50 protein-coding genes and 4 pseudogenes (2 of these 54 only partly in view) are annotated in these 57,671 nt (G+C 57.6%); 15 read left to right on the forward strand and 39 right to left on the reverse strand.

Features of this window, described 5'->3' with window-relative positions; translation table 11 throughout:
* The 4 genes and pseudogenes from ACSOSP_RS31040 to ACSOSP_RS31055 form a co-directional block, all read left to right on the forward strand.
* Positions 1–575: pseudogene (locus ACSOSP_RS31040) on the forward strand (methyl-accepting chemotaxis protein) (its annotated part extends 26 nt beyond the left edge of the window); the annotation flags it as partial.
* Between the two features lie 111 nt (positions 576–686).
* Positions 687–1,559: a hypothetical protein gene (locus ACSOSP_RS31045; protein WP_455312364.1), complete on the forward strand. Its 873-nt coding sequence runs from the start codon at positions 687–689 to the stop codon at positions 1,557–1,559.
* Between the two features lie 12 nt (positions 1,560–1,571).
* Entirely contained in the window at positions 1,572–2,789 is a 1,218-nt protein-coding gene (locus ACSOSP_RS31050; RefSeq protein WP_455312366.1) for a hypothetical protein, read from the forward strand.
* Between the two features lie 139 nt (positions 2,790–2,928).
* Positions 2,929–4,014 (forward strand): helix-turn-helix transcriptional regulator, encoded by a 1,086-nt coding sequence (locus ACSOSP_RS31055; RefSeq protein ID WP_455312368.1) that lies wholly within the window; start codon positions 2,929–2,931, stop codon positions 4,012–4,014.
* Positions 4,015–4,165: 151 nt separating this feature from the next.
* Here the strand turns inward: ACSOSP_RS31055 and ACSOSP_RS31060 are convergent, their stop codons facing one another.
* Positions 4,166–5,128, reverse strand: coding sequence for a LysR family transcriptional regulator (locus tag ACSOSP_RS31060; protein WP_455312370.1), 963 nt, complete (start codon positions 5,126–5,128; stop codon positions 4,166–4,168).
* Between the two features lie 200 nt (positions 5,129–5,328).
* On the opposite strand from ACSOSP_RS31060, the gene ACSOSP_RS31065 reads away from it, so the two are divergent.
* From ACSOSP_RS31065 to ACSOSP_RS31075, 3 genes are all read left to right on the forward strand, one after another.
* The gene (locus tag ACSOSP_RS31065) at positions 5,329–6,648 is read left to right on the forward strand and encodes an MFS transporter (RefSeq protein ID WP_455312371.1); all 1,320 of its coding nucleotides are present in this window, start codon (positions 5,329–5,331) and stop codon (positions 6,646–6,648) included.
* A 34-nt stretch (positions 6,649–6,682) separates the two neighbouring features.
* Positions 6,683–8,008, forward strand: coding sequence for an NAD(P)/FAD-dependent oxidoreductase (locus ACSOSP_RS31070; protein WP_455312373.1), 1,326 nt, complete (start codon positions 6,683–6,685; stop codon positions 8,006–8,008).
* Between the two features lie 171 nt (positions 8,009–8,179).
* Positions 8,180–8,584, forward strand: coding sequence for a RidA family protein (locus tag ACSOSP_RS31075; RefSeq protein WP_455312374.1), 405 nt, complete (start codon positions 8,180–8,182; stop codon positions 8,582–8,584).
* Positions 8,585–8,705: 121 nt separating this feature from the next.
* Here ACSOSP_RS31075 and ACSOSP_RS31080 read toward each other — a convergent pair whose 3' ends face one another.
* The 16 genes and pseudogenes from ACSOSP_RS31080 to ACSOSP_RS31155 form a co-directional block, all read right to left on the reverse strand.
* Entirely contained in the window at positions 8,706–9,365 is a 660-nt protein-coding gene (locus tag ACSOSP_RS31080) for a helix-turn-helix domain-containing protein (protein ID WP_455312375.1), read from the reverse strand.
* A gap of 349 nt (positions 9,366–9,714) precedes the next feature.
* The gene (locus tag ACSOSP_RS31085; RefSeq protein ID WP_455312376.1) at positions 9,715–10,500 is read right to left on the reverse strand and encodes a transporter substrate-binding domain-containing protein; all 786 of its coding nucleotides are present in this window, start codon (positions 10,498–10,500) and stop codon (positions 9,715–9,717) included.
* A 268-nt stretch (positions 10,501–10,768) separates the two neighbouring features.
* Positions 10,769–11,374 carry a hypothetical protein gene (locus ACSOSP_RS31090; RefSeq protein WP_455312377.1) on the reverse strand — a complete coding sequence of 202 codons (606 nt, stop codon included), beginning with the start codon at positions 11,372–11,374 and terminating at the stop codon, positions 10,769–10,771.
* A 17-nt stretch (positions 11,375–11,391) separates the two neighbouring features.
* The gene (astC, locus tag ACSOSP_RS31095) at positions 11,392–12,570 is read right to left on the reverse strand and encodes an acetylornithine/succinylornithine family transaminase (RefSeq protein ID WP_455313728.1); all 1,179 of its coding nucleotides are present in this window, start codon (positions 12,568–12,570) and stop codon (positions 11,392–11,394) included.
* Positions 12,571–12,723: 153 nt separating this feature from the next.
* A complete protein-coding gene (locus ACSOSP_RS31100) occupies positions 12,724–13,488 on the reverse strand; it encodes an amino acid ABC transporter ATP-binding protein (RefSeq protein ID WP_455312378.1) in 765 nt (254 codons plus the stop codon).
* 28 nt (positions 13,489–13,516) lie between these two features.
* A complete protein-coding gene (locus ACSOSP_RS31105) occupies positions 13,517–14,125 on the reverse strand; it encodes a hypothetical protein (protein WP_455312379.1) in 609 nt (202 codons plus the stop codon).
* A gap of 99 nt (positions 14,126–14,224) precedes the next feature.
* Complete coding sequence (locus tag ACSOSP_RS31110) at positions 14,225–14,977, reverse strand: ABC transporter permease (protein ID WP_455312380.1); 753 nt, start codon at positions 14,975–14,977, stop codon at positions 14,225–14,227.
* Between the two features lie 2 nt (positions 14,978–14,979).
* Positions 14,980–15,660 carry an ABC transporter permease gene (locus ACSOSP_RS31115; RefSeq protein ID WP_455312381.1) on the reverse strand — a complete coding sequence of 227 codons (681 nt, stop codon included), beginning with the start codon at positions 15,658–15,660 and terminating at the stop codon, positions 14,980–14,982.
* 14 nt (positions 15,661–15,674) lie between these two features.
* Complete coding sequence (locus ACSOSP_RS31120; protein WP_455312382.1) at positions 15,675–16,469, reverse strand: transporter substrate-binding domain-containing protein; 795 nt, start codon at positions 16,467–16,469, stop codon at positions 15,675–15,677.
* A gap of 901 nt (positions 16,470–17,370) precedes the next feature.
* Positions 17,371–17,763, reverse strand: a complete 393-nt coding sequence (locus ACSOSP_RS31125; protein ID WP_455312384.1) for a YybH family protein — start codon at positions 17,761–17,763, stop codon at positions 17,371–17,373.
* 160 nt (positions 17,764–17,923) lie between these two features.
* The gene (locus ACSOSP_RS31130) at positions 17,924–18,955 is read right to left on the reverse strand and encodes a 4-hydroxyphenylpyruvate dioxygenase family protein (RefSeq protein ID WP_455312385.1); all 1,032 of its coding nucleotides are present in this window, start codon (positions 18,953–18,955) and stop codon (positions 17,924–17,926) included.
* Between the two features lie 88 nt (positions 18,956–19,043).
* Positions 19,044–19,281, reverse strand: a pseudogene (locus ACSOSP_RS31135) (MBL fold metallo-hydrolase); the annotation flags it as partial.
* Between the two features lie 35 nt (positions 19,282–19,316).
* Complete coding sequence (locus tag ACSOSP_RS31140) at positions 19,317–19,730, reverse strand: RidA family protein (protein WP_455312386.1); 414 nt, start codon at positions 19,728–19,730, stop codon at positions 19,317–19,319.
* Positions 19,731–19,831: 101 nt separating this feature from the next.
* Positions 19,832–20,506, reverse strand: a complete 675-nt coding sequence (locus ACSOSP_RS31145; protein ID WP_455312387.1) for a Crp/Fnr family transcriptional regulator — start codon at positions 20,504–20,506, stop codon at positions 19,832–19,834.
* A gap of 318 nt (positions 20,507–20,824) precedes the next feature.
* Positions 20,825–21,268 carry a hypothetical protein gene (locus tag ACSOSP_RS31150; RefSeq protein ID WP_455312388.1) on the reverse strand — a complete coding sequence of 148 codons (444 nt, stop codon included), beginning with the start codon at positions 21,266–21,268 and terminating at the stop codon, positions 20,825–20,827.
* Positions 21,265–22,047 carry a hypothetical protein gene (locus ACSOSP_RS31155; RefSeq protein ID WP_455312389.1) on the reverse strand — a complete coding sequence of 261 codons (783 nt, stop codon included), beginning with the start codon at positions 22,045–22,047 and terminating at the stop codon, positions 21,265–21,267. The genes ACSOSP_RS31150 and ACSOSP_RS31155 overlap by 4 nt, the downstream gene beginning before the upstream one ends.
* A 622-nt stretch (positions 22,048–22,669) precedes the next feature.
* Here ACSOSP_RS31155 and ACSOSP_RS31160 point away from each other — a divergent pair.
* Positions 22,670–22,828, forward strand: a pseudogene (locus ACSOSP_RS31160) (IS6 family transposase); the annotation flags it as partial.
* A 444-nt stretch (positions 22,829–23,272) separates the two neighbouring features.
* Here the strand turns inward: ACSOSP_RS31160 and ACSOSP_RS31165 are convergent.
* The 12 genes and pseudogenes from ACSOSP_RS31165 to ACSOSP_RS31220 form a co-directional block, all read right to left on the reverse strand.
* Positions 23,273–24,820, reverse strand: coding sequence for a DUF6351 family protein (locus ACSOSP_RS31165; protein WP_455312391.1), 1,548 nt, complete (start codon positions 24,818–24,820; stop codon positions 23,273–23,275).
* 649 nt (positions 24,821–25,469) lie between these two features.
* The gene (pqqE, locus tag ACSOSP_RS31170) at positions 25,470–26,588 is read right to left on the reverse strand and encodes a pyrroloquinoline quinone biosynthesis protein PqqE (RefSeq protein WP_455312393.1); all 1,119 of its coding nucleotides are present in this window, start codon (positions 26,586–26,588) and stop codon (positions 25,470–25,472) included.
* On the reverse strand, positions 26,585–26,851 hold the full coding sequence (gene pqqD, locus ACSOSP_RS31175; RefSeq protein WP_455312395.1) for a pyrroloquinoline quinone biosynthesis peptide chaperone PqqD: 267 nt from the start codon (positions 26,849–26,851) through the stop codon (positions 26,585–26,587). Before pqqD ends, pqqE begins: the two co-directional genes overlap by 4 nt.
* Positions 26,848–27,572 (reverse strand): annotated as a pseudogene (gene pqqC, locus ACSOSP_RS31180) (pyrroloquinoline-quinone synthase PqqC). Before pqqC ends, pqqD begins: the two are co-directional and overlap by 4 nt.
* Before the next feature lie 26 nt (positions 27,573–27,598).
* Positions 27,599–28,522, reverse strand: coding sequence for a pyrroloquinoline quinone biosynthesis protein PqqB (gene pqqB, locus ACSOSP_RS31185; RefSeq protein WP_455312397.1), 924 nt, complete (start codon positions 28,520–28,522; stop codon positions 27,599–27,601).
* A 129-nt stretch (positions 28,523–28,651) separates the two neighbouring features.
* The gene (pqqA, locus tag ACSOSP_RS31190) at positions 28,652–28,726 is read right to left on the reverse strand and encodes a pyrroloquinoline quinone precursor peptide PqqA (protein WP_455313729.1); all 75 of its coding nucleotides are present in this window, start codon (positions 28,724–28,726) and stop codon (positions 28,652–28,654) included.
* A 180-nt stretch (positions 28,727–28,906) separates the two neighbouring features.
* Entirely contained in the window at positions 28,907–29,245 is a 339-nt protein-coding gene (locus ACSOSP_RS31195) for a hypothetical protein (RefSeq protein WP_455312398.1), read from the reverse strand.
* Positions 29,246–29,341: 96 nt separating this feature from the next.
* Positions 29,342–29,650, reverse strand: a complete 309-nt coding sequence (locus ACSOSP_RS31200; RefSeq protein WP_455312399.1) for a c-type cytochrome — start codon at positions 29,648–29,650, stop codon at positions 29,342–29,344.
* Positions 29,651–29,659: 9 nt separating this feature from the next.
* Entirely contained in the window at positions 29,660–30,793 is a 1,134-nt protein-coding gene (locus tag ACSOSP_RS31205) for a PQQ-dependent sugar dehydrogenase (RefSeq protein ID WP_455312400.1), read from the reverse strand.
* 214 nt (positions 30,794–31,007) lie between these two features.
* Positions 31,008–31,427 (reverse strand): cupin domain-containing protein, encoded by a 420-nt coding sequence (locus ACSOSP_RS31210; RefSeq protein WP_455312401.1) that lies wholly within the window; start codon positions 31,425–31,427, stop codon positions 31,008–31,010.
* Positions 31,428–31,490: 63 nt separating this feature from the next.
* Entirely contained in the window at positions 31,491–32,867 is a 1,377-nt protein-coding gene (gene oxlT / locus ACSOSP_RS31215) for an oxalate/formate MFS antiporter (RefSeq protein ID WP_455312402.1), read from the reverse strand.
* Between the two features lie 54 nt (positions 32,868–32,921).
* Complete coding sequence (locus ACSOSP_RS31220; RefSeq protein WP_455312403.1) at positions 32,922–33,719, reverse strand: maleate cis-trans isomerase family protein; 798 nt, start codon at positions 33,717–33,719, stop codon at positions 32,922–32,924.
* A 196-nt stretch (positions 33,720–33,915) separates the two neighbouring features.
* Here ACSOSP_RS31220 and ACSOSP_RS31225 point away from each other — a divergent pair, with 196 nt between their 5' ends.
* On the forward strand, positions 33,916–34,608 hold the full coding sequence (locus tag ACSOSP_RS31225) for a GntR family transcriptional regulator (protein ID WP_455312404.1): 693 nt from the start codon (positions 33,916–33,918) through the stop codon (positions 34,606–34,608).
* Positions 34,609–34,755: 147 nt separating this feature from the next.
* On the opposite strand, the gene ACSOSP_RS31230 is transcribed toward ACSOSP_RS31225, so the two are convergent.
* Both ACSOSP_RS31230 and ACSOSP_RS31235 read right to left on the reverse strand, forming a co-directional pair.
* Positions 34,756–35,730 carry a lipase family protein gene (locus ACSOSP_RS31230; RefSeq protein ID WP_455312405.1) on the reverse strand — a complete coding sequence of 325 codons (975 nt, stop codon included), beginning with the start codon at positions 35,728–35,730 and terminating at the stop codon, positions 34,756–34,758.
* Positions 35,731–35,860: 130 nt separating this feature from the next.
* Positions 35,861–37,474, reverse strand: a complete 1,614-nt coding sequence (locus ACSOSP_RS31235) for a hypothetical protein (protein WP_455312406.1) — start codon at positions 37,472–37,474, stop codon at positions 35,861–35,863.
* Between the two features lie 690 nt (positions 37,475–38,164).
* Between ACSOSP_RS31235 and ACSOSP_RS31240 the strand changes: the two genes are divergently transcribed.
* Positions 38,165–39,319: a haloacid dehalogenase type II gene (locus tag ACSOSP_RS31240; protein ID WP_455312407.1), complete on the forward strand. Its 1,155-nt coding sequence runs from the start codon at positions 38,165–38,167 to the stop codon at positions 39,317–39,319.
* A gap of 105 nt (positions 39,320–39,424) precedes the next feature.
* Here ACSOSP_RS31240 and ACSOSP_RS31245 read toward each other — a convergent pair whose 3' ends face one another.
* The 4 genes from ACSOSP_RS31245 to ACSOSP_RS31260 all read right to left on the reverse strand — a co-directional run bounded on the left by ACSOSP_RS31245 (position 39,425) and on the right by ACSOSP_RS31260 (position 45,942).
* Positions 39,425–40,465, reverse strand: a complete 1,041-nt coding sequence (locus tag ACSOSP_RS31245; RefSeq protein WP_455312408.1) for a glycosyltransferase family 2 protein — start codon at positions 40,463–40,465, stop codon at positions 39,425–39,427.
* Between the two features lie 212 nt (positions 40,466–40,677).
* On the reverse strand, positions 40,678–43,797 hold the full coding sequence (locus ACSOSP_RS31250; RefSeq protein WP_455312409.1) for an autotransporter family protein: 3,120 nt from the start codon (positions 43,795–43,797) through the stop codon (positions 40,678–40,680).
* 333 nt (positions 43,798–44,130) lie between these two features.
* Positions 44,131–44,505 (reverse strand): VOC family protein, encoded by a 375-nt coding sequence (locus ACSOSP_RS31255; protein ID WP_455312410.1) that lies wholly within the window; start codon positions 44,503–44,505, stop codon positions 44,131–44,133.
* Between the two features lie 135 nt (positions 44,506–44,640).
* Complete coding sequence (locus ACSOSP_RS31260) at positions 44,641–45,942, reverse strand: hypothetical protein (RefSeq protein ID WP_455312411.1); 1,302 nt, start codon at positions 45,940–45,942, stop codon at positions 44,641–44,643.
* 714 nt (positions 45,943–46,656) lie between these two features.
* Between ACSOSP_RS31260 and ACSOSP_RS31265 the strand changes: the two genes are divergently transcribed.
* The gene (locus ACSOSP_RS31265) at positions 46,657–47,883 is read left to right on the forward strand and encodes a metallophosphoesterase family protein (RefSeq protein ID WP_455312412.1); all 1,227 of its coding nucleotides are present in this window, start codon (positions 46,657–46,659) and stop codon (positions 47,881–47,883) included.
* Positions 47,884–47,934: 51 nt separating this feature from the next.
* On the forward strand, positions 47,935–48,789 hold the full coding sequence (locus ACSOSP_RS31270; RefSeq protein ID WP_455312413.1) for a lipase family protein: 855 nt from the start codon (positions 47,935–47,937) through the stop codon (positions 48,787–48,789).
* Positions 48,790–49,060: 271 nt separating this feature from the next.
* Here ACSOSP_RS31270 and ACSOSP_RS31275 read toward each other — a convergent pair whose 3' ends face one another.
* Positions 49,061–50,212, reverse strand: a complete 1,152-nt coding sequence (locus tag ACSOSP_RS31275; RefSeq protein WP_455312414.1) for a serine hydrolase domain-containing protein — start codon at positions 50,210–50,212, stop codon at positions 49,061–49,063.
* Between the two features lie 493 nt (positions 50,213–50,705).
* Between ACSOSP_RS31275 and ACSOSP_RS31280 the strand changes: the two genes are divergently transcribed.
* A complete protein-coding gene (locus tag ACSOSP_RS31280; protein WP_455312415.1) occupies positions 50,706–50,972 on the forward strand; it encodes a hypothetical protein in 267 nt (88 codons plus the stop codon).
* A gap of 221 nt (positions 50,973–51,193) precedes the next feature.
* On the opposite strand, the gene ACSOSP_RS31285 is transcribed toward ACSOSP_RS31280, so the two are convergent.
* Both ACSOSP_RS31285 and ACSOSP_RS31290 read right to left on the reverse strand, forming a co-directional pair.
* Positions 51,194–52,348: a porin gene (locus tag ACSOSP_RS31285; RefSeq protein ID WP_455312416.1), complete on the reverse strand. Its 1,155-nt coding sequence runs from the start codon at positions 52,346–52,348 to the stop codon at positions 51,194–51,196.
* Between the two features lie 475 nt (positions 52,349–52,823).
* Positions 52,824–54,587 carry an MOSC domain-containing protein gene (locus ACSOSP_RS31290; RefSeq protein ID WP_455312417.1) on the reverse strand — a complete coding sequence of 588 codons (1,764 nt, stop codon included), beginning with the start codon at positions 54,585–54,587 and terminating at the stop codon, positions 52,824–52,826.
* 789 nt (positions 54,588–55,376) lie between these two features.
* On the opposite strand from ACSOSP_RS31290, the gene ACSOSP_RS31295 reads away from it, so the two are divergent.
* Together ACSOSP_RS31295 and ACSOSP_RS31300 are read left to right on the forward strand one after the other, a co-directional pair.
* Positions 55,377–55,889, forward strand: coding sequence for a beta-class carbonic anhydrase (locus tag ACSOSP_RS31295; RefSeq protein ID WP_455312418.1), 513 nt, complete (start codon positions 55,377–55,379; stop codon positions 55,887–55,889).
* 126 nt (positions 55,890–56,015) lie between these two features.
* Entirely contained in the window at positions 56,016–56,636 is a 621-nt protein-coding gene (locus ACSOSP_RS31300; RefSeq protein ID WP_455312419.1) for a carbonic anhydrase, read from the forward strand.
* Between the two features lie 57 nt (positions 56,637–56,693).
* Here ACSOSP_RS31300 and apnL read toward each other — a convergent pair whose 3' ends face one another.
* Positions 56,694–57,671: the 3' portion of a D-apionate lactonase gene (gene apnL, locus ACSOSP_RS31305; protein ID WP_455312420.1), read on the reverse strand. The gene runs 873 nt beyond the window's last position; 978 of the gene's 1,851 nt are visible here — the last part of the coding sequence; the start codon falls outside the window, past its right edge; the stop codon is at positions 56,694–56,696.

Consider the following 57,671-nt stretch of genomic DNA (forward strand, 5'->3'; position numbering starts at 1 on the left):
GACCACGATGAGCCGGATTAACGAAAGCGCAACACAGATGGCCGAAATCATCAGCGTGATCGAAGGTATTGCTTTCCAAACAAACATCCTCGCCTTGAATGCTGCCGTGGAAGCAGCACGCACCGGTGAAGGGGGGGCGGGGCTTCGCGGTTGTCGCCAGCGAGGTTCGCTCTTTGGCACAGCGTTCGGCGAGCGCAGCCAAGGAGATCAAGACGCTGATCAGTGAGTCGGCGTCCAGAGTGAAGGAAGGCGGCATACAGGCAGATGAGGCGGGTGAACGGATGGAGGAGATGCTCTCAGCGGTCAATCGTGTGACCGGCCTGATTGGCGAGATTGCGGCCGCTTCCGGAGAACAAGCGAAAGGTATCGAGCAGGTCAACAACGCCGTAACGCAGATGGACGAGGTTACGCAGCAAAATGCGGCACTCGTCGAGCAAGCGGCCGCGGCGGCCGCGTCAATGGATGAGCAGGCCACAAAAATGCGCGACGTGGTCGCGGTGTTCCGGACAGATGCACCACTGCAAAACGCAAGCGTACGACCTGCTGCCTTTTCAGGCAGATCATCTCCGGCTTGATTACGCTCATGTGTGACAGCCGGCGTCCCCCCGTCCAGTCGATCCCGGACGATAGGTGTCGGTGGCATAATTGGTTTCAACCTGAACAGCTGCCGCCTCCCGATTCCAAGCATGCAACTCGATATTTTTGCTGACAGCCGCGATGTGATGCTGCGCAACGATGTCCTGAGCGCGCTGCAAAGCTACGACGCGCGTGAGACACAGCAGACCCTTCGGCGGCTGAGTCACGAGTATCCCGATGACGACGTCGTTCCCCAACTGACCGTGCTGGCTGGCGCCCTCGATCAGCGGTCAACTATCGCGTTCTCCAATCATCAAGTCGCGGCTGAAGCACGCAGTGCTCTCGTTGAAAAAACCACCCCGGCCGCCCTGCGCGTGTGGGGCGAGCACGCGGGGACCCCATGGCTTCTACCCCTATGGCAGGAACTGGCGCAGCGTGCGACTTCCCTACCCTTCCGAGCCGATTCCATCGACACCCATGCCGCAGCGCTGTGGCTGCGAGCAGGCGGTTGGTCGGCTGCGCGCGACGCGGTCCTTACTATCGAATCATGGCGTCGCATTCCAGCTCCGCTAGCATGGATGGCCGAAGCCTCCTACCGTCTCGACGCACTGGAGGACACATGGCCTCTCCTGGCGGAACTCGCATGGCTCGCGCCGGAGCGCTGTGCCGGGCTTGTCCATCGAATGGGCGATAAATCGTTGGATTCATTGCTCAAGAAGTTCTACGCGAGCTTTGAAGGCGCCGGCGATATCACGGATATCGCCTGGTTCCCCGCCTGGGTCTTGATCGAGAAACCCGCTCTCTCGCGGCTGCTGATCGCGGCGCAGCCGTCAACGCAGACGAGCCCGGAGCGCGCGATGCGACTGCTGCTTGAATTGCTTAGCCTTGAGCGACAAGGTCGCCACTACGAAGTTTTGGATTACCGCAAGAAGCTTCAGGGCGTGCACGCTTCGCTTTATTCGTCCTACATGCGCACTCGCTGATTGAAAACTCAAATGGCCGGAAGTAGCTCCCACAAGTGGGCATTCGCCTCCCACTTTCGACGTCAGGCATTCGGTTGGCGCTCTGCGCTGCCGATTCAGCGTCTGAAGGAAGCGGTAACAGAAATCAAGCGCACGGTGCGCACGGACCCTATTCTTGCGGCCGACGGCGCTGTTCTGCTTCTCGAAAAGCTCTCGCCCGCGCTGGAGCAAGTCGATAGCTCCTCCGGCGCACTGGGAAGCGCGGTGAATCGCGCCATCGACGTACTCGTGCCGATCATCGCCGCACCAGCCGTGACAGAATCCGTACGCCAAGCGTGGCTTGAGCGGCTATTCGATGCGCTACAAGAGGACCGGATGCCGTACATCGAGTACTTAGGTGACTTTTGGGGCCAGTTATGCGTGACACCGTCAATCGCCTCGGCTTGGGCAGAGCGGCTTTTGGGCGCCACCACACGCGTGTTAGGACCTGATGGCCACGGCGAGTTCTTTACCGGCACGACTGCTTGCCTGAGCGCGCTCTACGGCGCTCAACGCTACGATGAATTGATCAGGCTGGTGGACAGCGCGCGCTTCAACTGGTGGCACTACCGTCGCTGGGGAGTCGATGCATTGATGGCGCAAGGCCTGCCAGCCGAAGCACTGCGCTATGCACAAGCTTCAGAGGAATCCAATGGCCCACTTGGCGCGGTCGCGAAAGCCTGTGAGACGATCCTCCTCGAATCAGGAATGATTGATGAGGCTTACGCCCGTTACGCAATCATCGCCAACGAGGGAAGCACCCATCTGGCGACGTTTCGCGCCATCGTTAAAAAGTACCCGCACAAGCAGCCATGCGATGTCCTGCTCGACCTTGTAGCCAGCGATCCTGGCTCGGAAGGCAAATGGTTTGCAGCGGCCAAGGACGCGGGTCTTTTGGAGTTGGCTGCGTCGCTTGCAAGGCAAAGTCCCACCGATCCGCGAACGCTCACGCGCGCAGCGAGAGACTTCGGCGATGGCCAAGCTGACTTCGCGATGTCATGCGGGCTGAGCGCGCTGCACTGGATGGCGGCAGGCTACGGTTACGATATTACGCGTATCGATGTACTCGACGCTTACGCTGCAATCGTGCATGCCGGCGAAACGCTCGGTATAGCCACAGCGGAAATCAACGCACGCATTCGAGTTCAGCTAGGCGACCGGGGCGCAGATCGAACGGTGGTCGAGGAAGCATTGGCACGTCATATCCGCTGATGCGAACACCGGCGCGCAAAAGTCAGCGTACGTCGAAACGCTTATCGCGGACTGCGCGAACGGCTCTTGACGAGCGGGCTAGTGGCTCAACATAAAGTTCAGCCGCACGGTGCGGATCAAAACTGGACAAAAATCAGCAATGAGCACTGCATTGAACGACGACCCGTTACACGCTGCCATACCGCTAAGCCGCTTGTTGTTGCCGCCGGAGCTGCCAACGCTTGCGCCCGGCATCGTGCACAGCAATTTCCGCGTTCAAGGCGACGCCCGTCAAAGCTTCCTGGCCTGGCAGGAGCGTATGAGTCCTGTCTACGACATACGGCCTTCCTCAAAGCAAGCTGAGGATACGTTCGATGCGTCGCTGTCTCGTTACACGATCGACAATCTGAGCGTCTTCGACTTCCGCACCGGGCCGAACCTGGCCGTGCGATCGTTGGGACGAGTTTCGACCGAGAGCATTCGCGACATCAGCTTCAGCGTGTTCCTTGAAGGACCACCGGGGCAGTTCCTGGGCGGCAAGCCACGGCTCGACGCGCCGCACATACCGCAAGTGCCAAGTATCCTCGCGCTGGACATGGATCAGCCGTGCACAATCCGGAGTTTTCATAGTCGGATACTGCTCATTTTCGTGCCGAGGGCTCTGGTGGAAAGCTCGTTCCCTGACGCCGCCTCGCTGCATGGCCGCTGGGTTCACGCCACCACTCCTTTGACACGTCTGCTGATTGAGCATCTGGTGGCGCTAAATCGACAAATCGTCGGGCTGGCCAAGGAGAAAGTGCGTCAATCCTTTCTCACCGCAGTAGAGTTACTCGTCGCGGCTTTCAGCCGTCAAGCGGGTCTTTCCGGCGGCGGCCGCGCGGCGGTACGTGCAGCAGTCTATGGACAGGTGCGGCGGTATGTCGAGGCCCATCTGCACGATCCGGATTTGTCGCCTGACAGCGTGCTGGCATCGCTGCATCTCTCGCGCGCCACCGTGTATCGTCTATTCGAACATGAAGGCGGCTTGGCCGCGTATATCCGCAGCCGCAGGCTGCGAATGGCGGCCGATGAACTGGTGCGTTTTCCGCAGATGGAGGTACAGGACATTGCTGCGGGGTTGGGTTTCAATGATGCGTCGAGCTTTACGCGTGCATTTCGTCGCGCCTTCGACATCGCGCCACGCGAATTGCACGAGTACGCGCCGTTGCTTCAGCGCGAACATGCAAGACGGGAGCGCTTTACATAGACGGGCGGGTGGCTCCAGGTCATTGACTGCGGCTCGTGAAAGTCTGCAAGCGCGAAGACCGGCGGAAGACCCTTGACATGTCTTAGCTCCTGATAGAGCGAAGTGGGCCGCCACCGCGATCAGCGAACCTGCCTTGGCGTCATGATCCGCGTCAAGCTGACGGAGTGGCCAAGGCACGGGGGTGCCCGACGGTCTTCTCTTCTGCCATCGTGGCCTGCAGCGCGTCTGCAACGATCTGGCCGGAGGGGGACAGTGTGCGTCCTGCCAGCTTGACGATGCCCCAATCGCCGTAGACTGGGGTCAGGTTGGGAATCGGCAAGCGTACCAGCGTGCCTTTGGCGACCTCGTCGCGCACCAGTCGATCAGCGCAGGTCAACACGATATCTGTACCAGGGATCAATTGCTTGAGCAGCGTGATGTCGTCGCATTCGACTTGCACCGGCAGGACGCTCCCGTCCGGCAGTCCAAGCGCTGCGGCAAGCTCATGCCTGGCGATAGGGGGGATGCGCACCGATGCCAGCGGATAGGCCAACAGCGCGTCCGTCGACACCATCGGGCGGCGCCGTCTACCGGGCGGCTGCAGCAGCGGGTGCTGGCGGCAGCAAAAGAAACCGATTGGCAGAGCGCCGAGCGACGTGACATCGATATGCTCATCGGGCGGCAGCGCCCGGGTATCGGCGATGAAGAAATCGATTTGTTCTTCTTGCAACATCCTCAGCAATTGGAGCCAGTTGTTGACCTCCACGCGGATGGCGATCTTCGGGTAGCGGTTATGGAACGCGCGCAGCACGGGCGCGACGATCGCGGCAGCGGAAAATGGCCCGGCACCGAAGATCACTTCACCCAACTCAGCGTCCCGCAGCAATTTGAGGTCGTGAGACAGGCTGCGCGCATCCAGCAGCAGACGCCGAGCGCGCTGCACCACCTGCTTGCCGACCGAGGTGAGTTCGACCGAGCCGCCATTGCGATCGAAAATGCGCAAGCCGCACGTCTGCTCGAACGCGGCAATGCTGCGGCTGAACGCTGGCTGGCTCAAGTGAACACGTTCGGCCGCCCGGTGGAAATTCAGCGTCTCGGCAAGGGCAACGACGTGCTGGAGATGCTTAAGGTTCATGATGCATTCAATGCATTAAACAAACATTAATAATGCATTAGACATGCGATTAATGCAATCCGATACTCAACCACCAAAACAAAACCGGGAGCGCTGCTGCATTCCTGCGGCTACCGGGCATGCAAGCGCACATGTGACGGCGTGGCTCTCGCCGGTCCGTGTCTCGCCATCATTTGCCATCATCGACCAGGAGGAGACTTATGTTGGATAACGCGCTCGGCGTCAGCGGTATCGCTCATGTCCCGGATTCGTCGCCGCTATCGAGGCGGCGCATCATCGCGGCCACCACGATCGGCAACGCACTCGAATTCTATGATTTCCTGATCTACAGCTTTTTTGCAGCCCAGATCGGCCGGGCGTTCTTTCCGGTCGGCAACGACGTCGGCTCGATGCTGGCGTCGCTGGCGACGTTTGGTGTTGGTTTCCTGTTTCGTCCGTTGGGCAGCATCGTGCTGGGAGCGTATGCCGATCGCCGTGGACGCAAAGCGGCGATGTTGCTGACCTTGGCACTGATGGCACTGGGCACTGCGATCATCGCTTTCACGCCCAGCTATGCGCAGATCGGCGTGTTCGCGCCAGCGCTGATTGTCATGGGCCGGATCCTGCAGGGGTTCTCCACTGGCGGTGAGGTCGGCGCGTCTACCTCGATGCTGGCGGAAGCTGCCCCGAACCATCAGCGCGGCTTTTACATCAGTTGGCAAATGGCGAGCCAGGGCCTGGCGGTCCTGGCGGCTGCGCTGATCTCGTTCACATTGACGCAAACGCTGGACAAGGCGGCGCTGGCATCGTGGGGATGGCGCTTGCCGTTTGTCGTCGGCATGCTGATTGCGCCGATGGGCATGTATATCCGGCGGCAACTCAAGGAAACCTACGCTCGCGAGATGGCGCCGGACGCGCTGCGGCACCCGGAAAGCGCACTCACCGAGCTGGCGTCCAGCTACCGGCAACTGTCCGTGATGTCCACGTTGATCCAGGCCGGCTCGCAGATCACTTCGTACATCTTCATTATCTATTTGCCGACCTACGCCATCGTGCAGTTGCACATGCCGGCGCATCTCGCTTTGGCGGCGGTGATCGCGAGCGGCATCGTGACCTTCGTGGCCAGCCCCCTACTCGGCATATTGAGCGACAGGGTTGGCCGAAAGCCCCTGGCGTGGGGCTCGCGCATTCTGTCGATAGCGGTGGCGATACCGTGTTTCCATGCGCTTAACCAGCAGTTGCCGATGTGGGCGCTCGCGCTGATGCTCGGTGGCCTGGCCATCCTCGCTGCCATGTGCGCGGTGGGCAACTACACGCTGGTGACGGAGAATTTTCCCGCCAGGGTGCGGGCGAGCGGCATGGGTATCGCGCAGGCCATCGGCGCGGCGATCTTCGGCGGCTTCGCGCAGTTCACCGCGACTTGGTTGATCCGCGTGACGGGCGATCCGCTCGCGCCTGCCTACCTTGTGATCGCCTGCTGCACGATATCGACGATCCCGCTGTTTTTTCTGCGCGAGACACGTAACGTCCCGCTGACGTAAACCCCTTTCCTTTCCGATGCAAAATCTCTAAGTCATGCGAAGCACTTATCCCCGTTATGCCCGGCCCAGCGGATGGAACCAGTTGCTGCCGCCGCGGCAGATACCCGCAGCCGCGCTCGAAGGTGAACACCGCGTGCGCTTTGCCGTGATCGGCGCAGGTTATGCCGGCATCGCCGCCGCGCGGCAATTGGCCGAATCGTTTCCCGGCGAGCCTATCGTGCTGCTTGAGAGCGGTACAGTCGGCGATGGTGCCGCCGGCCGGAACTCCGGCTTCATGATCAACCTGCCGTATGCGAAGATCCTGGGCAGCCGCAATGCCGCTGAAACCGAGTGGCAGAAGACGCTGCTGCAGACCGGGCATGCGTGGCTCGAAGCACTGGTAGCGCAGCACCAGATCGACTGCGGCTGGCGTACCTGTGGCAACTACAAGGGTGCAACGACGGCCCGGGGAGAAGCCGAGCTGCGGCAACTGGCGACGCAGCTGACCCCGCTGGGCGTACCGTTCAAGGCGCTGACGCGGGAGGAACTCACGCAAACGCTAGGCACGTCATTTTATCGCCATGCCCTCTGGATGCCGAGTTGTACCCTGGTGCAGCCGGCCGCACTGATACGAGGGCTGGCCGATGCGCTGCCCACGCAAGTGACGCTGGCTGAGCATACGCCGGTGCTCGACGTGCAGCGCGGGCGCCCACATCGGCTGGTGACGCCAAACGCACGTATCGATGCCGATGTGGTGGTGTTTGCCAATAACGCCTTTCTGGGCCGCTTCGGTCTGGCGCGCAATCGTCAGATCACCGTGTACACCTATGCCGCGCTGACCCCCGCGTTGCCGGAGGATGAGGCAGCCCGCCTGGGCAGCGCCAGCGACTGGGGCATGGTGCCGGCCGAGCGCATGGGCGCGACGACGCGCAAGGTCGGCGGCAACCGCTACATGATCCGGACCGGTTTTTCGTACGACCGCGAACAGGACAATGCAGAGATCGAGGTGATGTTGCAGCAGGCGTATCGGATGCGTTACCCCCAGATGCGGCGCCATGATCTCGAGTACGTCTGGGGCGGTGCGGTGAGCCTGACGCGCAACGGGGCGCCGTTCTTCGGCCAGGTGGCGCCGGGAATGTATGCTGTCTCGGGTTGTAATGGTTCGGGCATCATCAAGATGTCGCTTCTGGGCCGGTTGCTGGCCGAACAGATTGCCGGCCAGAGCAGTCCGTTGCTGCAACGCTGCATGGCGTGGGCCACACCCACGTGGATCCCTCCCGAGCCGTTGCGTCGTATTGCCGTGTCGATGTCCATGCGCAAGTATCAACGGCAAATGCACGATGACAAGGCAGATGCAACGCGTCTTGCATTCTCAAGATGAGCGCACGCGGCCAACTGCTCGTCGACCCGATGAGCGCAGGCGAATTCGCGCCAGCGACCGAAACAATCAAGTTTTGCGCCACGCCTTCATGCCGCCAAAGCTGATCCGGCGCATCGCCGTCAATCTCACGATCCACCACTTTCAACGCGAACTCACCATCGGAGTACGAAATTGAACGCTTCTGCGAGCAGGTTGCAACCGGTCAGGTCGAACATTATCAATCCACCTTCCATCCCCATCAGCAACGCACTCATTGCGGGCGAAGTGATCTATACCGTGCAGGTGCCACGTCATCCGCAGACCTTCGCGCCAAGCGGAGAGGGCGACATCGAGCTGCAGGCCGCACGCGTGTTCGATCAATTGAAGCACGTGCTCGAATGCGCCGGATCGAGCCTCGCTCAAGTCGCGCAAATGACCATCTATCTGGTCGACAAGGCCGACGCGCCGGGAATGAACCGCGTCTACGCCCGCTATTTCACTGCGCCGCCCTACCCGAATCGGGCGACGGTGGTCGTCAAGGAACTGCTTGGAGAAAATTGTCTGATCGAAATTGTCGTGCAAGCGATCAAGGCCTGACGAGTTCCTGCAAGATCTGGTCGAACCGCGCCGTTGATTTCGAGAATTCCCGACTCAGCATCAATGTTCGGAACCGTCGTTTGGGCATTGACCTGGTTAAATTCAGGCAGTCGTTTAGGCGTTAGTTGACGTCGCGGATATTGAAGACTACGGCCAGGAACTTCACAGGTGTCTCCTGTATTTCCTCGGGTCCGTGCTGTCCATGCGCGTCAAACAAAAGCGTGTCGCCTGGCTTGAGCGCATATACCTTGGAACCATATCGGTAGCGCATCTTTCCCTCGAGCACGTGTATGAATTCTAATCCCGGGTTCTGGAAGACTGACCACGGCTGGGCTCGTTCATCCAGTGTCACGATATAGGGTTCGACAAAGAGACTTCCTGAAAGAACATGTCCGAGCAGCCGGTAGACATGCCCGTAGGCTGAACCGTCCCGTTCGACGGAAACGCCCTGTCCGGCAGCAACAAATGAGCAGTCGTGCCTTTCGCTCTGGTCAACGAAAAATCTCGACAACGGCATATCGAGGGCAATCGAGATTCGGGTCAGCGTTTCGATGGACGGCGTGGCCGTTCCCCGCTCAATGCGTGACAACATCGAATGGGATATACCGGCCGCTTTCGCAAGAGCGCCGGACGGAATCTCCGCCGCTGTGCGCAGAGCATGGATTTGGTGAGCCAACGCGCGAGAAACCTTGACAAGCTGGGGGTCTCTCAGCCCCTCGGCGTCCGTTTCGACATCCGGTACGTCGGCCATCTCGACAAATTTGTCCTTGGATTTCTTCATTGCGTCCGAGCTACGGGAAAGTGCCGCAGGCAGTATGGTCAAAGGGAGCGTCTATTATAGAACGCTGCAGGATGAACATTTCCCGATGAACATTCTGGTTGCCGAGAATTTACTTTCATACGGCAGCGATGATGGCCTGGTAGCTTGTCTGGTACCTTGCCTGGTACCTTAGTAAGCGCAGCGATTGCATTAGCCTGTTAATCAGGAAATCTCAGCCTCACTCTCGATCGGTGCTTCTACCCCGTGCTCGGTACCCGGGATTCAATCTCGTGCCTCAAATCGCCGGGAAGACGACACCCAACGACAACAGGGGCGCCCGACTGCGAAGCCCCTGCCATCTTGAGTCCGCTCACAGCAGAGGAAAGGGAAAGTACTTTTTGTTGATCCTGGCGTAGGTACCGTTGGCGATGATAGTTGCCAGTGCCTTGTTCAACCGGTCACATAACGCTGTGTCGGCAAGTCTCACCGCAATGGCATTGCCGTTACCGACGATAATGTCCTTACCCACGAATCCGAAGTCCTTGGCCTGTGCCGTATTCAGAAAATCTGTCACGAGTGTCGGCTTGTCCAGCATCATCGAGTCGATACGGCCAGAAACCAGATCGAGTTCGGGTTGGCGAGTATCGTCATAGAGTACGAGCGCAGCGCTCTTGTCGTATCCGTTGTTCACCAGCCATGAATTCTGCGAAGAGCCACGTTGAACACCAATGCGCTTACCCTTGAGAGCTCCAACTGATGTATCGGTGATGGTCCCCTTCTTAGCGACAAAACTCGATGCAGTGGTCTCATACTTGTTCGTAAACAGGACTTGCTTGCGGCGTGCCGGCGTCATGGACATGCTTGCAATGATGGCATCGTACCGTCCCGCTTGAAGACCCGGAATTATTCCGTCCCACTGCTGCGCCATGATTTCACACTTGACGTGCATCTCTTCGCACAGAGCGTTCGCGATGTCCACATCAAATCCCTGCAGCTTGCCGTCAGTGTCTTTGTAGCTCCAAGGCTTGTAAGTGCCCTCCGTTGCAACGCGCAGGACGTCGTCTGTAGCATGCGCTGGCGAGCCGCCGGCAATTAATGCTGCCAGAATGCTCAGGCCAGTCGTACGCAGAATCATTTTGAAGAAGTTATTTTTCACCTGTATCTCCCAAATTGAACCGATTTACACGCCTCTAAGGCACCCATTTCCCACGCCGTGGAATGGTCTGCAATTTCCGCTGCAGTCATTCAACGGGTATCACTCATCAAGCTCCTGCTTGAAACTTATTTTTTAAGAAGCTGTACTAAGTTACAAAATTACGACAAATGCAGATTGGCTGATAGATCCTCCGTGCATCCCTGCCTCAATCCAAGTCGCGGGCGGACCTCGACGAAAACAGTCTGTGCCATCTAGCAAGGCATTATCATCAACTGCCCTTCCGAAGAGCAGCGAATTGGGCAGCCACGGGGCTCGTCTTATCGGCAACGATTTGATCTCCCCCAACCCTTTCTCGTCCATACACGATCCATGCATCGTCCGGAGAGCCGATGACATTCTCCACCCTCAGATCGTCCGGGTACTTGTCGTGATACGAAAGATAAACAAGGGCGGAATCGCATTCGCCAGCCATCATGCGTTCAAATCCGTAGGGAATTGACACGACAGGAATGCGCTCCTCCCATGCCGACAAGTCGGCATATCCGTCGGTCGCGGGCGACACGAGCGCAATGCTGCGCGGATGCTCCACGTCGGCGCGTGTCAGCACAGCAAGCGTTTGACTGGGCGAGATAAACGTGTCCACAACGAACAGTTGCCTGAAGTTGCCTCCCATCACGCGCGGCGTGTCAGGATGCACCGCGCATTGCAGCAGATAATCGATCCCCTTCGACTCCATTGCCGCAACCGCGTCGTCGAAGTTGCCGAAGAGTCTGATCCCGGCATCGTCGATGCCGTGGAACTCGAGGTATCGTTTGGTCACATACTCGTGATTCGTGCCTTCTGGGCCAAGCGTTCCGAACATAATTGATGGCATATTCCTGTTCCTGATAACTATGATACAAATCTCTCGATCGCAAGCTCGAGACGATCCAGTGCCTGCGAAAATACCTCGGGTTCTATGATCAGCGAAGGCGCAAGCCGTAATGTGTTTGGACCGGCCATCAATGTAAATACACCGGACTCATACCCCTCTTTGACGAGTTCTGCGGAGCGCCCGGCAAATCGATCTCGGAGTTCACACCCGATCAGCAGGCCTGCTCCTCTGATTTCCTTGAACGCGTCAACTCGTACATTGATGCGCCTTAGCCGATCAAAACAAAAAGCGCTTCTTTCCTGCACACCGTTGAGGACGGCGTCGGTGTTCACAATATCCAGAACTTTGCTGGCAACCGCTGCGGCAAGAGGGTTGCCACCGTATGTGCTGCCGTGAACCCCCGCCGAAAAGTGGCGAGCAAAATGATCCGTCGTCAGCATTGCGCCAATCGGGAATCCATTTCCCAAGGACTTCGCCGTCGTCAGGATATCGGGCGTCACGCCGATGCGCATGTACGCATACAGACTCCCCGTGCGCCCGACACCCGTCTGCACCTCATCGAAGATCAATAATGCGTTGACCTTGTCGCATTGTTCGCGCAAGGCGTTAAGAAACTCCGGACTCGCCGGGATAACCCCGCCCTCTCCCTGCACCGGTTCGACGATCACAGCGCAAGTATCCACGTCAATCGCGGCCTTTGCTGCATTGATGTCGTTGTACGGAAGATGCGTTATGCGCTGAGGTACAGGACCAAAACCTTCACGATACTTGGGCTGCCCCCCAACGCTCACCGTAAAGAGGGTCCTGCCGTGGAAAGACTGCTGGAATGCGATTATCCGGTTTTTGGTTGATAACGCCGCTCCCGTCTCGTCGTAAGCGACTTTCCGTGCGAGCTTCAGCGCGGCCTCATTCGCTTCGGCACCCGAGTTCGCGAAAAAGACCTTCTCCGCGAAAGTCGCGCCGATGAGACGCTTGGCCAACCCCAGCACCGGCTCATTGGTAAACACATTGCCCACGTGCCATAGCTTCGCACTCTGCGTGATGAGGACCTCCTGCAGGTCCGTGTGCGCGTGCCCAAGTGCGGTCACTGCAACGCCGCCCGCAAGATCAATATATTGTTTTCCGTCGGCATCCCAGACGTACGAGCCCCGGCCGCGAACTGGAATAACATCCGCCGGCGTGTAGACGGGTACCATCAACCTGCCGAACTCATCACTCGCGTCCGGTGCGTGATTCACTTCAACCTCCAAAACAAAATTCTGCTGGCACCAACCCCAAAGTGCCAGCGCTCGCTAAGTGAATCGACACCACGGAGCACTCTAGGATTGATAGCTTGAGGATGCGTTCGGCTACTTTCCAATGATCTGGCTCAAGAACCGGCGCGCCCGATCCGTCTTCGGTGCAGCGAAAAAACCTTCAGGATCGGAGTCTTCAACGATCTCGCCCTCATCCATGAAGAGGATTCGATCAGCAACCGCACGGGCGAAGCCCATCTCATGGGTAACGCACATCATCGTCATTCCGTCTTGCGCGAGCAGCGTCAAGGTGTCCAACACCTCCTTGACCATTTCAGGGTCGAGCGCAGACGTCGGTTCATCCAGCAGCATGATCGTCGGCGACATGCATAACGCGCGGGCGATTGCGACACGCTGCTGCTGTCCGCCGGAAAGTTGCGCGGGATACTTGTCCGCCTGGTTGCCGACACGAACTCGATCGAGCATCTCCCGAGCCTTGGTCTCTGCGTCCTTACGCTTCATGTGGCGAACAAGCATCGGCGCCAGAATGCAGTTGTGAAGCACAGTCATGTGCGGAAACAGGTTGAAATGCTGAAACACCATCCCGACGTCGGCGCGGACCATCTGGATGTGTCGCGCGTCATTCGTGAGTTCAATTCCGTCGACATGGATCACGCCTCGGTCGTGACGTTCAAGTCGATTGATGCATCGGATCAAGGTGGACTTCCCTGAGCCCGACGGGCCACACAGGACAATCTTCTCGCCGCGTCTCACATCGAGCGATATGGACTTAAGCGCGTCGAACGCACCGAAGCTCTTGCAGAGTCCGTTGACCGTGATGACATGCTCGTGGTCGGGATTTTGGCTGACTACATTCATGGCTAACGCCTCTCGATACTTTGAAAGTTCAGGCTGACTTCAGATCAAGGTGGAACAGCTGCGCTGCGGGACTGTCCTTCCACGCCACGATTTCACCGTGACTTATTCGTGATCGTCCGTAGACTATCCACGCGTCATCGACCGTACCAATGCGCACATCAATCCGGAACCGATCAGGGTTATCCAGGGCCACCGACGAATAGGTGAGACCACTCTCATACTTCCCGGAAAGCAAGCCCTCCGCCACCGAAGCGGTCGACGTTTCAGGAATGAGCGTGATCCCTGCCGTTTCCACATATTCCCTGGTCGCCGGTTGAAGCGCGAGTGTAGTTGGCTTTGCCACATCCACGCGCGTCACGACTGCCATGTCTTTACTTGGCGAAACAAAGGCATCGATGACGAAGAGATTTTTTCGGTACTTCGCAACGATGTCGGCCGTCGACGGATGAACAGCTACTTGCACGATATGGTCGGCGCGACCATCTATGACCATCTCGGCTGCTTCGTCAAAACTCAGGACGAGTTCGACACTCGCGATGTCTGCGATGCTGAGATGCCGGAGATACGCGTGAGTCACGAATTGATGATTGCTGCCGGCGGGTCCGAGCGTCACAAACTTTAGATTCTTGCTTTCCATTTTTAATTTAGTGATTCTTTAAATAGATTAGTTTAACTTATTAAATTTCAATGTTTTGCACCGCACTGACTGCCGCTGCAAAGTCCTGGCCGAAGTATCCTAGTTCGATCTGCTTTCCAAAATCACGGGCACCTTCGATTTGTCCAGCTTCGCTTCCTTAACGAATGAGCGCCCGGTCGTGCGGTCGATGTAGCGCTCGATGCCCCGGAAAATGTAGGCAACGATATAAGTCATGATCAGATAAATGAAACCTGCCGTCAGGAAGATCTCATAGGGCGCGTAGGTGTCGCTGACGAGAAGCCGTGAAGTCCCGGTCAACTCCATGATGGTTACGGTTGATGCGAGCGACGTAGCCTTCAGGTTGAGAATGGTTTCGTTCGCGTAGGCCGGCATCGCGATGCGCACGGCCAACGGCGCCTCGATTCTCAATAGAGTTGATGTCTTCGACAGGCCCAACGCCTGCGCTCCTTCGACGAGGCCCTTGGGTACCGCTGAAAGCGCACCCATCAGGATGTTCGCGGTATAAGCACCAGAATTCATGCCCAGCGCTATGACAGCGCACGGAAACGGGTCGCGGAAAACCGGCCAGATAAATGACTCGCGGACAAACTCGAACTGACCGAGGCCGTAGTACACGAAGAAGAGTTGCACGAGAGCCGGGGTTCCACGAAAAATCGCGATGTAGCAAGCAATCAGCGAATTAACGACCCGTGATTGCAACGTGCTGATGAACGCCAAACCGATCCCGATAATGAGACCGACCACGACCACGGTAAAAAACAGCTCCAGCGTGATAGGAAGCGACTCGCATAGTCGCGGTACGCTCGAAAGCATTAGGGAAAAATCGAGCATCTTTAACCTCGTGCGTACGCCGCTGGAGAACGCCGTCCGCGAGTGCGAATACACGCGGTCAAAACGAACGTAAGAATCATATAAAGAACACCTGCCGCGACATAAAAAGCGAACGGGCGATTCGTTGCCTCAACGGCGATATTTGTTCGCCGCATCAGATCCTCGAGGCCCACGAGCGAGATGAGCGACGTATCCTTGAGGAGCACCGTTAGCTGGTTGCTAAAAGCAGGTCTCGCAAGACGCCATGCCTGAGGCGCCGTGATATGCAGGAAGGTCTGGTACCCGGGCAAACCGAGAGCAGCGGCTGCTTCGGTCTGCCCTCTTGGTAGTTCGAGGAGCGCACCACGAAATATCTCCGTGGTATAAGCACCAAAGACAAATCCCAGGGCAATAGATCCCGCGAGGAACGCATTCACCGTAACGGGCTTGCCAAGCAGGTGCGAGATGGTTGTGCTTCCGCCGTAATAGACCAGGAAGATGACCAAGAGGTCAGGCACACCGCGAACAATGACGGTGTATGCGCCCGCGATTTTCTGCGCAACTCGCCATGGCGAAAGCTTCGCTGCGGCGCCAATTACCCCCAGCAGGGAGCCAATCACCGCACCGGCAGCAGTGACGAAGAGTGTAGTGAGCGTTCCAAGCAGTAGTAACTCACCAAATCCATCCAGACCCATGCCAAACATGACAACCTCGATACTTATAGGAGCGGAAACGGGAAGTACTTCTTGCGGATACGATCGTAGGTACCATCCGCAACAATGTCAGCCAGCGCTTTATTGAGGCGATCACATAGTTGGGTGTCGTCAAGACGCACGGCAATCGCAGCGCCTTCACCAAGCACGCCACCTTTAAGATCGGGACCAACGAAGGCGAAATCTTTAGAGTCCGGACGTTTAAAGAAATCCGATGCGAAAGTTGCCTTGTTCCCCACGATGGCGTCGAGCCGGCCGGAAATCAGGTCCAATTCAGGCTGACGCGTGTCGTCATAGAGTACGACCGTGGCCGTCTTGCCGTAGCCGCTTGCGCTCAGCCACTGGTTCTGCGATGAGCCACGCTGCACCCCAATCCTCTTTCCTTTAAGCCCCTCGGGTGTCACGTCGGTGATCGATCCTTTGCGGGCGATAAAGATTGAGATCACATCCTTGTATTTGTTCGTGAACAGCACCTGTTTGCGCCTGGCTGGTGTCATGGACATGCTGGCAATGATCGCGTCGTATCGACTGGCTTGCAGACCAGGGATGATGCCGTCCCACGACTGCGCAACGATGTCGCACTTGACATGCAAGTCTTCACATAGTGCGTTTGCAATGTCCACGTCAAAGCCCTGCAGTTTTCCATCAGCATCCTTGAAGCTCCACGGCTTATAGGTGCCTTCGGTCGCGACTCTAAGCGTGTCGCTCGCCGCACACGCCGGTGTTCCAGCGAGCACAAGAGAAGCCGTCGACACGGCCATGAGTGCCTTCAGCACTTGTTTGCATCTTCCGGTGAACATACTGGGTTCCTCTAGACAGTTTGGTCATTGACAGCAGGTTGCTCCCCACGCTTGCCATATGACTACAGTATTTCTCCGTTAATACAATGTCAAATATTTAATCTCATGCAAACACCAAAAAACAGGTTTTCGTGAATCCGTCGCCTCAGCGCACGCGATGGATGGCCCATTCCCGCATGATCGGGCGGCGCCCGCCAACTGCCGCCTCGCAGGTACATGACTGCAAGCTCAAGCCTCCCAGGCCCGGATACATGGAAGCCTGCCTGCTAAAGCGGGAAATCCTCCTATCATTTGGGATACAAGCGTTTACCCGCTCCTCATATTTTCATTGCAGTAAATATTTGACACTCAATTAACGAACACATATCTTACGCTCCAGCGATGCGTCATGGATCTAATGGGATCCATGGGAATGTCCTCGCCACCCGCCGCCGCTGCATCGCTCTAAGTCGCAGTGACACCGCAATCAAGCTTTCGTGGCGTCCCGGACTCTGCGACGCGTTTCCACGCGCCCAAGGAGGACTATCAGACCAACCAGATGCAAGTTCTCGTCGCAACACAGGAATACTAAATAGTTTTCTCAATATCCCAGGGCTCGCAGCCTCTCACCGTCATGGCTGCCTGCGGCGCTCTTATCCCTCGACTTAGCGAGAAGATGACCAAAATGAAGAAGACCACCTTGGCGGCCACCGCGCTGCTTGCATCAACGGTTGGCATCCAGGCCCACGCACAGAACTCCGTGATGCCCGGAATTGGGTGGTCCCGCCTCCGGATTATTGAGTGGTCCGGGTGTTGAGCGTCGTTTCGGCAGATACAAGAAAAAAAGTTCGTCTCCTCCGTGCACGACGCGTCTGGCGTTGTGTACTCCGGCAGGGTCCAACAAATTCTTGAGCGATCGCCGTTACAGTGGATGATCCGTGTTATCGATGTCAACGGCCACGACCCACTCGCCCTCGTCCATCTTCCATATCGCGACGTATTTTCCACGGACTTCGACGATCTCTGCGTCCCGTGTCAGGGTGACGACGTAGCTGCCGACGTCATATGCGATGTCGAGGTTTGCGGCTATGCTCAGCGACGGGGTGTAGAGCGCCTTGAAGTCGGGACGCTTGAAATATGTTCGCCATACTGCGAGGACCGCCTCCTTGCCGACATGACGCGGCTGTCCTGGCGGCATGTACACGGCATCGCTCGCGTAAATCGACGCTATTGCATCGATGTCTTTCGCCGCCACGGCATTCATCCACGTGTCGTACCGTGCCAGGAGTTGATCCCGGACGTCCTGTTCTGTCATGGCTGTATTCCTCTAAAGATGCTCCGCGGCCACCGTCGGAGAATGCGATGGTGGCGTGGAGCGGACACCCACAGAGGCGGCACGTCGGATTGGGCCGTTTGCAACGCCTCGTGGGAAATAGCGTTCGTGGCAGGGACTGCGCAATACCCCTCCCCTCAGGTCAATCGAGTGAGCCGCGTTGCTGTTGATCCTTCTCCTGCGATTCGAATAGGGCCTTGAAATTTCCTTCGCCAAATCCATCTTCGCCGCGGCGATCGATAATCTCGAAGAAGACCGGCCCAATCTGGCGCTTCGTGAAACGTTGAAGCAGAATCTTTTGCGGCGCCTTGCCGTCGACCAGTATCCCGCCTTGCGCCAGGCGGTTGACGTCGAGGCCGTGACCCGGCAGACGCGCGTCGATCCCGCCGTAGTAGTTCTGCGACGGGGCGGCCATGAACTCAATGCCCGCAGCGCCAAGCTTTTGAATTGTGTCTTCGATGTTGGACGTCAGCAGTGCGATGTGTTGAATCCCTTCTCCGCCGTAGTCGCGGATGAATTCATCGTTCTGATTGAGCACGCCGGGCTGGTCATGGGCGGCGGCGGCGACCGGAATCGACACACGGCCGCACGGACTCACCATGGAGCGGGCGCGCATTCCGGACATATGGCCCTTTACCTCGAGATACTGCTTCTGCGTAAATCCAAACGTGTCGCGGTAGAAGTTGGTCCACAAATCGAGGTTCCAGGGATGGACAATATTCGACGTATGGTCGACAGCCATGATGTTGGCATCGCCTTCGGGCGTGTTTCGAGCTTCGGCCGGCAGCGGGAATACTTCCTGGAAGTCGCTGTCAACGAAGTACACGAGGCTATCCCCGATACCGAGAATCGTCGGCGTGTCGATGACAAATTCCCCCTCCGTCTCGGCGGAAGCACTACGCGCACCGCCGGAGAGCGCCAGTGCGTGTGCGAGCTTCGCATCATTGACGCGGATACCAATCGCACGCACCGACGCGCCGTGCCGAGACTCGAACGCATTCGGATTTCCGTTGACGACGAACGTTGCTGCCCCCTGCGTCATGAGGAACATGCCGCTCCTGGACTTGCCGCTGAGGCGAAATCCAAGGCGCTCGAAGAGCTCGACGAGTTCCATCGGGCGGGTAGAGACAAATTCGACGAATGCGAAGCCGTCGGTTTTTATTTTCGTATTCATGATATTAAGTAATAGTCCTTAATATGTTTTATGGAGCGGGTTGGAAGCAGACGGGCGGCATTCACTCATGCGGCCACGCCTCAGAGGCTTACGCTTCCAGCTGTTTCCACATCTCGACGTCGCGCTCTGCGCTCTGCGCTCCAGATACGCGGATCGTCGAAGCCAACTGCTTCGTCATACGCACGGGAGACGCCGAACGGCATGCAATGGTCAAAGATGATCCAGTTGCTCTAACGCGGCTTCATGAAATCGAAGACTTCTCGATAGATAGTCTTCAAGTCTTCTCCATCCGCCACGCCCCGGCTCACCGCCCCATACAAATCGGTTTGAGCGGTCTCGATGCGGCCGCCGAAACAGCGGCTTACTTACGGGTCGCGGCGACGACCTTGATTTCAACGATGAGCTCGGGGCGGGCCAGCGAGGCGACACCGAGAATGGTCCACGCAGGGAAGTCGGAGCGGATGTATCGTTCCTTCACTTCGCGAAACACGGCAAGTTGCGACCCGACATCGACATGGTAGGAAACGAGTTCGACCGCATCGGTAAAGTCGAGACCGAGATGCTTCAGTACAGCTTCGATACGCCTGAAGGCGACGTCGATTTGCTCCTTCGGCTCTTGCGGAATTGACCCGTCGGCACGCACGCCGATCTGGCCCGCGATGAAGACCAACCCGTTGACTGTCACCGCCGGGGAGTACTGGAACAGGTCGAAAATACGATTACTTCCAAAAGTTGCGTCTTCTTCCGGAAGACGCAGACGCTCGATTTTGCTCATGGCAGTCCTTCATTCGAAAGGTGTAGTAGCGGGAACCGGGTTCCAACCAGCCACACTCTACGTGAGCGAATGTACTGCCGTCTGTATAGCGAGTTACCAAACTAGCCGAGAAGTTTGGACGGGTCGATGACCCAGATGCGCCGCTGCCGGAGTTCGATCGCACCGACAGTCGTCAGCCGCTTCAATGCGCGCGTGACGGTGACGCGCGACGCCCCTGTCATTGCAGCGATCTGCTCGTGAGTAAGGACCATGGATATCAGCGTTTCGCCCTCGTGCTTCTCTCCATATAGCTCTGCGAGCCTCCCCAGCAACTCGCCGATTCTCATTTCTGGTTTCGGAAGAGCGAGGTATTGGATCCGGGACGCCAGAATTCGCTGCTTGAGCGCCACGATGCGCATCAGGGAGACGGCGAGTTCCGGACACGCCGAAATCGTTTCGTTGATGACCCTGATATCAAACTCGATCAACTCGGTGCTTTCAACTGCGATAGCTGTAGCGATACGCGGGAAGCCGTCCATGGCGGGAGTCTCGCCAAACATCGCCCACGGCCCCATCACTTCCAGTATGAACTCTGAGCCGTCACTCTGAAAAATCGAGACCTGAACGCGGCCTGAAAGCAGAAAATAGAAGGTGAAGCCGAGCTCTCCCTGACGATAGATCATTGAACCCTTCTTGACCTTGATTTTGCGACCAAGATGGGCAGCACGAATCCATACGCCTGCAGTAGCGTCGTCCATGTGCCATGTTTCAGTGGTCGGCACTGTACTTTTGCTCAAGCTTGTCTCCATTCATTGGCACGTGCTGATTAGCGTGTTTGACATGCGTACACGACAATAAAGTTATCACCGATTCCGAATTAAAAACGTCAATCTGCAATCCAGACCGGAGGGCTGACGCCCCGCAGACTGACTCGCAACTGAAGCGCGGAAATGGTTCGGGAAGAATCGCCGGAGATCGACGCACCATACCTGCTCCGGTCGGCCATGTTCGCAGGCCATACTTCAGCCCCCCGCCTTGGCGCGGTCTCTTGGCCGGACGCTTTCAAAGTCTCAAAGCCGCGCTGACGTGATCGCCAGCTTCGGCTGAGACGGCATTCATGACGCCTCGCCCACCTTCTTCGGAAAGAAGTTGCCGAGCGACGCCCCTATGCACAGCTGGAAAGCCCCGAGCCAGTAGTTGGAACTGTGCAGCAGGTTCAGGTGATCCTTCGGCGATATCCCGAAGCTCGGTGGAAGGACGATCAGGGCGGAGAGCGACAACAGATACGCAAGCGACAGCACGATCAGGATGATGACGCGGACCGCCGGTGTCTCCTGCTCAGATGCGGTGGCGGGCGCGGCCGCGTACAGCGCGGCGACGATCAGGCTCAGCGTGGGCATCACCATCGGGATGTACCAGCTCCACATGTCGGATGTGAGTTTCCGGCTTTCGTCGTTGTCGGCGCCTGCAATGGAGCGCAGCAATAACAGCGCAACCTGCAGTAGAAAGAAGCTTACCCAGACGCTCGCCAGCCAGTTTTGGCACGTTTTGTAGGTCATCGCGTGCCTGAGAGTCCGGCCCAGAGCGCGGTGCGCTGGAGATGGTCACGCGCGTCGAGACTACCCGGTACGATCACTGCGGCATCCTGGCCATCCGATTTCCTGAACTCGTAGATCAACACCGTGCAGCGTGTCTCCTTGTCGGCGACCCGGGAAGAAATGCCTTCCGGCAAGCGGTCAGCGCCGGGCGGCAGCTTTGTGGTCAGGTCGGCATAGGTGGCCTGCTGCGCCGAAGGCACCACGGGTTGATTGGTTACGATGAACACGATGACCTGATAGTAGCCGCTGGGCGCCGCTGCGAAGCGCCGGATCACTTCGCCTACAGACCAGCTCTTGATGGACCCCACGTTGACCGCCCACCTCTCGGGCGGCGGCATTGGCGTCCAGTCGGGCGTCGTTTGCTCCACGCGCGTGACCATGGCGAAGCCGCCAGGATAGTCATAGAACTGGCGCCAGTCATAACCTGCCGCATCGATCAGATCACTGAGTGCGTCTTCGACATCTCCGAACTTGACCGGATGCTTGTCCTGCCCCGGCACGAACTTCAAGCTGAGTGGCGGTGTCTCGGCCGAGGGCGGCGGGACTGGAACGGGGAATTTGTTGATCCTGACTTCTGCATCGAGCTGCCCAGGGTCATCGGCTGGTTTTGCAGGCGGTACTGTTGGGCATGCCGCCAACCACGCGCAGGTTGCGCAGGCGACAATCAGGGTGAGGAAGCGACCCACGCAGTGCGCGAGCGTGACGAGCTTCGCGCGCGAAGGTAATGGAAGCGAGTTCATGATCATCTCCGGGTCGCCAAGGGGATTCACATACGCCGTCATCGACCACTTTATAAGCGCAAAAACGCGATCCGTCCATGCGGGGCAGCCCTTCCTGGCAGAAGTCAGTTGCGAGCAAGCTGGATCGAACGTGATACCGGACTCAAGAAATTTAACGAAGGCGAAGGCGCTTACCAAACGGGTCGGTTAATTGCATTTGCCTTCCAACCAACATACTCGATGTCGGCTGTGGCATATCCGTATTGCCTGCCTGACAATTGGCCCCAAGGCTCGGAAAGATCCTGGTCGGCGAACGGATTAGTAGCGGAGAAAAATACGCCGAGCTGTACTCCGTCGTCAGCGCCCCGCTGCCGCGTCAATGGTCGACCGGCTCGATTTTCTCGATCCGATCGGTGTTAGTAATTATTCCGCCTTTCAGCCTGAACGTACTAACCGCCGACACGCCGATCCGCATATTACGCGCAACTTTCAGGGCGCTGAAGTTGGCCTATCGTCGGCCGGGTCAGCGTCATCCTCCATCGCATCTTTGACATCTTTCTCCTGTCGCCAGCTTCCTTGCGCCCTTCTCCAGCGACTTGCTGTGCGTAGCCCTTGGCCTTTTGGGCCGGGTTGTTGGTCGGGGGTACGTGAGAAGGTGATGCGCCGCTTCAAGTCGGCCCGACATCTGCAGCGATTCATTTCGGTTCGCTAACAAGTGGCAAACCTGTTCACGCACTGTCGTTACAACCCGAACGCGCAGGAGAAACGGCAGGCACGTAAGCAGACCTTCGAGGCATGGGAAACCGTGACCGGAAATCCAACTATGAAAAAAAACCCGGCATCACTGCCGGGCCAAAGCGGATGGTCATTGTCCAAGGCTATCGGCGCAAACGCCGATTGTGCCGATTACCTAGCCTAGGTTGCCCGCCCGCATGACCGACACAGGAAAGTACGAACGAATGAGAACGGTCCTTTGGTCCCGCGTGACCGGGGTTACCAAGCGATGGGTGGCGGGAGTCCCCATCTCTTTCTCATTTCTCTAAAAGGCATTGAGAACATCTGGCCCTGGGTTAAGAGCACAACTACCTGCTCAGCCCAAGGGCTTCAGACTTTCGACGCGCTTTGCATGTCATTGCAATCGACTCGCCCCTGCCGAATTCAAGATTCGGGGGACATCTGGTTGGCGTCGATGAGATGCAGCGCGTCATGATTGGGTGTTCACCTTGCAGGCGAATCGCTCGTCGGATCAGCTGCTCGCGCATGTGTAGCTGGCCGCCGCGCTCACGTTGCCGGACCCCGAGTAGTGAGGCACTGAAGGATAAGGACAGTCGGGCAGCGTCGCCAGGACGTTGCCGCTGGCGTCGAATTTCGTCAGCAACAGTTGACCCGGCGCAGTGCCCTGCTCGACCCAGGCGATCATCGCGCCCAGATAGTCGGTCTGATCCGGACCGTTGCCGCCAAGCACGTGCCCCACACCCGGCTCCAGGTAGAACCGTGCATTGCTTGCAGCCGTGCCGGCAAGTTGAGTGACTGTCAGCCAGTTGCGCAGATGATCGCGCGGTGAGATCAGAGGATCAGCTCCGCCGTTGAAAGAGATCATCTTTTTACCCAGCATCAGGTACTGAGCGATCGCCTGCAGGTTGTGATCGGCCCCCGCGCTTTGCAGACCGGCAGCGATGACTGGATACGATACGTCCACATTAAAGTTCGCCTGCAGGCTACCCGGCACGGTAGCGGGTAGCAACCAGCCAGGGTTGCCTGTAGCGATTGCTGCGAACCCGCCGCCCAAGCCTCCGTACGAACCCACGCCGAACTGGCTGCCGAAATCGGCCCAGTTGTAGCCGGAAAAAAGCAGCGTGCCTCCACTTGTCGTCAATGGCGCCACGATCTGCTTGACCGTCTGCAACTGTGCGGACGACAGGCAGGTTGCGGCCGGCGCACCGGACGCGCCACACAACAACGTGGACGGATCAAAGGTGCATGCAGCCGGATTCAGGATGACGCCATTCGTCGTGCCGCATTGCGCCACCGCAGCGTTGTAGGTCGCGGTCCATTGAGCACTCGAGGGCATTGCCGGTGAACCTGCAAGCGTGGCGATATTGAGCATGGCGGTCACCTGGGTCCCCATGTTCATCGATTCGTCGCCGGCAATGATGCCGTCGTAGTCACCGGGCAGATTCTGTGCGACGAGATACGCCTCGCGGCCGCCATTCGACGCGCCGCTAAAGTAGGTGTATTTTGGCGCCGCCCCGTAGAAGGCGGCAACGACTGCTTTCGCGAAGTGAATCGTGATTTCGGTGGACGCGTATGCGTAGTCGTTTTTCTCGGTCGCATTCGTCAGGAACTCGGTCGGGTTGCCTGTACGGTTGCCTCCGTTAGATGCGGTATAAGCGATGCCACGTTGCAGTGGGATGATCAGCGGGAATTGTGCGGACGTGGCTTCCACGGTGGGAATACTTCCGTCAAAACCTCCCCCGCCTTCCTGGAGCAGCCGGTTCGACCAGTTGTCCGGCAAGTCGACTTCAATGTCGAGCTCTGTTCCGCTTGCGCCGGTTGCGCTCACTTTGCAATAGCCGGGAACATTGCCGGCAGGTGCGATCCGTGTGGTTGCTGTTACGGAAATTCCATCGATCTGCTTGCCGTTCATGGTGGTGCAAAGTGCCGCGTAGTTGATGACCGCGGCAGCCGAAGCGGGCGTGTCGCCGCCGTTGCATCCAGGCAGTACGATCGTGCAAACTATTGCAGCCAGCAGGAGCCAAGGCCGCGAGTTATTCATTTTGATCCGAGTGTTCACGCTCACGTCTCCAGAGATATACCGCACTTATCGCTGCCATCGCCGGCAAGTCGAGCCCCTTGCTTTTGTTGGGACGAGCAGGGTCGCTGCGCGGCAACGAGCAGTAGATGGGTATCTGGATAGGGAGACATTCACCAGACGACGCGACGGCAGTCAATTAATAAACCGTCCGGTCGTTCAGTCAATGTACGAGAGACTAGAGATGTTCGGATTGCGTGCCAAGCCAGTGTTAACCCTCTTCGCCCGGCAGCAGGCTTGTTCAATGGGATAGATCCAATGATCGCCTCGCCCTATCGACTGCTCAACGGTTGGCAAGCGTGAGTGAGCTGCCATTCAAAGCTTATGTCCCATTGTGCGAGCGGTAGCGCCTTCACAGCTGCCCGCATCAGTTTGCTTCAGCTGGCGTGGCAAAGCTTGCGCAGACGAAGTGGCGCGACCGCAATTTCAGGCATCGAGTTGATACATCGCATTCGCAAGCGGCGGTTCGATCTCCCCGCTCTCGCGCTCGAGGACATCTCCAGGCTCTCTGCCCGGAATGTTGGCCTGTTCAATCATTTAGGTTTCCATATCTATGGAAAACATCTCTACGACGCCACCTATTTTCACCAGGTCCGTTCGAGCAACACCTTAATGCTGGATCTGTTCGCGCCTACCGTTCGCATGACAGCCGAAGCGAGTTGATGTCATTGCGAAAAACGATTGGATGTTCGTCCGGTTTGCGTTCGATGGCGGCCCCGCGTACCACTTTGACCACCACTTCGTGGAAGGATGATTTGTCGCAGACCGGGTCGGCGTTGGCAGCGTCACCGGTCAGCAAATGCGCCTGGCAACGACAACCACCCGCGTCGATGGCCTTCTCCTCGCAACTGCGGCACGGCTCCTTCATCCAGTCGAAGCCGCGAAAGCGGTTGAATGCGTCGCTCTCGTACCAGATGTCCCGGATAGAACTGTCCTTCACGCTTGGAAACGTCAGTCCGGGCAGCGAGCGCGCCGTGTGGCACGGTAGTGCGGCGCCGTCGGGCGCAATGCCGAGGAACACTGCGCCCCAGCCGTTCATGCAACGCTTGGGTCGTGCTTCGAAGTAGTCAGGCACGACAAAGTAAATCTTGCAGCGCTCACCAATTTCCTGGCGATACCGCTCAACAACCGCCTCAGCCTCCTTCAACTGCGCTGCCGTCGGCATCAACTGCGCACGGTTCGTGTACGCCCAGCCGTAGTACTGCGTGTTCGCGAGTTCGAGATATTCGACGCCCATCGCAAGCGCCATGTCGATGATCTTGTCGACGTGCGGCAGGTTGTACCGGTGCAGCACGCAGTTGAGCACCATCGGGAAATCGTGTGCTTTGATGGACTTTGCAACGCGATTCTTCAGATCGAACGTGCGCGTGCTGCTGAGAAAATCGTTGAGTTCCCTTGTGGAGTCCTGGAACGACAACTGGATGTGGTCGAGTCCGGCGTCTTTCAATGCGCCAAGACGCTTGTCCGTCAAACCGATGCCCGACGTGATCAGGTTCGTGTAAAAACCGAGCCGGCTCCCTTCGCGCACAAGCTCTTCAAGATCGTCGCGCAACAGCGGTTCACCGCCGGAAAAACCCAGTTGTACCGCACCGAGTGCGCGCGCTTCGCGAAGCACGGCGAACCATTGGCCGGTAGACAACTCGCTGTTGTGATCTGTGTAATTCACCGGGTTATAGCAAAACGCGCAATGCAACGGGCACCGGTATGTCAGCTCGGCAAGCAACCACAGCGGCGGGGAAATATCGCTCATGTCGCAGCCTTCAGCCATCCCCGCCGCCCGGCTTCCGCCACAAACGAACGCACCTCGTTGCCGATGTCCTGTGCGTTGAAGGCTCGTTGCAAATCGGCGATCAAAGCATCGATGTCGCGCGTGCCATTACAGCGCTTCAAAATTTCCCCGGCGCTTTGGTTCAGCTTTACCATGCCCTCGGGATAGAGCAGCACGTGCGCATCTTGCGCCGGCTCCCACTGCAGCCGGAACACTGGGTTGAGCTTGAGTATGGGAGCGGTCATAGCGGGAAGGCCTTTTCAATTGCATCGAGCATTGAGCACAGAATGTCGAGTTTGAATTGCAGGATACCGAGCGCGTGTTGCTGCTGCTCACGGGTCTTGAAGTAATCGAGCGTAACTTGCAAGCCGTGCTCGGCATCGCGTTGAGCGAGCGAGATGCGTGACCGGAAGTACGCGAGTCCATCGCATTCAATCCACGGGTAAAACGACGGCCACGTCGCGAGGCGGTCCCTATGGATCTGCGGCGCGAAAATTTCAGTCAGCGATGAACATACGGACTCTTGCCACGGCGCGCGACGCGCAAAGTTGACGTAAGCATCGACGGCGAATTTCACACCCGGCGTCACGTGTTGCAGCGACCAGAGTTCGTCGCGTGTGAGGCCGACAGCATCACCGAGTCGAGCCCAAATTCGATACCGCCTTCGTCGTTGCCGTAACCATCGTGATCAAGAATGCGCAACACCCAGCGTCGCCGCGTCGCGCGATCCGGACAATTCGACATCACGGCTGCGTCCTTTAGAGGAATGTTGATCTGGTAATAGAACCGGTTCGCCACCCAGCCCCGAATCTGCGGGGGCGAGCAACCGCCTTCGTTCATCTTCACATTGAACGGATGATGAATGTGATACGCGGTTCCCTTTGCGCGAAGCTGGGCTTCGAACTCCTCGCGGGTCCAGGCGGGCGTGCCTATGTTGTCGGTAACGACGGGTGTCGGGCCGTTCACATGTTTCTCCTGTGAAGCGCTATTGGTTACCAAAGTTCGAACGCCATGCCGTCGAACGCGACTTCTATACCGTGCTCCGCCAACCGCCGTCGCTCGGGGCCGTCTTCGATCAAAACCGGATTTGTGTTGTTGATGTGAATGAGCACCTTGCGCACGCCCGCACGTGCGATGGAATCAAGCACTTCGATCATGCCGCCTGCACCAGTTTGCGCGAGATGACCCATATCTGAAGCGGTTTTTTTCGAAAGACCAAGCTCGATCATTTCGTTCGAAGTCCAAAACGTGCCGTCGACGAGCAACAGGTCCGCGCCGTTCATCGCTTCGAGTACATGCGGCTCGATCGCACCCAGCCCGGGCGCGTAGAACGCCCGCTTGCCGGAGTGTTCATCGACGAACGTCAGCCCGATGTTGTCGCCGCGCTGACGCGATTCGCGATGGGGGGAATACGGCGGCGCCTTGCTCGACAGCGGCAGCGCTTCAATGCGTATGCCAGCCAATGCGGGAATGGTGAACGACGTTCCATCGAGTGGAACACTGTATCGTTCGACGCCGCAGTAATGCGCGAGTATCGACATGATGGGAAAGCCGGTGCTCAGGTCCTGCAGGACGGCATCGGTAACGTAAAGCGGCAAGGGCCTATCATGCTCACGCAGCATGAGCAGTCCGGTCACGTGATCGATCTGCGCGTCCATGGTCACCACCGCAGCAATGCCGCTGTCGCGTGCACGACGCGCGGGCTGGAGTTCGGGGTGAGCCGCAATTTGTGCGGGCAGATCGGGAGATGCGTTCACGAGTAACCAGTCCTCGCCGTTTCCGCTAACCACGATCGACGACTGTGTTCGCCGTTGCGCATTCAGGGACCCGCTTCGCACGCCATCACAATTCCGGCAGTTGCAGTTCCATTGCGGAAATCCACCTCCCGCTGATGAACCGAGTATTTTCAATTTCATTGGAGATAGTCACGCGCATCGACAGATCAACAGTGGGATCAACGAACGAGACGTCAGGTCCTGACCGACCTCGCTGAGCACATCGTTCGAGATGAGCGTATGTCATCTCGAACGTCCATCGCCGCGATACTAACGAGTCGCTATATACATAGTCACTTCAAAACCAAAACGCATGTCGGTATAAGCGGGGGTTTGCCAAGTCATCAGCTGCTCCTTCGTTAAGATAAAGAAAAACATGATCATTGCGGTCAGAAAGTAATCTGACCACTCCTCTACGCTCTGGCGCGTAAATCTCGACCGTCCAGCGTATAGCCTTGCTAACAACGCAATGTCGCAATCGGCACTGCAGTTAAACAGCGATGCTATTTCGACGAAAGCATGCCGTCATTTATCCCGCGGACAGACAACGTTACTGTCGACGTCTCCGTCTCCAAAAAAGACTCCGTCCGTCCCGAAATTTCCCCCGGTTGGCATTGATTTGACACCAGAAGGCAGCGGAGGATTGTCTTTGGCCCATGTCATCGTATAAGCATCGTCATACGTTGCACGGTATGTCTGCGATCCGCGAGAAAACGATAGTGTCTTGTGCTTCATATCCACCCCGATCTTGTCTCCATTCGGGCAAGTCTGAGTGAACACGTAGGGGTCGCTCGCGTGGGCCGCCGGCATAATGGAAAATGCGGCAATCGACCAGCAGCAAGCACGCAAGGCAGTCATCTTCATTTGTAGTCTCCTAAGTTCTTCGACCTGAGGCGAATTTGGCGTCGCCCGCGGCAGGGTCTTCTGGAATGAGCGCAAGGTTGGCGTACGCCGATGCGGCTATTTCAGGCTGTGGTAGTACGCGACCAAATTAACGATTTCAGCGTCGGTAAGTGGCTTGGCGATAACCGACATGATTTCGCTTTTCCGCGCTCCCGAACGGAATGCCTTCAACTGAGCGGATAGATAGTCTTCGTCCTGACCAGCCAGGTTGGGCGTTTCAGGAACAACGGCGTGTCCGTCTGCTCCATGACATGCAGCGCACTGAGCTGAACGCATCTTTCCGGCGGTTGGATCGGCCGTCATTCCCGTTGACGCAGCCAGACTTAACGCGACTGACAGGCCAAGGTTTAGAAAAATATTTCGCACATTCGCTCCTTATTTTCCGACATAAGAAATCCGATAAACCGCACTCGCGAAGTCGTCAGAAACAAGTAGTGAACCATCCTTCATAGGCTCTACGTCGACAGGTCGCCCTTTGTATTGCCCATCAGCGGTGAGCCAGCCAGAAGCGAATACCTCTATGCCCGCAGCAGTGCCATCGGGCTTCAAATGCGTGAACATGATCTGGGCTCCAATTGGCACCTTTCGTGCCCAGGAGCCATGTTCCGCGTCAAAAATGCCGCCCCTATATTTCTTCGGAAACGACGTTCCTTCGTAGAAGGACATGCCGAGGTCGGCTGCATGCGGCGGCAATTCCACCTGGGGGAAAACGACGCCGTCCGGTGGTGTCCTGGCCATGTATTCGACCGTACGATCATGACCGCCACCGTAGAAGGGATAACCGAAATCCTGTCCAGCCTTGGTTGCGCGATTTAACTCACCCGGCGGATGATCGTCGCCGAGCGTGTCTGTCTGGTTGTCGGTGAACCAGAGCGTCTTGTCTTTCGGATTGAAATCAAGTCCGACTGAATTACGGATGCCGTGAGCATAGATCTCCCGGCCGTTGCCGTCGGTATCGAAACGAGTGATTGATCCCATGCCGAGTTTGTAATAGCTATCGTATTTCTCGGGTGGCAACACGTTGTAGTGCTGTCCGATTGCGACATACAGTTTGCCGTCCGGCCCGACACGGCAAACCCGCGCTCCGTGGGGAAAAGCTTCGTCTTCGACAGGAATGAGTTGGCCCTGCGGCACGACGTCCCTCTCAACCGGCATGGCACTGCTCACCTTCGTGAACGAGAGTATCCGATTGAGCTCCGCCACGAACATGGTGCCATCAGGTGCAAAACAAACCCCGTTCGGATCCTTGAATCCCGCTGTGGGGGCAAATTCCGTGACCCGACTCGCCTTGCCGTTGCCGCCATCGTGTAAAACCCAGACTGCATTCTTGCGGGTGCCGACATAGGCGGTTCCAGTCGTTGGATCGATTGCTATCGAGCGAGCGCCGGGCACCATGGCGTACAACTCGATCTTGAATCCGGGAGGAAGATGAATGTGTTTCAAATTCTGCTGTATCGATGCCACGGCATCGGCGTCCGGCGTTATCGATCTGGGCTCACCTTGCGCCATCGCACCGTTCGATACCATAAACGTTAGGAAACTTAATGAAATGACTGATTGACGATATCCTGGATGCATTTCGATCCTCAATTATTTGGCGAAAGTGATTCGGGTCTGAATGTGACGGCGTTGAATTCAACGGAACGCCTGCTTTTCGGCGCATACCTGAGGTTCAGGTGTTGTGTCCGCCTTGATGCAATTCTCTTTGTGGACGAATGCGTTTCTACTGAACCGGAATTGCGAGTGGTTTACCTTTTTGGTGGATCAACACAACGACCAGTTGTGCTGGCTCAGTCGTACTCGCGTTGCTCACCTTGTGTATGTGACCCATCGGATTGAATGTCGCTTGCCCTGCCTTCAACAAGAGGGGGGCTTCGCCGTCGGGTTCGAATTTCAGGGCCCCCTTGAGAACATAGTTGAATTCGTATCCAGGGTGCCAATGACGAGGCGCGACGCCACCGGGAGCTACGTCCGTGACATACATAACGCCTTCATAGCCGTCCATACCCACCAGGTCAGTCTTCAGTATCTCCGTGCGGGTAACCGATTGTGTCTGTGCCTTCAATGAAGAAATATGAAGCGCGCCAAGCGCAACCGAAATAGCGAAGATCGTGGCAATAGTAAATTTTAAACGTGACTTCATTTCGTTTTCCTAACCATAATATTGGTGAAATACTTTTCGTATGCAACCAACAGAGGCCTCAAGTCAGACTGCCTGCCGGATCGTTTCCGGATCGGCCTTTTCCGAGGCATTTGATCGATGCGTCGTATTGACTTCACTATTGCCTGACGCGACGAATCGAACCCTCATGGGCTGATAGATGACCTTGGCGAAAATGCCCATCGATATGCTCGCGGCGCCACATGCCAGGAAAACGAAGTTCCATGATCCTGTGCTGCTCGCGATATAGCTTCCGAGAGGCACAAGCAGCGCCGCAATACCTTTCGTCGTATAGAGCATCCCTGCGTTTGCCGTAACATTACGTGTACCGAAAATGTCACCTGCGATCGCGGACGAGATTGCATAGAGCTCTGCATAACAAAGAAATACCATTGGAGCGAATACGAGAAACGCGTACGGGGCCCGGCCGAAAAGAACCAATCCGCCGAGGGCAATACCTTCTCCAATAAACACGATGCACATCGTGTTTTCGCGGCCAATCCAGTCCGACAACAATCCGGATAAAGGACGCGTCAAACCGTTGACAACATTGTCGAGGGTCATGGTCAGTGTGATGAGCGATAGCGTCGAACCGACAAAGACGATCGGCTTGGCGGCAATGCCAAAGTCCCTTGCAATCGGCGCAATCTGTGCCGATGCGAGCAAACCTCCTGCACACACCAGCGTGAGCATCAGATATAAACTCCAGAACACCGGCTTTCGAACAATTTCCAGCGGCGTGTAGTCGCGGCAGGAATGGGCCTTTCGGACTGCTGCGACGCGAGCGACCAACGTTTCGGGCGGGCGCCGCAACACGCAACCGAGGACGAAAATGGCCCCGCCAATGATGAGCCCAAAGTGGACAAAGGTGAGCTGATATCCAACGCTGTCGATGGATTTCGCAATCGGAATCACAGTGAGAGCGGCGCCTACTCCGTAGCCTGATGCCGTTAGCCCGGAAGCAAATCCACGACGATCTGGAAACCACTTTAGAGCGTTGCCGACGCAGGTGCCGTATACGCAGCCCGCACCAATGCCCGCGATGGCCGAGCCGAGATACAGCGTGGGAAGCGCCGTCGCCAAGCCGTTGATCGACCACGCCAACGCGATCAGCAGGCCGCCGGCGGCCGCAACTGGCCTTGGACCATACCGGTCAACCAGCCAGCCTTCCACGGGAATCAGCCAGGTTTCAACGAGGACAAAAATCGTAAAAGCGACCTGGATTCCCGCTTCGTTCCAATTCCTGGATTCGTGCATGGGGCGGACAAATAAGGTCCATCCGTACTGCAGATTGGTGACAAGGCCCATACAAAGGATGCCTAGCGCCAATTGGGACCAGCGATTCCCCAAGATGGACGATCTCCAGGTTACGTCGTTCATGATCTCGTCTCCAGAATTATATGTTCCGACCAGGCGCAGCACCGCGGCCGTCGCGCGCCTACGGGCTCCGCGCCGGCATACATTTCGTATGACTAATTAATACTGCGAAAACAATGAACCGAAGCCGTCCCGCTGGTCGTTGATGCCCAGTTTTCGAAGAGCGTGCCAATAGATAGCCACACCCACAGAAAACACCGGCCTGCGAATCCAGCGTTCTGCCTCGTCGGCAACCTGAGCGAAGTGGAGATTCGTCCCCAACTGGATGATCGCGTCAGGTTTGTATTCGTTGCACCTGTGAACTGCCTCGATTAACGGCTCATGTGTTTGCGCTCCGACATGGATGATGCTGCGGCACTTCAGCCCTTCAACATGCACCACCTCGAAACCTCTCGACGTGAAATAGCTGACCGCGTTCTGGTCGATAACGGGGTAGTACGGCGTAATGAGGGCGATCTTCTTTGCTCCGACGGCTTTGAATGCGGCTTCCGCTGACTGCGCGCCCATTGTCACGTCAACGCCCGACAACTTCTCGAGATGCTCTTGCAAAGCAAAACTGCCCTTCTCTCCACCCATGAAACTCTCAGAGGACATGCCGAGAATCAGATGATCGATCAGGCATTCGTTCAGGCGGCGCACCGAGTCATCAAGGTTCGCGGTGACATGCGCCATAATCGTTTCCCAATCAGCGTTCGCCGCAATTTTCTGGTTCGGCACGAAATATCGATCGATCGCATTGATGACGCCGCGCGGCCGCAGATCCATCATTTCGTTCTCGACGTTCACGTTGGGGCCCGGCGTCATGACGCCGATCACCGCTCGTGGACCCATTGCGTTCACGAATTTCTCGCGGTCGATCCGTGTGTTTTCCATTGCTTCCAGGTTGCTCTCGGCCATGCGATTCTCCAGTTTGCATTCAAAAGATAAAAATATCGGCATTCGTTATGCTCAATTCAGGTTTTGTTGGCATTTTTGCATGCAAAACGTAGTGAGATCTTAGCTGATAGCACAACGGCGTCAAGCAAAATGAATGCAAAATAAGTGTAAATCGCTATAATTTGAGGATTGTCAGGCCCAAAGGAGCAAAAAATTTATGCAAAACGATGTTCCAGCGGGGTCCGATGACCATGATCTGGCGACGAATACCGGGACGCTGCATCTCGAAGCGATGAACGATATCCGCCAGATGATCATCGACGGCGACCTTCCCCCGGGATCCCGGATCCCGGAAAAGGAGCTATGCGCCAAGTTCGGTATTTCCCGCACCCCTCTACGCGAGGCATTGAAGATGCTGTCCGCGGAGGGACATATCGTGCTGCTCCCGAACCGCGGCGCACGAGTCGTGCAGCTGACACTCAGGGAGATCGCCGAGCTCTACGAGGTGACAGGTGCACTCGAAGCTTTGGGCGGCGAGTTGGCGTGTGAGCGAATCAGTGCGGACGAGCTGGCGGAACTGCGGCGCATTCACATGGAAATGCTGGAGTTCTATCAGGCGGAAGACATGCGCGGCTACTACGCATGCAATCGTCGCATCCACGAATTGATAATGACTGCGTCGCGGAATTCGGAGTTGATCTCGTTGTACGGGGCAGTGAATGCCAGGATTCGCCGCGCGAGGTATGTGGCGTCGATGCCGAGAGATCGGTGGACCGAAGCAATGGCGGAACACGAAGGGATGTTGAATGCACTCGTACGGCGCGATGGGCCGACGCTTGCCCGTATTCTCCGGACTCATCTGAAGCATAAAGGCTACCGCCTTACGGAGGTCGGGATTATTGTCGAGTGATAGCTGCTAAAAAATTATCGTGAGAGCGTCTTATCGGCGCGCAGGATCGATTCTCTCTGTCTCTGCGCGCGAGTGTCGGCTGCTGATCAAACATCGATATGACGCGCGTTCGCGGTGCGCAGCGCGCATTGCCCGGCCGATTCGCCGCTACTGCTTATCTATGGGCACAACCGGATTTGCTAACGCCTGCAGTCCCTTCGCCAGCTTGACCATCGAGTGCTCGGCAATCGGATTGACAGATGCGAACAGCATGTATCGCGCACCCCGGACACTTGGATTTTCAGCTGATGGTCTAACGAACACGCTCGTCAGCGAGCGTAACAGGGCAAGTATCTCTCCTCGCTCGTAGATACGGTCAATGGCGAGGCCCAGGCTGTTGTGCTCGCGCTGAGCGGCGGGCACGCTGTAGTAACCAGTCACGGGAGATGGGTCGAACGCGTATACCTCGGTGACTCGCGGCAAGTTCGGGGGCTCTTGCAGTGAGTAAGCGAACTGCTGCGCGAGGCCTCCGCCGAGGGAGTGCCCCGTCGAAATGACCCGGACGTTTGCCGCATCCGGGATTCGGCCATCCTTGATGCGTAGACAGAGTTCATCGGCAAAAGCCGGTGCTAATCTCTTAACAATCTCGGTGTATTCGTCGTCACGTTTTGGGAGTAACCATCTTAAATTGGAGCGCCAGTCCGGCAAACTTGTGAACACCGTTCCGCCGAAGGCCACCGCGATGCGCACGGAGTCTCCCTTTACTTTCTCCCACACCTCGACGCGAAGATGTGAACTGTCGATGGCAGACAAAAGCTCGTCATCCGGAAAGCCCTTCCACCGTGTCCAGGCGGCGGCATGCAATTCGGTATCTGCAACTGATGAAATGGGGCACTCGCATGCAGCCTGCCTATTGCGCATCGGCTTGGTTCTTCCGTACGCCGCTACGCTAAGCCATGCGCATTCCCAGTGCTTCTCGGCCTCGGTTCTAGCATGCTCTGACAGACTCAGAAAGCGATCACCGATCGCTCGAACGGCAACCTGGCCAGGTTTCTGCCGCAATACCTCATAGCGTTCGAGGATGAAGTAACGGGCGCGTGCAACAAGGCGCGGGCCAGTTGTGGCTGAGGCAGAGCGATGCATGACTGTTCTCCGTTCTTTTTTCGTAGCCAACAGGGCAAACCGCATTCACCCCCTGCCGGGTCACTCAGGGTTGCCGCCGGACATTCACTTAACCACCAGTGAATGTCCAAGGGTTACAGGATTGTGCGAATCATGCGGCTGGCTGACCCGTGAATGGCTCGGACCTCTGGATTTCCGTGCGGCTTGCCGCCGGATGATCCGATTCAGGCGGCCTCGTAATTTGCGAAACGCAGGTCCGGTACCAGTGCGGAATGGTGGATCCGAACAGCGCCCCGATGGCCGCGCTCAGCCCGATCGGTACCCACAGCTTCGGTGGTATGTCGTGCGGATGAAGCAGCACTTGATCCGACTTAAGCCAATGAACCACGAAGGCGCCAGTCAATGCCATGAGGATCGCAAGAGCGGCGCCTTCGACCCACCTGAGCCAGGATGGCGCGACAGCAGACTGGTAGTTGTCGCACTCGAACGCCAATGCAAACGCGAGCGTCGTCGACAGAAGCAGCCACTTGCACTGCGCGGCAAAGGGGAGGATCGGGCCACTCGACTGGAAATAGTGAATGCGCAATAGATAGAAGCCACGCGATGCCGACAATCCCACCGTTAGCGCGACCAGCGCGGAGAGAAGATAAGCCAGTATCGGCCGTTCCTTTGCCTGGCGAATGTCGGCAAAATTCCATGCCTGCTTCGGCAGAAGCGCGAAGACTGCAGCCGCTACGTGATTGAAGGCCACAAGCATACCAATCGCGAGCGCCTTTTCAACGGGCATCTTTCCGGCAGAGAGCCATGTGGACAGGCCGAAAAGCGCTATCACGCCCAGCAGGTCCAGACAGAGCAGGTTATACGGTAAATGTATCCGCTTCGACAGCGGAATAGCGAAGCCCATCTTCCTGAATTTGTTCGCCACCGCCGCGTCATTGTTGCAACTGGACAGAAGCGCTCGTGCGAGCATGAGCCTGACATCGTAGGCGCTCGCGAGGATCACCTTCCTGATGTTTTCGGCTGCATCCGGGGCGGGCTGCAAGCTCTGCGACGACAACTGGGCTGTCGTTGCGAAGTAGCCAAGGCAATGCGCAAAGAAGTTGGCCATTTTAGATTCGAATTCGTTGGCGATGTCAGGGAACGCATGGGCAAAACGTGGCTGAATTTCCAGGTCCCGGTATGCCACATAGAGCACCACCACCTCGGTAAAGGCATGGCGTATGCGGCCGCCACCCACATCGCTCACCATCTGGAAGGTCAGGTCGTCCTGCAGGTCAGGCTGACTCATGACGTACTGCTTTGCCCTTTCCATGCGAGCGTCGGTCACCGTGAAATCAACGGACCCAAGTCTCTGCGCCCATCTAAGCGCATTGAACGGAATGGCGCCCATGCGATGAAAGAAGAAGAGCATCTTCGCGTCGAGATCGCGAAGGAACGGAAATGTCGGAAGCAGCGTCGTAAGCATGAGCGCTGCAACGACCGGGGCGTCAAGCCCGGAGACCGCCTCTGCGCCTTGCCCTTCGCTACCCATGTGCAGCCATTCGAGAATCCCCGGGTTCTCCGTGAGCGCCCATGTCATCAGGAGCAATATTCCTTCGCAGGACGCGACATAGGTCACGCCGCTCCCGTAGTACTGGAATCGACTGGTCTGCGAGCGGACCGTGCTGGGCGTGTTAAAGCGGCTCCAGGCATAGAAGCACACCAGCAAAGAGGCAACAAGGTGGCTCAGGTCGGTATCCAGCGTGGTCAGGATCGTTTGCATCATGGCTCACTCCCAAACGCAATTGATGGCCCAGTCCGGGCGGCGGGTTTATCACGCGGAGCAGCAGCGGGCGTTCGCGGTCATCGCTGGATGTCGAGAAGTCGAGGCGCTTCGTGGCCTGGTCGCTTGCGTACCTGTGTGCTTGTTTGCGACGTGCGGGTAGCTTAGGTCGCCGGCGCTGAACAAAGTTATGAGGATCTTGATAATCGTTAGGAGAATCTTGCTTGTGCAATGAGGCGCATCGATAGCGCCAGCGTGTATCAACGCCCTCGCCGTGCGTCCAATGAAAGCGCTCATTCTGGCTCGGCAGACCTCATTCGCGAGCGGGCGACGCCTGAATTGTTTGTGCTCCAGCCAAATCTGTCAGCACTCCTGCCCGCCCTAACCCGCTGAATTCGTTATCGCGAAGCGACCTCTCAAACCGAAGTCGAGGTTAAGGAAAAATCTGCATTTTTGATGAGGAAATCATATGGAATCTTCCCTTGATTGTCGTGGACCAGTGACCTACGCTCGTCTGTGGGTACATCACGCGATCAACAAGCTTGTTGTATTGCACGACCCATTCCGGCGTCGCCACCGGCAGTACCCTCTGAGCTGACGCTGCACGTCGGTGAACGGGAAGTCGTCCCGCTCACCAGCGGCGGCTCGAGCCGCATCAGATCGTCGTGACGGTCATTCCATAGAGAGGTTGTCATGCTGCTCAAGGCCCTGACCTTCGACATCATTGGCACGGTGTTCGACGTATATGACGGCCTGGCGCAAGGCGTCGCGCCGCTCAATGCAAGATACGGCGTCAGCGTCAACGGCGCCGCCTTTGCCAGCGGGTCCATCGGCGGCTATTCGCAGGGAGTGTGGAGCGGAACGTGGGTTCCGCCGGATACGATCCTGCAGACTGCGACGCGGGCGAACCTGCCGATAGCGCAATTGGGGACGAAAGCCAACGCGGCGGTGCAGGACTATTTCGAATTGTGGCGTGCACTGCCGCCCTGGCCGGATGTCGCGGCCGGAATGGCGGCTTTGCACAGCCGCTACACGCTGGCGGTGCTGTCGAATATGAGCGTCGCGACGCAATCAGCGCTGCGGGCGCACGCAAGCCTGCCGTTTGACAGGCAGCTCTCGGCCGAGACGGTGCAGCGCTACAAGCCGGACCCCGCCGTCTATCAGATGGCGATCGCAAGCCTTGGCGTCGACGCAGCCGATATCCTGATGGTAGCGGCGCACAATTTCGACCTGAATGCAGCCAAGGCGCAAGGTTTTCGAACCGCCTTCGTGGGCCGTCCGACCGAGTTGGGGCCGGGCGGTTCGCCCGGCAACCATCCCGATCCCGGCTTCGATTTCAATGCGACCAGCTTGATCGACCTCGCCGAGCAGCTCGGCGCCTATCTCGTTAGCACTCCGGACGATTGCCTCCCGCTGCGTCCTGCCGCCGTGCAAGTGCAGAACGTCTCCGGGGACTGGAAGATTGTCGACGGCAATGAGCAAGTGCTGGATTTCGGAGCGTCGCAGGCGAATGCCGAGCGCGCGAAGGCGATCATCGAGCATTACCGCTTCGATCGCATTTGTTTCGTTGGCCGCCCCGATCCACCCATGATGTATTTCACAGCCGGCGGAAAGCCGCCGTCCGGCGCGATGCCGGGCGAGGACGCCATTCCTTTTGATCTAGCCGGTGTGGTGGCGCAACAGATAGCGGGGAGTTGGATTGTCACCGACGGCTCCTCTCGTATGCTTGATTTTGGCGCCAGCGAAGCGAACGCCGTTCATGCGGTGACCATCATCAAGCGTTACGGCTTCACGCACCAATGCTTCGTAGGGCGCCCAAATGCCCCGATGATGTATTTCAGGAAATAGGCTCTTTCCTGCGCCGGGACGCGGCAAAAGCGGAGCAACGAATGCGGCCGATCTCGCGGCTCTCTCCCATCGTTGTGCCCAGAACACCGAAGAGCGCCACGCGTATCAGGCAGGAATCGCGGACCGCTCGCGAGGCTGGCGATCCAGGCCGCGGCGCAGGCACTTTTTCGCTAAGGTTTTGGCAAAATTCATTGTGCGGTCTGTACGAACGGCAAGCGCGAACCGCCCAAGCGAGCCGGTCCTCGACGCATGTCCTTCAGCCCGGGCTACCTGGATCTTTTCGTAATCGGCGGCCATTTGTTTGATCGTCACGAATCCGTCGCTGAATGAAGCCCGATCGACGCGAGCGCAGATGTGGCACGCTCGCCTGAACAGTTTGTGGTAAATGGTCAGCCAGAATTCTTCCTGCTCGCCGTTCGTGATCTTTTGAAGTACTTCCCGGCCGGTCACCTGCAAGTCGCGCACGTCCTGCACCGGCGCGCCTTGTGTGATGCTGCCGAAGCGGCGACGGTAACCGATCAAAGGGCGAGCAATCTTGTACATGGAATGGGCGCTCAGATAAACCGATGGCACCACCGCGATATCCTCGTAATGCCGGCCAAGCGGGAACGGCGCCGGCCCGAACAGATTGGTTCGATAGACGCGAGCCCAAACGAAAGTGTGGAAGGCCTCGGCGAAATGCATGCGCGTAGTGTGATCGACTGGACTGCCGCCGCCGATGGCTTGCGGGACCAGCTCGATAGTCTCGAGGTTCTGGCTATGGTCATCGATAATGGACACGTTGTATTCGAGCATGTCCCATGTGCCTTCGGCCAACAGCGGCACAATGCTGGCTGAAAAATCCGGCAGGAAGATATCGTCGCCATCCAGGAATCCTACGTAAGGAGTCCGCACTGCCGCGATGCCCGCGTTGCGGGCGCCGCTAAGTCCGCGGTTACGCTGGCGGATCAAACGGATATGGCCGCCGGAATCCCGGTCCATGACCCTTTTGACGACAGCAGACGTAGAATCGCTCGACCCATCGTCGATCACGACAATATCGATGTCGTCGATGTACTGCTGCGAAAGCACCGAATCAAGCGCCTCCTCAATGTATCCGTCCACGTTGTACGCCGGGATGACGACGGTGAGAATGGGAGTACGCATTCGATGCTGGGTGAGTGTCATAACGATCCGGTGATGGAATAGCGCGACGGTGCCGAAGCGAACTTCCGCAGCAACGCTTGCGCCCTATCGTGCACAGCACGTCAGAGTGTCAGGAAGCCCCTTCAATACGCATGTTCAATGCGATGAACACTTGCCGGGAACGGCTTTCCTGACACGGGTTTAACTAAAACAACAAACCTGGCGCGCAGTGCTTACCAGCTGTATCGATACCCGACCTGACCGAACACGCCTTGACGATAATCACCGCCGATGTTGCGCGAGTACTTGACGTTGGCGTACATCTCCGAGGACTTGCTCATGCTCGTGGTGACACCCACGCCGACTTCATACCAGGTCTTCGACAGACCGCTGTTGAACGACGCGCCATCCACTGCTGTATTACCCGGGTTCAGGAAATCGTGCAGTACGTCGGCGGTGAAGTAAGGTGTTGCTGTTCCCGTCTTCGTGTCGTTGGTCAGGTTCGCCTTGAAGATCCGGAAGCCGGCCCGTCCACGCAACGCGTTGCTCGATGTGCCCGACACTGGCGAGATGCCATCGTCGAAGCCATTCAGATGCAGGTACTGGTACATCAACTGGGCTTGCGGCTCGATCGCGATGGTTGTCGATCCGATCAGGAACGGCTTGCCCACTTCACCGGACAGACCCGTGCCAACGCCGTTTTGCGAAGCGCCGCCACCGTACACATCACCGAACTTGTTGCGATAGTGGGTGAGTTGCGCGACGGCGTCGAAGTAGCTGCCGTCTTTCAGGTACTTGGTCCAGTAACCGCCAAGCGATTGCGCCTGCGTTTCGACTGAGCCGGTTGCGTTCGTCAGCGCCGGATTGAGGCTGCGCGCGCTGTCCTCGAAGGTTGCCGACGACGAGCCGATGGTGACCGTGACCCCTGCATGCGTGCTGCCGCCGGCCGGGTTCGTGGAGAGCGTCCAGTCCTTGCCGAACTGCGCGAAGAACGTGCGTTCATCGGCGGAGAAACGATCGCCCGAGTTGGCGTTCAGGCTCTGCCCGCCGATACGTCCCCACACGCCGTTGCCGTATGTTCCCTGCGCATTCTCGAGGCTCGCGACATCGCCGACACGCTCATGCAACCGGCTCATGATCGAGAAACCGTAGTCGAGGTTCAGCGACGGCGTCATGGTGTAGCCGACCACAGCGGGACGGTATGCAATGACCGACGGCTGGGACGGGGCTGTGGGCGTTGAGTCCGGCGTGCCCGCGGACAGGATCGGCGTCACCGGCGTAACGACCGCTCCAGGATTGGTCGGCGTGGTGGCCGGGGGCGTTGTAACCGGAGGGGTAGTAACCGGCGGTGTCGTGACCGGAGGCACGCTCTCGAGCGACGAACGCAAGTAGAAATCCTCGGGACGGCCCGAGCCGCCTTGATACAACAGATACTGGTACGCCCCAGCCTGAACCGGTGCAGCCGTATGGAAGGCCGTGGCGGCAGCAGTGCCGTTCACCTGGACGATCTTGATGCCATCGCCAACCGTCAGCGCGCCCAGGCCGCTTGGACGCACCGTCACGAGCGTGCTGCCGGTCGCGTTGCCGCCAATGACCAGTTGGTCGGTGAACTGATTGGACGCCGCGCCGCCCGCGTTCATCACAGTGTTCACGATCAACTGTGCGTTGGTTCCGCCCACGTAGTTGCCGCTCACATTCAATACGTTGCCCGTCACGCCCGACGCAGCCGCCAGGTTGATCGTGGCGTTGTTGGTGAGGTCGCCGTGGATCGTGAACGTGCCCGTCGACGATGCCGAGAAAGCCGGCAATGCGTTTGCCGCCGCAATCGTGCCCGCGTTGACCACAGAGCCCACTACAGTACCGAAACCGCCGAGCGTGGCGCCTTCAGCAACGGTCGTCGTGCCGGTCCCAATGCTTGCCAGGTTGTGTTGTGCATCGCCGACCGCGAGGGTGCCCGCCAGCACATTTGTGTCGCCATAGGTGCTTACGCCGTTCATCGTGAGCATGCCGCTACCGAGCTTGGTCAACGAACCGGTTCCGGTCACCCCTTGCGAGAGCGTCGATGAATATTGCTGCGTGTCGATCGTGCCGCCGTTGTCGCCGATCGAGATCGCACGCGTGGCCGCGAGGTCGAGATTGTTGTTCAGTTGCAGCGTGCCGCCGTTGAACGTGAGACCACCTGTGGCCGCGCCCAATGCGTTATCAGCTGCAATGTTCAGCGTGCCTTGCGTGATCAGCGTGCCGCCCGAATACGTGTTGCCGCCGGTTGCAGCGGGCGCAAGGAACAGCGTGCCCGCGCCGGTTTTCTCGATTGAGCCCGTGCCGCTCAACAAGCCCGCGTAGGTACCGTCATCGGTCTGCGCAAAGCGGACCAGCCCGTTATCAGTGATCGCGCCGGGCAGGCTCTGCGCCCGCCCCTGGAGCGTGCCGGCGGCATCGACGAGCATCTGGCCCGTGTAGGTGCTGTTATCGCCCGTCAGGATCAACGTGCCGCCTGCCACTTCCGCGCTTTGCACGTCGACCGGGATGCCGTTGACGGTCCACGTACCCGCGTCGGTCTTGGTGAGCGTCTGGAAGTTGGCGATGTTGCCCGTCAGCGTGTCCACGCCGAGTCCGCTCAGGAACAAATGGTTATTGCCTGCGCCGCCGTCAATCGAGCCCGACACCGACGAGCCGGTGTAGATGCGCATGACGTCGTCGCCACCCGCGAAGTCGATATCGCCGATAACCGTGCCCTTGTTGGTGAAATGCACAGGCGCGTCGGCGGTCGAACCGATCACGCTGCCGGGCGACTCGATCACACCGGTTTTGTTGTTGATGACCGTGTTGGTGCCGGTGTCGTTCTGGAACCAGATGGCGCGGGCATTGATCGCCTGGATCAAGCCGTTGTTGGTAATGACGTTGCCATGGCCTTGCACGTTGACGGCCTCGGCAGTGTCCTCAGTGCCAGTGGACAGCACCTTGCCGCCGGCTTGAACGGTCAGCGTCCCGTTGTTCCGGAACTCGATGGTGTTCACGCCGGTGCGATAGTTGCCCCACGCTCCAACCGCGGAACTGGTGACCGTGCCGCCCGAGCGAACCGTGATTTTGGCGCGGTCAGCAAGGCTGATCGCCGATATTTCTTGCGTGGAAATCGTCGCGCCGTTCAGGACAGTGACCGTTCGATTGTTATTGCCCGGAGCAGGACCTGTGCCGATGGTCGAAGTCCATGGGTTCGGCGATTTGGAATTGCAAACCGTATCGAGGCCGTTCACGGCACATGCTGCTGCCGCCGCAATGGGACTCAGGAGAAAAGGAATCAGCAGCAGTGATGGTGCAAGCGAGATCGCCCGCGAACGAACTGGATTTGACATGGACCGCCCCGTTGTTTGTTTTTTGTAAGCGGGCGGAATTTAACAAGCAGGCTATCTTGTGAATGTGGCTAGCCGAACAAACGAGCGCGGAAACCTTACTGGGTGTTACCTGCTTTGTGCAACATCGCGCATTGAACAGCAGAAAGGGGTTGGGTATTTGTCAATTGTTGTTAATTCAGATGTGTGTGCATCGCGTTCACAAAGGTCGATTCACGGCGGCAAGGCGACCGGGCACACCTCAGTCTTCCCAGGTGTGCCGATTGGTGCCTGCACGATGAGCGGCCGTTCGCGAACGAACATCGACGCGGCGGGCAGTCGCGACGGCAGGTTTCCTCAACGCTTGGGACGAGAAAATATGTTGACGAGATTACGGTCAGGGTCGCGCAGCAAGAGCGAGCGATTGCCCCACGGCATCAACGTCGCCGGCATCACGATGTTTGTCCCGGACGCACTCATCCGTTCGAACACAGCGTCAACGTCCTCCACTTCGAACTCCAGGATCGCCGATTGATTTGCAGCCGCAGTGGCAGCACCCACATTGAAAAGCTTGATCAGATGCTCAGACGAAATCGCAAGCGTCGCTCCTTCGAATCGTATTTCGGCAAATCCATCGGCCGGACGTACGGCCTCGATACCGGAAAGCCTTTGATAAAACTCGACCAGCGCATCGATATCCCGGGTAACAACACGAACCGATGCCAACTTCATTTTGAGCTCCTCGCCAAGAAAGGAAGCTCAGTCTAATCGTCGATACTGTCAGATTCTGGCAGTATGGTGCGGCTGGCGGCGTGAACTACGCCATTGGCATATGCCTTCCGATCGAGAGATCATTGACGCCTTTTTCTATCGCGCAGAGCCATTTGAGGCGCGCTTGCTAATGCTCTTGTCCAGGAACGAATTCGTGTCGAGGAAAGCAAAGAAAGTGTTTGCTGCATATCCACCAATAAACGCGATTGCGAGCGGTGACGCAGAGACGACACTGTCGTGCCAGAAGTTATCGAACAGTCCGATCACCGTGCCAACGATTACCGCAATCACTAGCCTCACGCGATTGACGAATCTCCCGTGGGTCGGATGGAAAGTCTTGCTGACGCTTTGCTCGGACAGGTCCCGCAGGATGAACGCCAACGAGCCCAGCACGGCGTACAACACCGGCAGGACGTACGTTGTTATAGCTGCCCACAAGATGTCACTGGTGCGCTCTGCGTCCTGCGCCATCGCGCGGATATCCTGATACACGGCGAGCTTTTGCAGGCCGTCATCGATTGCATGTTCCGGACCCATTGTCTCGTCGTTCATGCTCACGTCATGCTTCTTCAACCGGTTCGGGTTGGTGAGAATGGGCAGGCGCAATTCGAGGTTCTCTCGCAGTGTGGTTTGGTCGAGCATCCAGGGCGACGCATACACATTCCGGAGGTCTGCACGATTCAACCAGCTTAGCCATCGGGTCTGCGCATAGAGCGCCCGGTTGTTTCGCGCAAAATCCTGAAGCGCCGCTTTGATCAACAGAGCGGACGGCGTGTCGGCCAATATCTCGTCGGCATTCATGCCCGGTTCAGTTACGCCATTCGTAAGCGAAGCCTCGGACAGAGAACAGCTCGTCGCACCGACGTTAATGGCCGTCGCCCCGTCAGCGCCTGAAGGTTCCATGCAGACGGGGATTCGTTCAAGACCGGCGTCCTTTGCGGTCCTGCCGACACGTGCAGTCGACGCGGAAGAAGCAGGCGAAGAGGAAGCGGCTATAAGCACCTGCTTCTGGATGATGATCTTATCGCGATGATCTTCAAGCTCGTTGTAAAGCGTCACGGCCATTTTATCGTTTGCTTCGATTAGCGCTTTACTACTGCTCGTCAGCTTCGCATTCGCAAAGACCACCATCGACAGCGGCAAGAGTATGCCGGCAATCACGAGCGTCGCCTTGAAGTAAAAGCGCGTGGATTTTCGCGCGCAATGCAATGCTCCCGGGGCAAGCGTCTCCGTCGTAACCGGCTTGATCGCGTCGGCCAGCTTACTCTTCGTCGTGTACAGATTTGACTCAACTTTGTTGGTCCACTTGCCGCGCGCGAACGCTTGTCCAGCTGCCGCCACATTTTGGGAATCTTGCTTGGAAATGCGGATACCCTTGTCCGTCGCGTAAGTCAGCATTCTGCTGCAGTCCTCGAGCAAAGCGGCTACGTGATTGCCGGAATAGTTCCAGGACTCCTCCGGCCGCCCCCCCGGGTCTTGCTTACCACTACGATTTTTCATTGTTATTTACCCCCGCTGCAGTCCACCCCGCTTCGCCCCCGCGAGAAATGTACATAGCTGATGCAACGCGACTCGAAATCGCCTTCGTCCAGCATCGTCCTCGCGCCGCCTGTTTTCATACGAAGCGTATGGCGCATCGACCCTAGGCGTTAGGACTATCTTGCCAAACGATAGGACTTTCTTGCGCGGAAGCTTTCCGTAGGCCTTCATTGCACGTAATCATCCATGCGCCGGCTGCTGCCCTTCGCCTGCATCATCGTTTATCCCTACCTATGAGGGGTTGTGCATCAAATAAAAACGCACAAAATCGGGCTTAAGCAATCAACGCATCAATAGATGAGCGATTAGTCAGATCCGTTAGATCTCAACCTGGCCAAAATTTTCTTCGCAAGCAGATGTTCAAGTAAGGAATGCCACGCATCGACGTCGTAAGTAAAATACTGAAAGAGTATACATTAGTTAGGATAGCAATCTTTTAATACGATCCTGTTCCGACACGGTTCGGCAACCTATGCTTTCGAACTGGCAACGACGTTGTTTTAGTGGTGATTTCGAAAATCCCGGTCGTTATCTTTCAGGTGTAACGACGCCATCAACGACTTGGAGCCAAACATGTCTGATCTGCAGTCAATGCAGCAACGCCTGCAAAACGCCCTTGCAGCGATTGGGACCGACGACAACCCCAAAGTCCAGGCGCTCCGCCAGCTTTTCGATCAGGCGCAAAGCCAATCCGTCGATTTGCTGAGCGGACGGACGACCTCTTCTCCGCAACACCACATCCTTGCAAACATACAAAGCCTTCTAACAAACGCCACCTTATTACCAAATCAAGATGGCGCACTTGTTGCGAGCAGCGTAACGAGCGAAGGTGATCTGGTGGGAACGCTTAAATATGAGTCGCTGGATGTTGCATGGACCGAGGCGGCGATATGCTGGCTCGAGCATTTTCCCCCCGCGCAAAAGGCGCCCTTCCCGACAAACCCACCGCCGGTCATGGCAATGGGCAGCGCCGTGACTATCGCCATTGCGGGTGATTGGGGCACTGGGATTACTTACAGGACGGACGGGCAACCAAGCAGCGCTGGGAAAGTGAAGGACGAGATCAACAACCTCCGGCCTGACTACACCGTTCACCTGGGTGATGTGTATTACGCCGGCACGCAGGGCGAAGAACAGCAGAATTTTCTTGGCTTGTGGCCCGCAGGCGGGCAAGCAAGTTTTGCACTTAACGCTAATCACGAGATGTATTCGGGCGCGCAGGGCTATTTCGGCAAGACGCTCGGAGACCCGCAGTTCAGTGCCCAGGGATCGAACAGCTACTTCGCGTTGCAAAACCAGGATTGGCTTGTTATTGGACTCGATACGGCCTATCACGCGGATGAGATCAACCTCTATCAGAACGGCAATCTCGATCCGGGCCAATGCGCTTATGTAACCAGCCTTCTCAACAACGCAGCCAATCAGAAAGTCATTCTGCTGACTCATCACAACGGCCTGTCTACGGACGGTGCTACGACCGTCGATCTCTGGAAACAACTCGCCCCTCTCTTTGCCGGCCGCGAAGTGTGGTGGTACTGGGGCCACCAGCACGCCGGCGTTGTCTATTCGGACCGAGGCACGATCCATCCCCGTTGTTGCGGTCATGGCGCAATTCCTGCCGGCGCACCCTCAGGGCTGAACGCGAATCCAGCCGTTCTTTGGTACGAGAACAATCCAGCGGGCGATCTGACTTATACGGGCCGTGTCAAGAACGGCTTTGTATTGTTGTCCTTGAATGAAGGTGATTTGACGGAAGCGTTTGTAAACGAAGATGGCATGACCGTGTATCCGAAGCCCTGAGCTTTCAATCGTACTGCGTAGAGCCACTCGTCATGACAACAGGAGCGACGCATGCCGGACATTCCCTATGATGCAAGCCGCGACGCGCTCTACAGTCCGCAGCTGCGACCGACCATTTTCACGGCGGATGCGCACTATGAGCTCCCTGCTCTTTGCGCCGAACTCTCGCGGCTCGCCTATATCCATTTTGAAGACGGCGGCGCGGAGCAGGCGAGTCTGGAGGCCGCGCTCGCCCTGGTGGGTTTCAATGGCTTTGTGTCTTTCATCGATACGCCGACAGGCACGCAGGGCTACGGCGCCTGGAGATCCGCCGATAGCCTTGCGCTGATCGCCTTCCGCGGCACCGAGCCGAACTCGCTCACCGACCTTGGCACTGACCTGAACGTCAGCATGACAGCCTGGCCGCTGAGCAGCGGGCACGCACACGAGGGATTTGCGCGCGCGGCGCTAAGCGTGTTCGAACCGGTCAAGCAGTGGTTATCGACTAACTCGGCTGCACGCAAGCAACTCGTATTGACCGGTCACAGTCTCGGCGCCGCCATCGCCACGCTCCTTGCCAGCGCTGTAAAGCCGGACAAGCTGATCACGATCGGATCGCCTCGTATCGGCGACCAGGCATTCGTTGAAACGCTCGACGGAATCGATATCACCCGCTTCGTCGATTGCTGCGATGTGGTCACGGAACTGCCGCCGGAACTGGGCGGTTACGTTCATGTGGGGCCATCGACCTACATAGACCGAAGTGGCGCTTTGCAGCCTCAGGCGGACGCTGAGTTCGTTCTATCGGACCAACTGGCCGCGAGGGCCGACTTTGTGCGCGAATATGCGTGGCAAACGGGAAATAATGTGGTTCGCGACCTCGCGGATCATGCACCGATCAATTATGTGAGGAGTCTGGTTGGGTAATGCGTTGGCAGCGGAGTTGGCAGCGACTGCGGCGCGATGACAAATGGCAGCCGTCCAACGCCCGGCCATCCGTGCCCGGAATTGCGCCGCGTACAGGGTGCAATGTCTCTGCATGATGGAGACCTCCTGTTCTCAAAAATAGGTGTCCACGAAACCGGGTCAACTCCAGCCGAAGCTGACGGGCCGAAAGCAGTCACTCGAGGTTGAACTGGACCGCACCATGCTGAGCACACATGCGCTCGGTCCCGATCTCACTGCTCGTGCCCGGGCGTCATGCCGCCGGTACGGCCGCACCCACCTGCTGGTACACCGCCGCCTCGAAGCCAATGAGTGTCTCGATGACAGGCATGTCGAAGAAGGGCAGCAGTTGTGTCATCAGCACGCCGCCCACGCCCCTGGAACGGTCGATCCAATAGTACGAATTGAAGACGCCGGCCCAATCGGCGGTGCCGTTGCTACGCATGCCCGGCACGTCGTCGAGCGTGAGATGGAAACCCAGACCCCAGCCCTGTGGCACCGGCGTTGCGGGCACGTCGTTCGTGAGTTCGGGCATCGCGGACTTCATCAGGTCGGGGAGCCTGATTGGCCCGAGGTAGTTCTGCAGCGCCAACCGCACGGTCGCCGGTTCGAGAATGCCGGCGCCGTCGTTGAGCCATGCTTGCACGAAGCGGCCGTAGTCCTGCGCGGTCCCGTAAGACCCGTGGCCGGCTGCGTCCCACTCGGACGTTGGCGGCAGGTCGAGCGATGAAGGCGCGAGCGTGCCGTCGGTCTGGCGCTGCATCACGCGCAGCAGCCGGCCGCGCTGCTCGGCGCTGGGTGCGAATGTCGTGTCGTTCATTCCCAGCGGCTCGTACACATGTTGCTTGAGGTAGCTGCCCAAGCCCTGTCCCGACAGCTTCTCGACAATGAGCCCTAGCCAATCGGTGTTGGTGCCGTACTCCCAGACAGTGCCGGGATCATTGACGAGTGGCACTGAGAGACTGCGTTTCAATCCCGTGAGAGGATGAGGCTCGCCCGTCAGGTCGTGGTAGCGCAGCAACTTTTCATTGAGGAAGAAGTAGCTGAGGCCGGCCGTGTGAGTCATCAGTTGGCGCACTGTGGCGTGGCTGGCAGGAGGGCGCAAGCGTGGCTTGTCGCCGTCGAAGCCGTCCAGCACTTGCAACTGACCGAACTCCGGCAAGATCGATTCGACCGCGGCATCAAGGCTCAGAAGCCCCTTCTCGACGAACTGCAATGCCGCCGTAGTGGCAACTGCCTTCGTCATCGAGGCATTGCGGAACATCGCATGCTGGCCAGCCTCGCCGGCCGCGTGATGGAACAGGGGGCCGCTGCGGTCAACTACCACCGCAGCAATGCCGTGAACAGCGCCCTTCGAAACAGCATCGTCCAACAGCGCCTTGATGGCCGAACCGTCAAAAGTCATGGTTGTCTCCTGCGTTCATGGGTGGGAACCCGTAAGCGAAATCGCCCCTCGTACGAGTCGTGCCATTTTGCGCCAATGAGCCGGATGCATGGGCCCTGGAGCGCGGCGGCGACTCACACCGCGGCACACCGCGCGACTGCACCACCATGAAGGATTGATTGCATTTATCTATCAAATACCTGACGGTCACTTTCAGCACCCTGCTAAAGAGGACCCAAGAGGTCGGGCCACCCCGAAACGAGCGTCCTCGGGGGTCGCCCTTCAGGCAGGCTCATTCGTCCTGCTTTGGACTACGAACATTTTGGTGGATCACGCCGAGTGAACAATCGTAGCGACACCCAGACGTAACGCTCTGCCTTGCGGGACGCGGCGTCCATGAAAGCAAGCGAACCTCCCGACGTAGCTGGCCCGAACCGACCGGCGAGTAAAATTCAGCGTTGAAGCGAAATGTGCGAATATCGCGCTTCGGATCACATCTGGGAAGAGGTCAATAGTGAATATCCAGCCAGTTCGGATCACCACAGCATCTATTTCTTATGATGCTTCAATCTGGTTCTCAGCCTACGGCTTCGGCTGGGGCTATTGTGCCTTCTCGATACCGTTTGAAGCGATTTGCGAATACCTTGGAGCAGCGGATGTCTCGGCCAAGCAACTTATGCTCGCCTTTGAGTTGGGGAGGAAGCGTATATCGAGGGCCATCGAGCAGCTCGAGATCCCTGCGACCGGTGATCGGGTCATCCTGCATCGCCTGGATGCATAGAACGGTAATTCAGCGCCGACCGGTTTGGTCGAACCACAAGTACCGGGCGGCGCTAGCGAAGCCAACGATCACTTTGCTGTCAAAAATATACGCGATGCTTAGGGGCGCGCTTGCCTGAGCGACTCGCATGAGTGCGGCCAGATGCGCTGCAATCCGTTACCCGTTTGGGCATCCGCGCCCCTATCGGCGGTCTGTATAGCAGAACCGCCGCATCAATCAACTTAGAACCGGGTACGAATCCCGACTGTGCCCACGACTTGATTCGCTGTCGACGAAGCCCCACCCGAGGTATTGATGAACGCGACAAAGTCCTTTCCGATCGCGTGCTGGTACATCGCTTCCGCGTACACATCCGTGCGTTTCGAGAACGAATACACAACTTGCGCATTGATCTGATTAAACTTCGGGTCAGCGCCAAACGCCGTCGCACCAGACAGGTGCCCGTCTGTGTAGGTATCTGCGATCCCGAGGCTCAGCGCGCTCGTCAAACCGTATTTGCCGTTCAATTCGTAATTGTCGAACCGCATCGTGCCGTTCACCAAACCGAACGCGTTGGAGCCTACGTATTGACTGTGCGTATAAACGAACCCAACGAGTGCCGGACCGAACCCATAGTTCACGGCGCCGCCAAATATGCGGGTTCGATTGGAGCCAACTTGAAAACCACCCGTGCCATTGGCAGTTGATTCAGCCGTGTCGATCGCGCCACCGGTGTTCGTCGAGCTGTTCGATCCATTCGTCTGCAAATAGCCCGCTGCGGCATTCAACGGCCCGTAGCTGTAGCTTGCCCCGAAGCTGTACGCGCGATTCTGAGAAAAATTGGTGGAGTTGGAGAACGCATATAGAGTGCCGAACTTGAACCCCGCGTAATCGGTGCTCATATACTTCACCGCGTTGCTCATGCGCACTGAGTGGTTCAGGTTGTCGTTGTCAAACGGGTGTGCGAATCCTGTATCGCCGAACGTACCTGCGGTTCCCGACAATGGAGCAACGAAGTCGACCAGTGAGTCATACTGACGACCTAGCGTGATCGCGCCATATTGACTACTCGCCAGTCCGACATAGGCTTGGCGACCGAACTCGCGGCCGTCCTGGCCGAGCTTACCGGACTGAACATTGAAGCCGTTTTCGAGCACGAAAACAGCCTTCAGGCCACCACCGAGATCCTCTGCACCACGAAAACCAAAGCGGCTCCCGTTGATATTCCCGCTTGTCGCCTGGAACAAGGGGCCACTCGAACCGCTCTTCGACACGTTGTTCGTGTACATCAGGCCGGCGTCAATGATGCCGTACAGCGTCACGGAACTTTGCGCGTAAGCTGCCGAAGCGGTGGCAAAGCCAAGAGAAGCCAAAGATACGCTGAGGATTCTATTCATGGTGTGCTCAAGGAGTTTGATTGAAGGGGCAGACGTTTTGCGAAGTCTTAGGATTTCTACCCTGTCCCAACTCGTAAGCCGATATTTATTTTTTGGAAGTCCACAACGATTTTTCATTTATTTGTCATTGACCGCGATCTTCCAAACCGGATGTGCGTCTTCGGAAATGTATGACGACCTCGCCGTTAGTGGGGACGTGGCAACTGCGCGACGATTTTCACAGAGTGGTCTTCAACATAGCTTTCAGGCTGTCTTCCAGCGGGGAATTGACTCTGCTTTTGCGCGTACCAATTGAAGTCCGCGTACATCCGTCAAGGCCGGATTGCCCTTTCACGGTACGCTGCATTTTTTCGCCTCTTCTTGTGTCCGTCTGATGAAAACATTGGCTGGATGGGCGATGGATGCAGCGAGTGAAACTCGATTCGCGCATAGCCGTCGGCAGGGGCGCCTGCCCTCCCCGTACTCGCGACGCCGCTCAGATGTCGATTACCACGTCACCCCGCGGCGAGGCGCAGCAGATCAGGACATTTCCCTCAAGAGGCGGGTCGAGTGGATCAGGCTGGTACGCGATGGGCCCGGAGATCAGTCCGCTCTCGCATTTGTGACATACACCGGCGCGGCAGGCCCAGCGGACCGGAACGTCACACGCCTCGGCCAACTCCAGAATGCTCCCGTATGCCGACGCATTCCAGTGTGCGGCGATGCCGCTGCGCGAAAAAGATACCAGCGGACCCTGGTTCGTCTCATCCTTGGGCGGATGCGGAGCGCGTGTCGAGCGGCTGACGATGCCAGGATTCAAGGACTCGCCCCCATTGAATATTTCGGCGTGAACCCGTTGCGGCGGCACACCCAGGTTCGCAAGCGCCTCTTTCATGTCCGCCATGAAACGCGGTGGCCCGCAGAGATAGATGTCCGCCTCTCGGGAGACACCCGCTTCATCGAGCATCGCTTGCGACAGATGACCGGTCGCGTCGAAATTCTCATTCAGCTTGTCGCGCGAGTCCGGCGCGCTATAGCAGATATGGCGGCGGCCATGGCTCAGCGCGAGCATGAGACGGCAGGCTTCGGCAGCGAACGGATGATGTTCCCCGTCGCGCGCCATATGCATCCACAAGACCTCTCTCGTCGACCGGGCCGCGGACAGCGAGTGCAGCATTGCCAGAACGGGCGTGGCGCCAATTCCCGCGCTAAGGAGCACCACCGGCCCGTTTCCCGGCTTGAGAACGAAACTCCCGCGTGGAGCGCTGACATCGAGCACGTCGCCCGCCTGGACATGCTGGCGCAGGTAGGTTCCCGCCGCACCATGCGGCTCGATCTTCACACTGATCCGATAGCTTTGCGTCGAAAGTGGACCCGAAAGCGAGTAGCTGCGGAAAAGCGATGGGCCTCCCACGACCGGCTGGAGGCGTAACACTACGTATTGGCCGGGAAGCGCCTCCTGCAGTGGTTGTCCGTCTGTGTTCGTGAATGTCAGCGAGAGGACGTCTGCAGCTTCCGGCTCGATCGCCGTCACCTTTAGCGGTCGAAAGCCCGGTGCAACATGATAGGAGGCCCCTGCGGGTGCAAGGCCGGCATTGCCCGTCGTCGCACCGTTCATGGAGCTCTGCAGCAACGCCTCGAACGACCCGCGCCATCCGGAGGAAAGCGCCTCTATTCGCAATGCGCGCTCCAGTTGATCGCGCGAATGATTGCTTGAATACAAAAGGGCGTTGATTTCGGCGACGGTCATTCGCTCATCGACCCCTCCCACCTTCACGATCTCGTCGCCGGCACCCACTTCGCCCTCTTGCAAGACCCGAAAGTAGAACCCCGGCCGACCGCTCGCCGTGAGTAATGCCGGCATCCGGGGCTCATTCATTCGGATGCCTACACGATAACAGGTGACACGAGGCTGAGTGACCTCGAACAGCCCGCTTCCGATCCTGTAGCGGTCGCCTATGCACACATCCAGGTCAGGCATGCCTTCAATCGTAAAGTTCTCGCCGAACTGTCCGTAGGTGAAGTCGGTCCTGCTCAACTGCTCTTGCCAATAACGATACGATTCAATCTGGTAGACGAAGACGGCTCGATGCTCGCCCCCGTGACCCGCCAGATCGCCTTGCCCGTCTCCCTCCAGGTTCAATCGCCTCGCCCGGCAACGGCCTTGCAGCGGCGTCTTCCAGATCCCGGTGTACACGGTGCGGCCCTTCCACTCCATGTCGCGTGGAAGTCCGACGTTCACCGATAGCAGTCGAGCCATGTTTCCTCTCCGCAGGCAACCACACAGTCGCGTAATGTCAAACCGTTATGTCTTGTGCTCCGCGCGCACTCAGGTGATGGCGAGTTAGCGATCGGGCCGTGTGGAACCACTGTCTGGCCCGGCTCGACATCTATTTGCCCACCGTCAATATAGTCCGGCACTGTGAGAACGAACCTTGTAGGCGAAAAGATGCAGGCAGGCCCGAAGGCCTCATCACACTAGCTTTAATTCGAGGCGTTTTCAAGGTGGAAGCGCAGCAGCGTCAAGCAAACATTTGAACTGCCCGAATCGCAAGGTCGAACCGCGCGCGATTTAATATCCGTTAAGTGTTCACGAAAAAAAACTTTAAATTTGAAGCCGGATTGGTTCAGCAGTTCGGCCAAGCGTGGAACGCCTTGACCGTACGCGCGTGCAGGGCCGACGCATGGTTGAGTGATGGGAATAATTGAATTGCCACGGGACATGATGTTTTAGCGTCGAAACGCGCGCAGAATCCAAAGCATCCCGGAATACGACTGAGACGTCTGGAGCGCGTTCGGCGGTTGCCGGAGCAATGCTGACCAGGAACCGACCAAAGCATTCAAACAGATTTATATGCTTTATATAGGATTACGAACGTTTAAAAATAGAAAGGTATTTTTTTGAGCGAAAGGTGCGGTTATCAACGGTCAAGAGCCAATCTTTCGGCCGCTGCCCCCTTTCGCGGACAGTTTTTCAACGAGTGCCGACAAACCGCGCTTTGACGAAATCGAAGATTTCGATCGTATAGCGCACAGAAGGAGCATCCAAATGAGTCTGATCGATGACGCAATCGTTTCAAGTCAGGCAAGTGCAAAGCACCACGATCCATCGTTGGCGGATAAGCCCGCTCCGAAGGTCGCGATCATCACGTGCATGGACCCTCGTATGAATGGACTGCTGGAACGTTTTGATATCAAACCCGCTGATGCGGACCTGATTCGGAATGTTGGGACAGCTGTCACCGAGGATGTCGTACGGTCGCTCATGTTTTCGATTCACGTTCTGGGCGTGAAGGAAATCATGATTGTCGGCCACACGGGCTGCGGCAGCGAGATGTTTACGGACGAGTCGTTCGAGAAGCATCTTCACGAACGCACCGGGGTGTTGGCAGTGACTCCCGCAAAATTCCACTTCTATACCGACGTCAATGAAGCAACGAAGAAGCAGATGTTGAAGCTCCGGTCTCATCCGTGGGTGCCGTCAGAAATCGTCATTCGCGGCTTCGTTCTGAATCTCGCAACGGGGGAACTGAAAGAAGTTGTCACAGGGACGAATGGATAGTCCAGCTATCGCTAGCGAACAACCACGGGCGACTGTGCGACAGTCGCCGCTTCCCCTTCAGTCGCCCGCGAGTCTGAGGAAAAGACGCCCTGAAAGTGACGGATTCGCAAGTAACTGACAGCGGCGATGTTCCATGCCCTGGTTGCACACCAACGGAGCAAGAAAATGGGCAAGTTTAGCGACTACGAGTACAGGAACCTACCCGGGTTCGATATGAAGACCTTCGAGGGCGCGAACCAGGCCATCCCGATGAAGACGCTTGTGATTCACTGCCTTGATCCTCGGGCAGTCGAAATCCCGCAGGCCGTCGCCGACTATTTCGGGGACGAGGTCTACCCGGGAGAAATCATCACCGACGAAAATGGCACCCGAGTCGGATCCACGCGAACACTGTTTGCCGCGACCAACGCTGGTGGACGCGCCGCCTTCGCTCTGGCGTCCGTGGCGGCAATGGACTACCTATTCGATGTGCAAAAAGTCGTGGTAGTTCACCATTCGTTCTGCGGTACGACGACCCTGACGCCGGAGCTGATCGTCGAGGAGTTTCACGATCATCATCACGCCGATATCTCCAAGCTGTTCGATCACGATAGCCTCGCCATCATGGATTTCGAGGAGTCGCTTAACTATGACATCAAGTTGCTTCGCTCGAGCCCGGCCGTGCCGAAGCACGTCAAGCTCTACGGCTTCTTCTATGAAATCAGTTCCGGCAAGTTGACCGAAGTGGTGCGGGACATTCCTGCATGAATCGCGGTGTGAACGCGTGACTCCACCGCGTCGGGCGTTATTGATTCAATTGTTTTCTTACCCTGGGATCGCTATTTCGCGACATTCGAACGGTGCGACAGACAATGGCTCAAGCCCGGTCAGGCCGACTGACTGCGGACGCTCGGTAAGGTTCGCGACGAGTATGCTTGCGTCACCGTCTCCATCAACCGATCCAAAAGCCACGACGCGGTCAGGCCGATTTGATGTGCATATCAGTCTTCGTTTTCCCGCGCGATTCGCAATCTGCTGAGCAACATTAAAGACGGGATAGCGTTGTCCCGCTGCGCCGATCAAACCACGTGGCCCCGTGAATCCGCCCAAAGTGAGGCATTCAATGTTTGAACCGCACAGCGCAGCGACGTATCCCGCAAGCCACGCGGCACCGAACAGGGCATGGTCACGTGGATCGTCACCCGCCATTGCGATGCGCTCGCGATCCGGATTGGGCATGGTGCGCGAACCATAGGGGTTTTGTCGCATCCCGATTGATATCGGGCCGATCGAATAAGGTTTGTCACCTATCAACGTACGGCAGGACCGCGTGATATGAGGAATGGCCTCAAGTGTTTCCATCACGCTGCGGTCGTCAGCAGCGTGAACGATCGGGCAGGTAGCGTGTGCGACCCAGTCGACCAGCTCAAAAGGGGGACGTTTTCTATTCAACTCCGTGAAATAACTATAAACACCGCCACCCAGGCGGAGGCCCGGAAACAGTCGTCTCGCTTCCAGATACAACTGGTCCATAGGTGGGCTACGGCGTGGAACGCTCCCCGGCGGATCGGACAGGCGATGCACAGAGGGAGTCGCAAATATCCCCGCGAGCGTCAAGTCTGCGTCAGCAAGCATCGATGCTACGCGCGATAACTCTTCACGCGGTTCGCCGATACCGGCCACGACGCATTCGAGCGTCGCGGGAATGCTCAATTGGCGCTGAAGCGTGGCGAAAGATACGAGTTCGTCCAGCCCATGGCCGGCCGCAGGATCGAACTGCAGCAGCAGCCGCTGTGGCGCAAG

The sequence above is a fragment of the Caballeronia sp. KNU42 genome, from assembly GCF_053760385.1.

What these genes read in the sequence shown, in the direction of transcription:
- ACSOSP_RS31230 (WP_455312405.1), bottom strand. Translation starts at nt 35,730, where the DNA reads ATGCATCGCTCTGCCTCAGCCACAACTGGCCCGCGCCTTGTTGCACGC.
- ACSOSP_RS31105 (WP_455312379.1), bottom strand. Translation starts at nt 14,125, where the DNA reads ATGGAAAGCAAGAATCTAAAGTTTGTGACGCTCGGACCCGCCGGCAGC.
- pqqE (WP_455312393.1), bottom strand. Translation starts at nt 26,588, where the DNA reads ATGAGCGATATTTCCCCGCCGCTGTGGTTGCTTGCCGAGCTGACATAC.
- ACSOSP_RS31210 (WP_455312401.1), bottom strand. Translation starts at nt 31,427, where the DNA reads ATGAAGTCACGTTTAAAATTTACTATTGCCACGATCTTCGCTATTTCG.
- pqqB (WP_455312397.1), bottom strand. Translation starts at nt 28,522, where the DNA reads ATGAAATTGAAAATACTCGGTTCATCAGCGGGAGGTGGATTTCCGCAA.
- ACSOSP_RS31275 (WP_455312414.1), bottom strand. Translation starts at nt 50,212, where the DNA reads ATGACTTTTGACGGTTCGGCCATCAAGGCGCTGTTGGACGATGCTGTT.
- ACSOSP_RS31250 (WP_455312409.1), bottom strand. Translation starts at nt 43,797, where the DNA reads ATGTCAAATCCAGTTCGTTCGCGGGCGATCTCGCTTGCACCATCACTG.
- ACSOSP_RS31110 (WP_455312380.1), bottom strand. Translation starts at nt 14,977, where the DNA reads ATGCTCGATTTTTCCCTAATGCTTTCGAGCGTACCGCGACTATGCGAG.
- ACSOSP_RS31080 (WP_455312375.1), bottom strand. Translation starts at nt 9,365, where the DNA reads ATGAAGAAATCCAAGGACAAATTTGTCGAGATGGCCGACGTACCGGAT.
- ACSOSP_RS31125 (WP_455312384.1), bottom strand. Translation starts at nt 17,763, where the DNA reads ATGACAGAACAGGACGTCCGGGATCAACTCCTGGCACGGTACGACACG.
- ACSOSP_RS31205 (WP_455312400.1), bottom strand. Translation starts at nt 30,793, where the DNA reads ATGGCGCAAGGTGAGCCCAGATCGATAACGCCGGACGCCGATGCCGTG.
- ACSOSP_RS31065 (WP_455312371.1), top strand. Translation starts at nt 5,329, where the DNA reads ATGTTGGATAACGCGCTCGGCGTCAGCGGTATCGCTCATGTCCCGGAT.
- ACSOSP_RS31060 (WP_455312370.1), bottom strand. Translation starts at nt 5,128, where the DNA reads ATGAACCTTAAGCATCTCCAGCACGTCGTTGCCCTTGCCGAGACGCTG.
- ACSOSP_RS31265 (WP_455312412.1), top strand. Translation starts at nt 46,657, where the DNA reads ATGTCTGATCTGCAGTCAATGCAGCAACGCCTGCAAAACGCCCTTGCA.
- ACSOSP_RS31220 (WP_455312403.1), bottom strand. Translation starts at nt 33,719, where the DNA reads ATGGCCGAGAGCAACCTGGAAGCAATGGAAAACACACGGATCGACCGC.
- ACSOSP_RS31235 (WP_455312406.1), bottom strand. Translation starts at nt 37,474, where the DNA reads ATGATGCAAACGATCCTGACCACGCTGGATACCGACCTGAGCCACCTT.
- ACSOSP_RS31090 (WP_455312377.1), bottom strand. Translation starts at nt 11,374, where the DNA reads ATGCCATCAATTATGTTCGGAACGCTTGGCCCAGAAGGCACGAATCAC.
- ACSOSP_RS31050 (WP_455312366.1), top strand. Translation starts at nt 1,572, where the DNA reads ATGGCCGGAAGTAGCTCCCACAAGTGGGCATTCGCCTCCCACTTTCGA.
- ACSOSP_RS31240 (WP_455312407.1), top strand. Translation starts at nt 38,165, where the DNA reads ATGCTGCTCAAGGCCCTGACCTTCGACATCATTGGCACGGTGTTCGAC.
- ACSOSP_RS31120 (WP_455312382.1), bottom strand. Translation starts at nt 16,469, where the DNA reads ATGTTCACCGGAAGATGCAAACAAGTGCTGAAGGCACTCATGGCCGTG.
- ACSOSP_RS31045 (WP_455312364.1), top strand. Translation starts at nt 687, where the DNA reads ATGCAACTCGATATTTTTGCTGACAGCCGCGATGTGATGCTGCGCAAC.
- ACSOSP_RS31140 (WP_455312386.1), bottom strand. Translation starts at nt 19,730, where the DNA reads ATGAGCAAAATCGAGCGTCTGCGTCTTCCGGAAGAAGACGCAACTTTT.
- ACSOSP_RS31300 (WP_455312419.1), top strand. Translation starts at nt 56,016, where the DNA reads ATGTTCCATGCCCTGGTTGCACACCAACGGAGCAAGAAAATGGGCAAG.
- ACSOSP_RS31195 (WP_455312398.1), bottom strand. Translation starts at nt 29,245, where the DNA reads ATGAAGATGACTGCCTTGCGTGCTTGCTGCTGGTCGATTGCCGCATTT.
- ACSOSP_RS31260 (WP_455312411.1), bottom strand. Translation starts at nt 45,942, where the DNA reads ATGCTGACTTACGCGACGGACAAGGGTATCCGCATTTCCAAGCAAGAT.
- astC (WP_455313728.1), bottom strand. Translation starts at nt 12,570, where the DNA reads ATGGTACCCGTCTACACGCCGGCGGATGTTATTCCAGTTCGCGGCCGG.
- ACSOSP_RS31070 (WP_455312373.1), top strand. Translation starts at nt 6,683, where the DNA reads ATGCGAAGCACTTATCCCCGTTATGCCCGGCCCAGCGGATGGAACCAG.
- ACSOSP_RS31150 (WP_455312388.1), bottom strand. Translation starts at nt 21,268, where the DNA reads ATGACCTACAAAACGTGCCAAAACTGGCTGGCGAGCGTCTGGGTAAGC.
- ACSOSP_RS31100 (WP_455312378.1), bottom strand. Translation starts at nt 13,488, where the DNA reads ATGAATGTAGTCAGCCAAAATCCCGACCACGAGCATGTCATCACGGTC.
- pqqD (WP_455312395.1), bottom strand. Translation starts at nt 26,851, where the DNA reads ATGACCGCTCCCATACTCAAGCTCAACCCAGTGTTCCGGCTGCAGTGG.
- ACSOSP_RS31245 (WP_455312408.1), bottom strand. Translation starts at nt 40,465, where the DNA reads ATGCGTACTCCCATTCTCACCGTCGTCATCCCGGCGTACAACGTGGAC.
- ACSOSP_RS31295 (WP_455312418.1), top strand. Translation starts at nt 55,377, where the DNA reads ATGAGTCTGATCGATGACGCAATCGTTTCAAGTCAGGCAAGTGCAAAG.
- ACSOSP_RS31130 (WP_455312385.1), bottom strand. Translation starts at nt 18,955, where the DNA reads ATGAATACGAAAATAAAAACCGACGGCTTCGCATTCGTCGAATTTGTC.
- ACSOSP_RS31055 (WP_455312368.1), top strand. Translation starts at nt 2,929, where the DNA reads ATGAGCACTGCATTGAACGACGACCCGTTACACGCTGCCATACCGCTA.
- ACSOSP_RS31270 (WP_455312413.1), top strand. Translation starts at nt 47,935, where the DNA reads ATGCCGGACATTCCCTATGATGCAAGCCGCGACGCGCTCTACAGTCCG.
- ACSOSP_RS31225 (WP_455312404.1), top strand. Translation starts at nt 33,916, where the DNA reads ATGCAAAACGATGTTCCAGCGGGGTCCGATGACCATGATCTGGCGACG.
- ACSOSP_RS31290 (WP_455312417.1), bottom strand. Translation starts at nt 54,587, where the DNA reads ATGGCTCGACTGCTATCGGTGAACGTCGGACTTCCACGCGACATGGAG.
- ACSOSP_RS31255 (WP_455312410.1), bottom strand. Translation starts at nt 44,505, where the DNA reads ATGAAGTTGGCATCGGTTCGTGTTGTTACCCGGGATATCGATGCGCTG.
- ACSOSP_RS31155 (WP_455312389.1), bottom strand. Translation starts at nt 22,047, where the DNA reads ATGAACTCGCTTCCATTACCTTCGCGCGCGAAGCTCGTCACGCTCGCG.
- ACSOSP_RS31115 (WP_455312381.1), bottom strand. Translation starts at nt 15,660, where the DNA reads ATGTTTGGCATGGGTCTGGATGGATTTGGTGAGTTACTACTGCTTGGA.
- ACSOSP_RS31285 (WP_455312416.1), bottom strand. Translation starts at nt 52,348, where the DNA reads ATGAATAGAATCCTCAGCGTATCTTTGGCTTCTCTTGGCTTTGCCACC.